Origin of the sequence: Herminiimonas sp. CN (genome assembly GCF_000622895.1) — a bacterium.
Classification (GTDB): domain Bacteria; phylum Pseudomonadota; class Gammaproteobacteria; order Burkholderiales; family Burkholderiaceae_D; genus AVCC01.
In genome coordinates this window covers 1-57,671 of the sequence record NZ_AVCC01000009.1, presented here as the reverse complement: position 1 = coordinate 57,671, position 57,671 = coordinate 1, and the positions used below count along the sequence as shown (strand labels likewise).

Sequence of the window (57,671 nt, the reverse complement as noted above, 5' to 3'; positions counted from 1 at the left end):
TGGTGACTTTTTCGATTACTGCGGCAATTTGCGGATCGCCGGTATTCAGATAACGCAAGCCTGACAGCCGGCGCGTTGCCTGGATGGACTGCTGCTGACTGCCTTGCTGCGGCGGATTATCTGGCTGTGACTCCACACTGGACGAATGCTGAAACACGCTGTGTGACAAGCGCAACTGGGCTCGGCCGTATACGCGGACGCCGTTGTGCAGGCACAGGTTCAACAGGTCCGGTGCAGCGGTGCGGTAATGATCGAACAGAGCAGACACCGGCAGGCCGAACAGCGAACTGAATGTATGCGAATGCAACGCGGAAAGCGGCAAGCCAAGCTGAAACAGGGCGCTGCGATTGGCCGATAGAAACCGTCCATTTGGGGCGAAGGAAGCGATACCCTCCATCAAGGTGCCGATGAACTCCGGGCGCGTATTGAAATGCAGCAAAAAACCATCCTGGAAGGCGGATGAAAACAACTGGTTCTCGATCATTTGCGCCGACATGCGCACCAGCGCCATCGTGTGCTTATGAAAGCTGCGCTGGTCGCCAGTGACGTCGAGAACCCCGATGACATTTCCGCGATAATCGAAAATCGGCGCGGCAGAGCATGTCAGAAAATGATTGGCTCGCAAGTAATGCTCATCTGCATGAATCATAGTCGGCGCCTGCTCCACGATGGAAGTTCCGATTGCGTTGGTGCCCTTGCTTTGCTCCGACCAGATGACGCCGGGCTTGAGCGCCACCCGATCGGCCTTTTCCAGAAAATCGTCATCGCCCAGCGTATGTATGATCAAGCCGTTGACGTCGGTCAGAATCACCATGTTGTGGGTATTAATGATTTGTTCATACAGCGTTTCCATTACCGGCAGCGCATGGGCATGCAGACTCCGGTTCTGCTCGACCAGCAGCGACAGATCGGAACCGCCAAGCGGACTGAAGTCGGGTTTATCGTTTTCGCCGAGTCCATACGCAATGGAACGCTGATGTGATTTTTCTATGGACATGGAAATGTGACTCGCAGAAAGCGTGCCAGCCAATGATTTGGAATTATTCATCACACCGAGTCCAGAAGTAGTCTTTTTTGATATGTCAGCGCTGATTCTGCTGACCTTCGGCAACAGTAACTAGATGGCATTGAGAAATTCACAATACGCATAATTGATATGTTGTTTTTTAATGTAGCACTTGTTCAAAAAAGAAGCAAAAGCAAATTGATCCAGCCCAAAAACACATGGCATGGCTATTGCATGTTGTCTGCCATCAGTTTTAAAACTTAAAAATGGAGACATCATGAAATCAGTCCTGAAAACCCTTGCAATTACATCATTCATCACGACAACTACGCTGGCGTCCTTTTCCGCTTTTGCACATGGGGACGTTGTACCGCATTCGGTCGATGCCACAGCCTTGCCGCAACTCGGCGATCAATGGCGCGAAGAAAATCCGTATCGCGGCAACAAGGAAGCGGCAAAACTGGGCGCATCGGCATACGGCCAGAATTGCGCGCGCTGCCACGGCCTGGAAGCGATCTCGGGAGGAATTGCGCCCGATTTGCGATTACTGGATCGCGACTGCATGGACCAGAAAAACGAAACCAAAAAACAGGCATGCTTCAAGGAAACCGACAATTACTTCCTGACCTCGGTGCGGCACGGAAAAGTACGCAACGGTGCGGTATACATGCCGCCGTTTGAAGGCATTCTCAGCCAGGAAGCGGTCTGGGCAGTGAAGGCGTATCTTGAAACACGCCGCGAAACAAAGTAAGCAGACAACTGCCATTTCTGCGTATCAGGGATGGCTGCATTGACAATCTCACCACCTGACGGGAAATGACATCATGAAATTTTTATCTTTGCGCCGGACAGGCCTGGCGATATCCCTGTCTTTTGCGGCCTTGAGCGCTGCAGCGCCGGCTCACGCAGATTTGAACAAAATCAGGCAAGCCGGAATACTGAAGGTTGCTGTATATAATGATTTCGCCCCGTTCTCAGAAAATAATGCTGGTATCGATATCGATCTAGCCGAAGCTCTGACAAAAAAGCTGGGCCTGAAAATGAGCCTGCTTCCGTTCCCTGCCGGTGAGAATCTGAACGACGATTTACGCAATATGGTTTGGAAAGGGCATTACCTGGGTTACGGCCCGGCAGACCTTCTAATGCATGTACCGGTGGATCGCCGTCTGGCAGCGGACAATGACAAAGTGGAAATTTTTGCGCCCTATTACCGGGAAACGGTACGCCTGGTTCGCAATGGCAAAGCCATTCCCGACTTTGACAACATGGATGCATTGTCGGGCAAGAAAATCGGCGTCGAAAAAATCTCTATTTCTGCCATGGTGCTGCTTGGTGAACAAAATGGCAGGTTCCGGGACGACATCAAGATTTATCCGACACCCATCGAAGCGTTGCAAGACCTCAAAGCCGGAAAACTGGATGCGGTACTGGCCAATCAATCCGAAATCGAATCTGTATTCAAGGGCGACACCAGTTTTCCAGTAAGCCCCGTTTCATTCCAGCGCCTGCCGCAAAAGGGCTGGGCGGTGGGAATGGCGGTGAAAAAGAATGAGCCTGAACTCGCCAGATTGCTGCAGACAGCGACCGATGAGTTGGTCGCCTCGGGAGAAATGGCAAAAATATTTGCAAAATACGGGGTGCATGTCGTTACCCCGTAAACCAGCATTTTTCTTGGTTAAGCCTGCACCTCCGGAAAATGCGCTGTTTTCCGGATGGCGCCGTTTTTGTCGATCAGCAAGATGTCCACATCCTGCAATTGCGCCGCAAGCGCAAACGCCTTATCCGCTCCCATCACCATGAAGGCGGTGGAAAGGCCATCGGCCATGATGCCGGTCGGCGCCACCACCGTGACACTGGCCAGCGCTAGCGGCGAATCGCCGCTGGCCGGATCGAAAATATGATGATGGACGAAGTCTGAACTAAAAGTCGTGGCATAGTCGCCCGATGTGGCCACCTTGCGGCCATCCATTTCAATCTCGGCAGATATTGCATTCGCCTGCCTTGGATGGTTAATGCCGAGAATCCACGGTTGCGCAGACGTCTTGTTGCCAATCGCCCCGAACTCCCCGGTATCCAGAAGAGCATGCTGCACGCCTCTTGCCTGCAAAGCCGCAAGCGCCAGATCCACCGCATATCCCTGGGCCAATCCATTGAGCGTAATCGCCATGCCGGCCGTATTCAATCGCACTTGCTGTTGATGCACTTCAAGTTGCCGCCAGTTTGCCAAGGATCTGGCAGCGGCTATTTGCTCTGGCGCAGGCAGCGTGCCTCTGGATCGTGCCTCGCTGAATGCGCGCCACAACGGTTGCACCGTGATGTCAAAGGCGCCGGCAGTCAACCGGGAAAGTTGCTGCGCATATTTCAGCACATACAGCAGATGATTATCCGGCGCGGCCAGAATCCCATCCCGATTCAGCTGAAAGACCTGGCTGCGCTCCTGATGCAGACTCATCAGGGCATCGATTTTTCTGACTTCCAGCAATGCGTCCTGTATTGCTGCCCGCGCCGATAACGCATCGCCATGCAGCACCTTGATCGTCACTGTAGTGCCGAAAGCCAGATCCGACCCTGAATACAATGTCAACCCCGCCAGCGCCGTATTGACTGGCAGCGAAGCAGTCAGTGGAGAGCCGGGAACCGCGCCGACACTCGCCAGGCCGGCCAGTGCGCCCATACCGAGTGATGCCGAGAGTAAAGTACGTCGTCGCATGGCAATTCCTTTAAATTGGCTCATCCTGAATCGGAATAATTCTGGCGCGCTTCTTTTCCAGCATCAGCGGCGCGCATCTTTCATCGCTGGCATAAATGACCACACACTCCATGCACTGGAAGCATTCGTCGTAATGGACCTTTCCGTCCGGCGTAATGGCCTGATAGGCGCATTGATATCGGCAGGTCTGGCATGGCGTCCCGCATTCCTTGCGGCGCGGAATCCAGTCCAGTATCCGAAAGCGTCCGAGCAGCGCAAGGCCGGCACCATACGGGCACAGGAAGCGGCAGAAAAACTTGTAAACAAACATGCTGGCGACCAGCAAGCCCAGCGCATACGCGACAAATGGCCAGGAGCGCACGAAATTGAGCGTGATAGCGGTCTTGAACGGCTCCACTTCCACCAGCTTGTCGGTAAGGTCCGGCGCAAAAAATGTGCTGACCAGCACCCCCGCCAGCACCAGATATTTGATCCCTTTCAGTCTCTGGTCTGTTTTCGGCTTGAGTCTTATTTGCGGGATTTTCAGCAGCTTGCCGATTTTGGCGGTAAATTCCTGCAGAGCGCCGAAGGGACAGAGCCAGCCGCAAAATGTCCCGCGCCCCCAGATCACCAGCGAGATGCACACGAACACCGACAAAGTCACCGTCATTGGATCATACAAAAAGAAACCGAGACTGCGGCCAGCGATCAGTGCCTGCAGCACGCTGGTAAAGTTGACGATCGAGAGTTGGCCCTGCGCATACCAGCCGATGAAGAACAGGGTAAATAGCAGGTAAATATTCCTGAAAATGGCGAAGCGGCGCTGCTGCGCGACCAGTCTTTTTTGCAATGCCAGCGCCAGCGACAGGATTGCGAGACCAATCACCAGAATGGCAATTTCGCCCCACCTGTCATGCCAGATGCCACCCCAGGATTTATTGTCGCCTTCCGGTACCGTATAAAAGCGTGCGGGGAGACTGAAACTGAAGATGAAATCCCGGCTTATCTTCTCCGGATAGACGATTCCTTTGTAGCGCGTCACTGGCAGCACGAAATCGAGGGGCCTGGATGGGTCCAGTCCGGCCTGGCTAATGATCCTGAAAACCGCGATGGATTCCATGCCCAGACCTGCGCCTTGGTCCTCCTTCAACGCAAGATCCAGGTTCAGGTCGCGCATTTCTATCGGCAGTTGATCCTGCTTTAGCGCGATTCGGTCCGGTGCTGTGCCGCGAATGAAATCGTCACCGATGATGCTATAGCGCCCTTTCGACATCACCAGAATGGCTTGATCGCCAGGCTCCAGGCGGTCTTTCAGTTTGTTCCATGCGCTCTCATGCAACAGATTGCGGCCAATGCTCGGGACCGACACATAGGCCAGGTATAAGTCAATGAAAGCATCTTTGGGATGCGCGACGGCATCTGCATCAAGTCCGCTGCCGTTGCTGCCGGAGAATTTCTTTTCGATGTCAGCATTGCTCAGCACCACATGCTTGATCAGGCCGGTATCGATCAATGCCTTGATCGTGTGCGATTCTGAAACATCCGGCCTGATGCGTGCAATCAGTTCCGGATCACGGCCTTCGGCAAACCCGAGTTTCTTGCGCGCCACCTTGAGCGCAGAAGACAGGATGGTCTGGTTAATGATGCGCACCGATGCGGTGGCCTTCGAGACGCCGTCCAGATGCACGGTATCCCCAGATACATTTCTAACACCATTTCCGCCAGTCACTATCCTGATGTTTTGCTTGAGAGACAGACTCTTGTATTGGCTGACGAATGAAGTGAGCGGGCCTTCGCCGAGGCCATCGAGAAATACCGGCTCATGTTGCGACAGGACCCGAACATCCAGAAAACTGCCTTTGGTGTCGATAGCAATCAGCAAATTCACCGGCACCCCGGAAAAACCGGGAATCGGAGCCAGATCGATCGACTCGAAAACATAGCCGATCAGGCGATTTTCGGTTGCATCCTGCTGAAATATCGGCCACACGGGTGTCGCTGCATCTTTCTCACCTACGATGTACGGCACCGGGTATCTTTCCACCAGCGCATCGCGCGTCATGACCCCGGCCAGCGCCGGGCAGGCAATCAATAACCACCACAAACCAGCGAGAAATTGCCGAACAATTATTGCCGATGTGTACCGAAAATCTGTACTCGGCAAACTGGCAATGGCAGGACCACTCTGATTTGTCATGTATGCGCCTGAATGAATATGCAAAACGTTCTCTTCCAATAGACTTAATGATGAATTACGCAGGAACTATGCCAATACCTTATATCGCAATGCAGGTACGATGATTGCTTACGCGACTGCTTCATCATTATTTCCGTTATGTCATGCAATGGAACAATAGTTTCAGATTGGAGCAGTTATTTCTTGAAAAAATTGGTTCATATGGCGCCGCTTGTTGAAGAAAACTGATGGCCTGTATTTTGCTAGTTTCTTGCCAGGAGTCAGTCGGGCTTGCAACGGCATGCCCGAACTGCCGCAAAGCAATCCAACCACGCAACGCTCATTCCGGCTTGGAATGGACTTGCATTCTCTGACCTGGAGTACATCATGAAACGCAATCGTCTGGGCTTGCTCACTCTGGCCGTAGTTTCGGCACTGATCGCAGCGCCGCTAGCCAACGCTGCCGAAGATACTGTAATGAAAACCGTAGGCGTAGGGGTCGTCGAACGCTCCGAAGCCAAGCGCGCCACAGAACTGCTGGATCGCGCTGCTGATTATCTGCAGAAAAATGGCCCCGAAAAATCTTTTGCTGCCTTCAATGATCCAAAAGGCACTTTCGTCAATGGTGCCTATTATGTTTTTGTGGTTGGACACGATGGTTTCATGCACGCCAACGGCGGCTCGATGATTGGGTTGGTGGGCAAGAATGCGATCGATCTGCGCGATGCGGCCGGCAAACCCTTGATTGCGGATTTGCTGATGCAGGCCCAAAATAAGGCCAGCGGCACTATCGAATACCACTGGCTGAACCGGGTCAGTAATCGCGTTGAAAGCAAATCCACCTTATACCGCAAGGTGGGCGACTATATCGTCTGCGTCGGCTATTACACGCCGCGCGCCTCGATTGAAGAAGCGGATGAGTTGCTCCACAAGGCAGTCGCATTCCTGAAAAAATCGGGCGGCAATACCGCATTCGCGACCTTCAATAACCCGCAAGGCGGCTTCACGCATAACGATCAGTATGTATTCGTGATCGGCATCGACGATGGCAAATACCGCGCATCGGGCGACTCGCCCCAGCTCACCGGCATGGATGTGCGGGGTCTGCGGGATGCCGCCGGCAAGCCGGCATTCAAGCAAATGATCACGCTGGCAAAACAGAAGGGAAGCGGCATCGTCGATTACGTATGGCGCAACCCAGCTACCAACGCAGTGGAGAAGAAGCACTCCTTAATCCAGCGCGTTGACAATCTGGTAGTGGGCGTCGGTTATTACACCAAATAGCGTTGTTTGTATTCGTAGACAATCAAAATAAAAGCCATCCCGCGGGATGGCTTTTTGCAGTCAGCTGCGCTTAGAACGAGTGCTTGATGCCGACGTTGAGCAAGGTGGTGTTGGTATCGGCTGCGGTGCCGCCGGCCACCACGGTGGTCAGCAGAGAGGCGTTCTTATCCGCCCTGACATAGGCCAATTGGCCGTACAGCGTGGTGCGCTTGGACAACGCGTATTCATCGCTCAACAGGAAGGTGTTGGTCTTGGCTTCGCTGCGATCCTTATCATTACCGAAATACGCGGCAGCGATGACGGTGTTGTTGGCTGCCGTTTTCCAATCGACACCGAGGCCGAATACATTTACCTTGCTGATATCAACTAGGTTTGTATCCCTGTTTTCACCGCGCAGGAAGTTCAGTTTTCCGGTGAAAGCGCCCATCGTGTAACTGGCGCCAACTGTATAAATGCTGCTCAAACGATCGGAAGTATTGGGTTTGTTGTTTGATTGATACGCAGCGGACAATGAAACCGGGCCGGAGTAAGTAACGCCCAAGGAATACACAGCGCCGGAAGGCGCGCCGACGGTGTTGCGTTCCGGCAGACTGTAGGCCGCTCCGATACCTACCGGACCGATCGTATTGCTGTACGAAATGGCGTTTTGCAGGAATACGCCGACATCGTTGTTGGTGTTCGGAGTCGTGGAGCTTAATACGCCTGAGTTATAGGCCCATGAATACAGGCCGGAGAAATTTTCACGCAGGCCGCGCGGATCGGTCGCAGCGAAAGCTAGGATGGCTGGGCTGTACATGTTGCCTAAAGTGACCGTACCGAGGCCGGCAGACGAAAGGCCAACATTGGCTTGACGGCGGAACAGGGCGCCGTTTCCGGTTGTCGCATTGCCGACAATCGCGCCGGTGTCGGGGGCGAAATGGCCTTCAAGATTGAAGTTCGCCTTCAGACCGCCGCCCAAGTCTTCGGTACCGCGAAAGCCCCAAATGCTAGGTGAGATGCCGCCATTGGCCATCGTGGTCGAGGCAGTGCCGGCCGACGCATGATTTTGCGTCAACACGCCGACGTCTATATTGCCATACACCGTCACTGCGCTTTGTGCCGCAGCCATGCCGGAAACCAGTGCCAAAGCGGCGCCTGCTACTAATTTTTTTTCATTTAATGCTCCGATATTGTTTGATTAATCGCTACCGTTTTTTCGGACGCAGCATAGCGTCCGACACAGATGGAAAGGGGTCCGTAGTCTCCTCGCAATTTTATTGGTATCGTTCAATGCATCGACTGATAGATGCATGACGATTAAGGCAAAATACATGCCCGTCGGCACCACAAGCTGTTTATTGCCCGTCTGCGCGCCACGCGGCCATGCACGGATGAGAGCAAGGTCGGACTGGTCGAAACGGCATCGTCTGTATAAAATCGGATCACTTTGTAAAAATTCTGCGCAATTTTCGATCGATTGGAGAGCGCCGCACGGATAATTCAAGGCTGCATGCACATGCAAGAAAAGTATGGCAAGTATTTTGCTTATGAAATGTTGCAACCATTCGCCATTTACAATTTGCCTGCTGAAAAATACATTGCAAAATATCAGCCGGCAGGCCGCCGCCATTACAACAACGGAGACAAGCATGACGCCCTTCTTTCCGGACACATGCACGCAACCACAGAGAAAAGCCATGCCGCCATTTTGCCCGCCCTTGCGCCTGACCTTGCTTGCAGCCGCTGCTGCCGCCTTTGCCGCATCTGCCTGTGCCGCCGACAGCAGCATCGAGGATGCTGCCGCAGCAGTTAAGACACTAGCCCCGGTCGTAGTCACCGGCAGCCGCTTCGAGCATTCCAGTTTTGATCTGCCAGCCTCGGTTGATGTGTTGGATCAGGAGCGAATCACCAGCGGCCAAGCCCGCGTCAATGCCTCTGAGGCGCTGGCAGCAGTGCCTGGGCTGGTGGTGCAAAACCGCCAGAATTACGCGCAGGATTTACAGATATCGTCGCGCGGTTTCGGCGCCCGTTCCGCTTTCGGCGTGCGCGGCGTGCAACTGTTCAGCGACGGCATTCCCGCCACCATGCCGGACGGCCAAGGCCAGGCCGCCACCTTCAATCTCGACATGGCGCAGCGCATCGAAGTGCTGCGCGGCCCTTTCTCCGCCATTTACGGCAACCATGCCGGCGGCGTGATCCAGCTTTTCACCCGCGACGGCCAAGGCGCGCCGTCGGTGCAAGCCAGCGTGCTGGGCGGCAGCGACGGCAGCTGGAAAACCGATCTTAGCGCCCAAGGCAAGCCGGGCGCGGTCGGCTACGTGCTGGATGCCTCGCGCTTCCACACAGACGGCGCGCGCGACCATAGCGCCGCGACCCGCGACCAGGCGTTCGCCAAGATCACCACCGAACCCGATGCCGACAGCCGCCTGACGCTGGTGGCCAACGGCCTGTGGCAGCACGATACCCAGGACCCGCTGGGCGTGAGCTGGGCCACCTTCCAGCGCGATCCGCGCGCCGGCGAGATCGACCCCAGCGACACCCAGAACCCGAAGCGCACCTTTGCCGAGCGCTACAACACCCGCAAGAGCATCGACCACCAGCAACTGGGATTGACCTACGAGCGGCGTTTCGGCGCCGATCTGCTGCAGCTGACCGCGTATGCCGGCAACCGCCAAGTGACCCAGTACCAGTCTTTCTCCAAAGGCTTCCAGGCGCCTGCCAGCCATTCCGGCGGCGTGGTCGATTTCGACCGCAATTTCGGCGGCGTTGACCTGCATTGGATCGGCGCAAACCAGCTGGGCAGCGGCAGCCTGACCACCACCGTCGGCCTCGACTATGGCCGCTCCAGCGATGACCGCCAGGGCTATGAGAATTTCATCGGCAGCCAGTTCGGCGTCAAGGGCAAGCTGCGCCGCGACGAAACCGATACAGTCACCAGTCTCGATCCGTATCTGCAGACCGAATGGCAAAGCGGCGACTGGGTGCTGACTGCCGGCCTGCGCCACAGCAGGATGCAAGTCGAGGTAAACGACAGTTTCATCAGCAACGGCAACGACAGCGGCAGCCTGAACTACCGCCGTACCACGCCAGTGCTAGCGCTGCTCTACAAGGCCACGCCGGCGCTGAACCTGTATGCCAGCGCCGCCAAAGGATTCGAGACGCCGACGCTCAACGAACTGTTTTACTCCGGCTCTGGAAGCGGCTTCAACTTCAATCTGAAGCCGGCGCACAGCACCCATCTGGAAGTCGGAACCAAGGCATTGCTGGGCAGCGACACGCAACTCAATGTCGCGCTGTTTCAGGTGCGCACCGACGACGAACTGGTGGTGGATGCCTCCAGCGGCGGACGCACCAGTTACAAGAACGCCGGCAGCACCCTGCGTCAGGGCATCGAACTGGCGCTTGACACCAAATGGCAGCACGGTTTTTCAGGGCGGCTGGCACTGACCGGCCTGTACGCGGTCTACGATCAGACTGTCGGCAACATCGCGGCCGGCAATCGCCTGCCCGGCGTGCCGCGCGCCACGCTGTTTGGCGAACTGGCGTGGAAAGATACGCCGACAGGACTGAGCGCGGCAATCGAGGCGATCGCCAACAGCAAGGTCTACGTCGAGGACAGCAATACCGAAACCGCCGCTCCCGGCTATGGCGCAATCAACCTGCGCACAGGTGCCGAGCAGCATGTCGGCGCCTGGCGCTTGCAGCAATTCGTGCGGATCAACAACCTGCTCGATCGCAGCTACATCGGCTCCGTGATCGTCGGCGACAGCAACAAGCGCTACTACGAGCCGGCGCCGGGGCGCAACTGGATGCTGGGCGCAAGCGCGCAATACGTGTTTTAGCAGTTCGCTGACATCAAACATACTGCGCCATGTATATTTGTTTCCAGCACACAAATATTGCGTAAAAACCATAATTTACAGGCATACTCCACAATAATTCATCAATCAGAAGGCCGGGCATAAAACCGTATCTAACATGCTGGAACAACACTCTTCAGGGCAGGCTTTTGAAGGGATGTCCGGCAGTCGCGGCCATTACGCATATGAGCCGTACTGGCGTCGCCCCGATCCTGGAGTCCCGCCCGCGAAACTACGCCATGCTCGGCAACTGAGGCGTAAGCATGTTGGAGAGTCCGAGGCTTTGCGCAAAAAACCCAGGTTAATACTTGAGTCGGTAACCTGTCTTGAATATCCACGCCACGATCGCCAGGAAGACGGCCAGAAACACAACGGTCATGCTGAGACTGATCGCAATATTCACATCGGCATTGCCGTAGAAACTCCAGCGGAATCCGCTGATCAGGTAAACCACCGGGTTGAACAGGCTGATCGTGTGCCAGATCGGCGGCAGCATCTTGATGGAATAGAAGCTACCGCCAAGGAACGTCAGCGGTGTGATTATCAGCAGCGGAACCAATTGCAGCTTCTCGAAATTGTCGGCCCAAATGCCGATGATGAAACCGAACAGGCTAAAAGTCACCGCCGTTAGTACGAGGAACAGAATCATCCAAACGGGATGCAACACCTGCAGCGGAACGAATATTCCAGCTGTGGCCAAAATGATCACGCCGAGAAATATCGACTTCGTCGCGGCGGCACCGACATAGCTCACCACGATCTCCCGATACGACACTGGCGCCGACAGCAGCTCATAGATGGTTCCGGTGAACTTGGGGAAGTAGATTCCAAAAGAGGCATTCGAGACGCTTTGCGTGAGCAACGACAGCATGACCAATCCCGGGACGATGAATGCGCCATAGCTGATGCCGTCGATCTCGGTGATGCGCGAGCCTAATGCGGCTCCGAAGACTACAAAATACAGCGAGGTCGAGATTACCGGGGCGATGATGCTTTGCAACAAGGTTCGCCAGGCGCGCGCCATTTCGAACACATACATTGCGCGGATTGCGTGGAAGTTCATTGCCCGTCCTTTATCAGGTTGACGAAAATATTTTCAAGCGAACTCTGCGTTGTCTGAATATCCTTGAATCCGATACCCACTGCGCTCACGGCATTGAGCAGCGAAATAATGGCGACCCTCTCCCCTTCCGCCGCGTAGGTATAGATCAATTGACTGCCATCGTTCGACAGATTCAGGTTGTAGGCGGCAAGTTCGCTCGGGATGCGCACCAGCGGTTGCTCCAGTTGCAGCGTCAGCAGTTTCTTGCCCAGTTTTCGCATCAGTTCTTTCTTGTCCTCAATCAGGAGGATCTCGCCCTTATTGATTACGCCGATTCTGTCGGCCATATCTTCGGCCTCGTCAATGTAGTGGGTGGTCAGGATGATGGTCACGCCGCTATCCCTCAGAGCGCGAATCAGTTGCCACATGTCGTGCCGCAGGTTGACATCGACGCCGGCGGTCGGCTCGTCCAGAAACAGGATCTGCGGCTCGTGCGACAACGCCTTTGCAATCAGCACACGGCGCTTCATGCCGCCGGACAGGGTGATCAGTTTGTTATCCCGCTTTTCCCATAACGACAGGTCCTTGAGAATTTTTTCGATGTAGGCGGGACTGGCCGGCTTGCCGAACAGTCCACGGCTGAAGGATACCGTCGCCCATACCGTTTCGAAGGCATCGGTGGTCAGTTCTTGCGGTACCAGACCGATCAGGGATCGCGTGGCACGAAAATCGGTGACGATGTCGTGCCCGTCTACCCGGACCGTTCCCTCGGATATATTCAGGATGCCGCAGATGCAGCTAATCAGCGTAGTCTTTCCGGCGCCATTGGGACCGAGCAATGCCAGGATTTCTCCACGGCGGATGTCCAGATTGATGTTTTTGAGGGCCTGGTAGCCGGAGGCGTAGGTCTTGGAAAGATTTGCTATGGATATGATGTTTTGCATGAGCCGATCGTTCTTACTGCGTAGAGGGCGGGAAACTGTTCGGGACCGTGTAATCGGTGTCCATTCGATTGCAGATGAAAATCGAAGCCATGATGCAGGGCTTCGGCACGGAATGCCTAATCAATTTCAAGTGATGATCTGGCAAACTTCCTGAGTCAATAAATATACTAGATAACGTATATTTATTCACCACATACAAATCATGCGGCGAATAACGTATTTACAGCCATACTCCAGAATAAACCATCAATCGAGGGCCAGGTATAAAGCAGGTCGAGCGCGGACGGGCTTCTCAAAAGAAGAGGCAGGGAAGAATCTTGCCGCAGCGGCGGATGCACTGATTGCATCCCATAACGCGCTGTTTCCCCCTCGGAGAAGCGCCTGACAATGCAGCTGCAGAACAAAGGTTAAACCGGTTTCAGCGACGCAAGCTGAGCGTGCAAGGCTGAAAACACGCCTGGCGAGTGTTGGAAAATCCGTCGGATACCCTGTTTGCACCCAACATCGTTGCGCTGAACCTGCTGGACGCCAAAGAACTTGAACTGCGCAAGCTCATGGCAGAGCGGACTTCGCTGGATGAGGTGCTGGCACCGGCGCAAACCTATCCGACCAGCGTGATGAATGCGGTCCATGTAGACGATGCGCCTTATTTCCCGAAACCAAGCCTGTTCCTTGCCGCTGGTGCTTTTCTGGGGTTGCTGCTGGGGCTGGCAATCGCACTATGACGCGACAGAAAGCAGCTCAAGGGCTGAATCATTTGACCCTGATTTTGGCGCTGCAATGAAAACAGCCGGCATACAAGAATATGCCGGCTGTTTTCCTTTTGAAACACGTCATCGAGCGGGCAAACCTGCTCACCCGCTACGCGTCATGCCACCTGCTTGCCCACCGCCCCAATCGGAATCACCTTGGCGGCATGCGGGGCCTCGAACCCGGCTATCAATCCAGCTTCCTTCTGCTTGGCTGCAGCCAGATGCCGTTCCTTGACGTGACCGAAGCCGCGGATATCTTCCGGGATACTGGCAATCGCTACCGCTTTCGACAGGTTGTCTGTCGTTAATTTCGGCAGCAATTGCACGATCGTGTTGCGGTACTCGGCAATCAGGGCGCGCTCGGTCTTGCGTTCGTCGGTGTAGCCGAAAATATCCAGCGCGGTGCCGCGCACAGCCTTGCATTTGGCCAGCAGGCCGAAGGCTTTCATCATCCACGGGCCGAATTCCTGCTTGATCAGATGGCCTTTATTGTCGCGCTTGGCGAACAGCGGCGGCGCCAGGTGGAATTTCAGCCTGACATCGCCTTCGAACATGGCCGCCACCTTGTCGGCAAATGCACCGGTGGTATAGAGCCGCGCCACTTCGTACTCGTCCTTGTAGGCCATCAGCTTGAAGTAATAGCGCGCCACCGCTTCGGTCAGGCGCAGCGGCTTGCCGGCCGCAACCAGTGCCGATTCCACCGCCTTCACCTGGGCGACAAAATCGCCGTATTGCTGCGCGTAACGGGCGTTCTGGTACGCGGTCAGGACAGCGCTGCGCTTGGCAACGATGTCGTCCAAGGTCGGCGGCCGCTTGATTTCAATCACCTGGGCCGGCGCCGCCAGGCGCTGCACCGCCGCCGGGTCATGCGCTGCGGTGCGGCCCCATACGAACGATTTCAGATTGAAGTCGACCGAGACGCCGTTCAGTTCGATCGAGCGCACGATGGCGGCCTCCGACAGCGGCACCCAGCCCTTTTGCCAGGCGTAGCCGAGCATGAACATATTGGTGGCGATCGCGTCGCCCATCAGCGCAGTGGCGAGGTTGCCGGCGTCGATCACATCGACGTTGGCGCTGCCGCAGGCGGCGCGGATGCTGCTCTCGGCCGCTGCGCCCGGGTATTGCCAGTCCGGATTCTTGACGAAGGCGGCGGTCGGCGTGGCGGTCGAGTTGATCGCGGCAAAGGTGCGCCCCTCGCCCATGCGCGACAGCGCATCGCGGCTGGCAGTAACGATCACGTCGCAGCCGATCACCAGATCGGCCGCGCCGGTGCCGACCCGGGTCGAGTGGATCTCCTGCTGGTGGTCGGACAAAAGCACATGCGACATCACCGGCCCGCCCTTCTGGGCCAGGCCGCTCATGTCGAGCACCGAGCAGCCCTTGCCTTCCAGATGCGCAGCCATCGCCAGGATCTGGCCGACCGTGACCACGCCGGTGCCGCCGATGCCGGTAACCAGGATGCCGAACGGCGCCCTGGTATCTGGCAACACCGGCTGCGGCAAGATCGCCGCGCCGGTTATATCCGCGTTCTTGCCCGCGTTTTTGCCGGAGATGCCGGCCTTTTTCGGCTTCTTCAGCTGGCCGCCTTCGACCGTGACGAAGCTCGGGCAAAAGCCGCTGACGCAGGAAAAATCCTTGTTGCAGGACGACTGGTTGATCTGGCGCTTGCGGCCGAACTCGGTTTCCAGCGGCTCGACCGACAGGCAGTTCGATTGCACGCTGCAGTCGCCGCAGCCCTCGCACACCGCCTCGTTGATGACGACGCGCTTGGCCGGGTCAGGGTAGGCATTGCGCTTCCTGCGGCGGCGCTTCTCGGACGCGCAGGTCTGGTCGTAGATCATCGCCGACACGCCCTCGATCTCGCGCAGCTCGCGCTGCACCGCATCGAGTTCGCGGCGATGGCGGATGGTGACGCCCGGCGCCCAACTGGTGTCGGACGGATACTTGTCCGGCTCGTCGGTGACGATGATGATCGGCGTCACGCCTTCGGCGGCGATCTGGCGCGAAATCATCGCCGGGTCCTGCGGGCCGTCGAACGGCTGGCCGCCGGTCATCGCAACCGCATCGTTGAACAGGATCTTGTAGGTGATATTCACCTTGGCGGCGACTGCGGCGCGGATCGCCAGCAGGCCCGAATGCTGATAAGTGCCGTCGCCCAAATTGGCGAACACATGCTTCTCGCTGGTGAACGGCGCATGACCGACCCAGGTCACGCCTTCGGCGCCCATGTGGGTGAAGGTGGATGTTTCGCGCTCCATCCACAGCACCATGTAATGGCAGCCGATGCCGGCCAGCGCACGGCTGCCGTCCGGCACCTTGGTCGAGGTATTGTGCGGGCAGCCGGAGCAGAAATGCGGGATGCGGTCCGTGGCCGGATTCGGCTTGACGCTGACCTGCAGCACCGCTTCCTTGGCTTCCAGATAGGCGATGCGCTCCCTGACGCGCGCCTCGGCCGGATGGCCGGCAAAATACTTCGAGATGCGCGACGCGATCGCGCGCGCAATTTGCGCCGGATTCAACTCGTAAGTGGCCGGCAGCAGCCAGTCGCCGTGGCCGGCACGGTGCGGGTTGCTCCACTCGCCGGTGTCATCGAACTTGCCGACCACGCGCGGGCGCTCGGCATCCGGCAGGTTGTACAGTTCTTCCTTGAGCTGGTATTCCAGTATCTGACGCTTCTCCTCCACCACCAGGATTTCTTCCAGCCCCTGCGCGAATTCGTGCACGCCCTGCGCTTCCAGCGGCCAGGTCATGCCGATCTTGTAAAGCCGGATGCCGATCTCGCGCGCAACATGCGCGTCGATGCCGAGGTCGGCCAGCGCCTGGCGCGTGTCCAGATACGACTTGCCGGCGGTGATGATGCCGATCTTCGCTTGCGGCGCATCCCAGATGATTTTGTTGAGCTGGTTGGCACGGGCGTAGGCCAGCGCCGCGTACCATTTGTAATTGTTCATCCGCGCTTCCTGCTCCAGCACGGCGTCCGGCCAGCGGATATTCAGGCCGCCTGCCGGCAGGTCGAAGTCGGCCGGCAACCGGATCTGGACCCGGTCCGGATCGAGATCGACCGAGGCGCCGGATTCGACGATGTCGGTCACGCATTTCATCGCCACCCACAGGCCGGTGTAACGGCTCATCGCCAGCCCGTGCAGGCCGTAATCGAGGTATTCCTGCACCGAGGATGGGTACAGCACCGGGATGCCGCAGGCTTTCAGGATGTGTTCGCTCTGGTGCGCGGTAGTCGAGGATTTGGCCGCATGGTCGTCGCCGGCCAGCACCAGCACCCCGCCCAGCGGGGCGCTGCCGGCCATGTTGGCGTGCTTGAAGACGTCGCCGCAGCGGTCCACGCCCGGGCCCTTGCCGTACCAGATGCCGAACACGCCATCGACTTTGGCGTCCGGAAACAGATTGACCTGCTGCGTGCCCCAGACGCTGGTGGCGGCCAGGTCTTCGTTCAGGCCGGGCTGGAACTTGATATTGTGGGCGTCCAGATGCTGTTTCGCCTTCATCGCGGTCAGATCGACGCTGCCCAGCGGCGAGCCGCGATAGCCGGTGATGTAGCCGGCGGTATTCAGGCCGGCGGCCTGGTCGCGCTGGCGCTGCAGCAGCGCCAGCCGGATCAGCGCCTGGGTGCCGGTCATGAAGGCGCGGCCGCGTTCCAGCGTGAATTTGTCGTCGAGGGAAATGGCGTCGTCGAACTGCGGCGCAAGCGCTTGCGACTGCCCGGCGGGTAGTGGTGCATTCATAGATTTGTCTCCGTGCCAAAAATTATGTCTTTGGGTGCGATGATTTCGCTGTCAAACGAGCTTGCCTTGTGAGCAAACTGCTTTTATGTTTTGACTTTCTTCAGGGTAGCACAGCAGCCGGTTTTACTCATTGCGCAACGCAACATGCATCATGCAGGCGCGGCAATTCCGAGCTCCGCCTCACCCGGCAGCAGGGTATCGGCTGGCAGCGCTGCCAGCGCTTTCAGGCGGGCATAGACCGGCGTGAAATCCGGCTCGGTTTCCTCGAACAATTGCTGGAAATTCGGGATCACGAAATAGGTTTCCTGATAGGTATCGATCTTGTACAAGGTGCGCATCACCCGCTCCACGTCCAGTGGAATGCGGTGCGGCAGCGGGCTGTGCAGGGAATATTCGACCTCGCCGCCGGACGACAGGATGCCGGCGCCATAGATGCGCAAACCCTGCGGGGTCTGGATCAGGCCGAATTCGATCGTGTACCAGTACAGCCGCGCCAGATACTCCAGCCCGTCGAGCTTCAGCGCCTTCAGCCCGGCTTGGCCGTAACGCTGCAAGTAATCGGCAAACACCGGGTCCAGCAGCAACGGCACATGGCCGAAGAAGTCGTGGAACAGGTCCGGTTCGACAATATAATCGAATTCCTCCGGCTCGCGCAGCCAGACCGTGACCGGAAAGCGGCGATGCGCCAGATGGGTGAAGAAAGTCAGTTCCGGCACCAGCCCGGGCACCGCCACCAGCCGCCAGCCGGTGGCGGCAGACAGGATGTCGGAAACCTGCGCCAGATCGGGTATGCCGGCGGCCGCATCCAGCTTGGCCATCCCCTTGAGAAATTCGTCGCAGGCGCGCCCCGGCACCAGTCTGGCCTGGCGCTGGTACAGCCGGCGCCACAGCGCGTGCTGTTCGGGCGTGTAGGCCTGCCAGTCCTGCCTGACCACGTACTCGGCATCGGCGTGGGTGTAGTCGCCGCGCAGGGCGGCGCCATGCGACTTTTCCGCCACGGCGGCAAAGAAATTATCGGTATTCGGATGCTTGTCCTGCTTGTCCTGCTTGTCCATAATGCGATCGATTCATGAAAATCGGCTGCGGCGCGCCCTCTGCTACTGAACTACTGAACCACTCCGCCGCGATCGTCCTTGAGCACACCACGTTTGATCTGGTCGAGCTCGATTGATTCAAACAATGCGCGGAAATTGCCCTCGCCGAAACCCTGGTCGCCCTTGCGCTGGATGATTTCGAAAAAAATCGGGCCGATCACGGTTCGGGTGAAGATTTGCAGCAGCAATGCGCGCTGGCTCGCGTTGCTGTTGCCGTCGATCAGGATATTCAGCCGGCGCAACGCCTCCAGGTCTTCGCCATGCGCGGGCAGACGGCGCTCGACCAGATCGTAATAGCTGTCCACGGTGTGCTGGAACATCACCTGGCGCGCCTGCATCTGCTGCACCGTGGCGTAGATGTTGTCGGTGCCGAGCGCAATGTGCTGGATGCCTTCGCCGTGGTACAGGGTCAGGTATTCGGCGATTTGCGACTGGTCGTCGGACGATTCGTTGATCGGGATGCGAATCTTGCCGCAGGGCGAAGTCATCGCCTTCGATTTCAGGCCGGTCAGCTTGCCCTCGATGTCGAAGTAGCGCACTTCGCGGAAATTGAACAGGTTCTCGTAAAACTCGGCCCATTCCTTCATGCGGCCGCGGTGCACGTTGTGGGTCAGGTGATCGATGTAGGTCAGGCCCGCTCCTTTCACAGCTTCGGCCGGATTGGCTTGAGCACCGGGCAATGCGACGAAATCGACGTCGTAGATGCTGATGTCGCCGATCGCGCCGGCGCCGCCCGGCGATGCGCCGCTCGCTGCATCCTTGCCGCGCCAGCGGTCGACGAAGTAGATCAGCGAATCGCCGATGCCCTTGATGGCCGGGATGCTCAGTTCCATCGGGCCGGTCCGGTTGTCGAAACCCCAGGCGCCCAGGCCCAGCGCGCGCCGGTAGGCGAACGCCGCGTCCCTGACGCGGAATGCGATCGCGCAGATCGACGGTCCGTGCTGGCGCGCAAAGCGCTGCGCGAACGAATCCGGCTCGGCATTGATGAGGAAGTTGATCTCACCCTGACGGTACAGCGTCACATCCTTGTGGCGGTGGCGGGCAATCGCGGCAAAGCCCATCTGCTCGAATATCGCGCCCAGCGCCTTCGGATCCGGCGCCGCGTATTCGATGAACTCGAAGCCGTCGGTGCCCATCGGATTGTCCCAGGGTTGAAAGTCCATGCCGGTCTCCATGCTTGTCATGAAAACAGTATAGGCGGTACGCATCGGACCTGTCGCGATTATCAATCGACTATCAATCGCACCGGCAGGAATTGCCGAATAGTCCGTTACATTTTACAAATATGGCGGGTATATCAAAAAATAATGCAATCAAACACTATTTAACTGCGTAATTAATAATTACATACTGCAGTATATTTCCAAGCCAAAACGGAAGGAATCAACCTTCCTTGAAGCCGGGCAGGCTTGACAGCCACTTGACCGCAGCGCGGGTGTTGGCCTTGAGCGCGTAATCGAGACTGGCGACCTGCTCCTGCACCGCCTCCTTGAACACGGTGCCGGGACTGGCGGGCAGCAGCGTCAGATAGGCATCGGCTTCGCCATAATCGCGGTGGATCTCCATCCCGGCCTTTTTGGCGATATGGATCATCACCCGATTCGAGGTCAGGCAATGCATGTAGAGCGTATCGACATCGGCATTGCGGCAATGGATGGCGGCGCGCTCGAACAGCTTCGAGCCGACTCCCTGGCCGCGCCCGCTGACGCTGACCGAAACGCCGAATTCGGCGATCCGCTCTTTCAGCGTGGCAGACACCGAGTCCGGGTAAGTTTCGCGCGGGGCAAACGCCAGATGACCGACGCCGACCAGCTTGAACTTGCTGTCGTACACGCCGAAGATGGTGTCGCGCGAAAAATCAAGCTGACTCACATACCGGACAATCAGCTCATCGTTCAGACGCATGCCGAAGCGCAAGGTGCGGTCTTCATCATCCAGCGCCAGAAAATGCCGCAGAATACGGCGCCGGTCGCGCTCGGACAGTTCCTTGACGCGAACCGTCAGCTTGCTCGTCGCGTCGCCGGCCGGGGCCGGTAAATCTTGCTTGGGTTTCTCGATTGTGCTCATGTTGGCGCCTCTTATTGTGCAGTGCACAATAACGATACCACATTCCGCGCCGGCCGGCTTTCCCGCAGCACATTACGGCCCGGATGCACCTGCTCTGAGCAGCGCCGCGAGCGCCGCCGTCCGCGCCGCATGGAGTGCCGGCGCGATGCGTTGCGGCTGGCCCGGATACGCTTGCGCGATGTCCGCAGCAACCCGGCCGGCATCGACCGCCTGCACGGCCGCCAGCGCCGCCAGCAGATGCTCAGGCTGCGGTTGATCCGCGCCGCCCTGTCCGCTGCATGCGACCGCCTGCAGCAGGCCGGCAAACCGCTGCGGCTTGCGCAACGCGTCGCAACGCTCGATCAGGCACACGATCGCATCGGCGTCGAGTTGCCGCGCAGCGCTGACCGCAGCGTATTCGCGCGCGGTCAGCAGAGCGAGGTCGCGGCAATCGTGCGGCACCCGCAGGCGCTCGCATACCGCTGCCACCGCAACCATATCCAGATCGTGCAGCAATACCGCAAATCGGCCCGGCAAGGCCATATTTTGTCGCGCAGCAACATCGATGGCCAGCATCGCCTGCAGGCCGGCATCGGTTTCCGGATGGCGCCGCGAACGCGCGCCCCACAGCGCGTCCAGTTCAGGCAGCAGGCGCGCCAGCGCACCGCAGTCGCGCAACACCGCAAACATGCGCGACGGCAACGCTTCCTGCAGACCGCGCGCCAGTTCCTGCCAGATCCGCTCCGGCACCAGCGCATCGACTTCGCCGGCGGCCACCATTTGCCGCATCAGCAGATTGGTTTCCGGCGCCACCTGAAAATCATGCGGCGGCAGCGCAAAGCGGGCGGCAAAGCGGGCCAGCCGCAGGATCCGCACCGGGTCTTCGGCAAACGCCGCCGAGACATGGCGGAACACCCGCGCCGCCAGGTCGCGCTGGCCGCCGAACGGATCGATCAGGCTGCCGTCCCCGGCGCGGGCGATCGCATTGATGGTCAGGTCGCGCCGCGCCAGATCCTGCTCCAGCGTGACCTCGGAATCGGCGTGAAGCAGGAAGCCCCTGTAGCCGGGCGCGGTCTTGCGTTCGGTGCGCGCCAGCGCGTATTCCTCGTGCGTTTTCGGATGGAGAAATACCGGAAAATCCTTGCCCACCGGGGTGAAGCCGCGCTGCAGCATCTGCTGCGGGGTGGCGCCGACCACCACGAAATCGCGGTCCTGCACCGGCAAGCCCAGCAGCGCATCGCGCACCGCGCCGCCGACCGTATAGATTTCCATCGGAATCAATCCGGCAACATCAGGCCGGGCCGGCGTCGTACTTGGCCGAGCGCTCCGGCTCGGCCAGCGCCTCGCGCATCCATTGCGCCACCGCCGGGTGGGCCGCAACCCGGTCCGCATACGCCTGCAGCGCCGGCGCCAGCGACACCTGATAACTGCGGAAGCGCATCACCACCGGCGCATAGTAGGCGTCGGCAATCGAAAACGCGCCGAACAGGAATTGATGGTGGCCGAAGCGCGCCAGGCATTCCTCCCAGATTTCGCAGATGCGTCCGATGTCGGCCTGGGCTTCGGGCGTGCGCCCCTTGCCGGGGAACGACATGCGGATATTCATCGACATCGCGCTGCGCAGGCCGGTGAAACCGGAATGCATCTCGGCGCAGATGCTGCGCGCCATCGCGCGGGCGGCGACATCCTGCGGCCACAGGTGCAGGTCGGGGAACTGCTCGGCCAGGTATTCGCAGATCGCCAGCGAATCCCAGACCGTGATGGCGCCGGCCTGCAGCACCGGCACCCGTCCGGCCGCACAAACCTCGGCGATACGGGTGGCGGTGTCGGGCCGGTCCAGCAGGATGCGGCTTTCCTCGAAGGGAATGCCGAACGCCGTCATCGCAACCCACGGCCGCATCGACCAGGACGAGTAATTCTTGTTGCCGATCACCAGCCGCAGGCCGGGTTTGCCGCCGTTGGTCAGGGTGTCGGACAGAGTGGTATCGGAATCGGTGATTTGCACGGCGATCTTTCCTGATGACTTTGATAATTGTTAACGGTGCGCGCCGGTGCGGTAATCGTCGTAGCGCGCGCGCGGCGAGCCGCCCGATAAATAGTACGGCGCCACCGCTTCCAGCGCCGCTGGCGTAATTCCCAACTCCGGCGCAATCGGCGCTTTTGCCACATTATCGACCTGCATCGAAGCCACATTGTCGCGGCTCATCAGCGGGCCGAACGGCGCATATTCCAGCAGCAGCGCCTGCAGCCGCGCGAGCCAATCCGGCAGTGCGATGATAGTGCGCGGACAACCGGCGTACAGGCCGGCCAGCTGCACCAACTGGCGCAGGCTGTAGACAGTCGGCCCGGCCAGTTCATAGGTATGGCCGACGGTTTGCTCGCAGGCCAGCGCATTGACGTACGCGCGCGCCACGTCCTCGACATGGATCGGCTGGAATTTCGCCTGCGCGCATCCGAGTGGAAACACCGGAAATATCCTTTGCATCGCCGCAAACATGTTCAGGAAATGGTCTCCTGCGCCAAACACCACGGAAGGCCGGAACACGGTGGTCTTCAGGCCCGGCTCGGACCACGCAGCAGCCTCGCCGGCAGCCTTCGAACGCTGGTACATCGATGGCCCGTTCACGTCAGCACCGAGCGCGCTCATGTGCAGATAGCGCGATACGCCGCTGGCCGCACAGGCTGCGACGATGCGTTTCGGCAATGCGACATGGGCGCGGGCGAAATCCGGGCCGTACGGAGCACCTCGCTTGCCCGGCCGCGAATGCAGTATCCCCACCAGATTGATTACTGCATCGGCATCCTGCATCAGGCGGCGCAGGACCGTCTCGTCGTGCACGTCGGCCTCGACCACATCGACCGTCGGCAGCGTGATCAGATGCTTGGCGCGCTCGCGGCGGCGGGTCGGCACGATTACCGCATGGCCGGCGCTGGACAATTGCGCGACCAGGCTGCTGCCGATGAATCCGCTGCCGCCGATCACTAACACGGTTGGGTATCGCATGTGCTATCACTCCCTGCATCTTGGCTGAAATAGTACTCAAAAGAAACATGGCAAATACTACACATTGTATATTTAATTACCGCAATTAAATCATGCTTAAAACCCAATGAAAATAGCCATACTCCCTATTTTTCACGTATTTCACGGACGATGCGCGGTTACTGCTTCGGCCCCACCGTGCCCAAGCGCTCCTTGAGCGACTGCGGCTGGCCGTCGAACAGGGCCGCATAATACGTTGCGTTCGACAATACGTTCTTGACGTAGCCCCGGGTTTCCGAAAACGGGATGGTCTCGGCAAAGATCGCGCCTTCCACCGTGCCCGGCAGGGTCGAGCGCCAAGCGCGCGGGCGGGCCGGGCCGGCATTGTAGGCAGCGGTTGCCAGCGCCTGCGAGCCGTCCAGATCGTTAAGCACGATATTCAGGTAATTGGTGCCGAGCAGGATGTTGGTGTCGATCTCGTTGACGCGGGCCGGCGCGAAGTCGCCGAAGCCGATCTTGTTGGCAACCCACCTGGCGGTGGCCGGCATGATCTGCATCAGGCCGGACGCGCCGACCTGCGAGCGCGCATCCATGATGAAGCGCGACTCCTGCCGGATCAGCCCGTAGACCCAGGCCATGTCGATTCCCAGCCGCTGCGTGTTGGCGTGCATGATGTCGCGAAACGGGGTCGGAAAGCGCTGCTCGAAATCGACCTCGGCCCTGGTGCGGTCGGAGGTGTTGACCATCCGGTCCAGCACGTTGTTCTGGCGCGCGAATTCGGCTGCCGCCAGATGCTGGCGATCGCTCATCTTGCGCAGCTCCCAGTTCCATTCGCGGACGCCTTCGAAGCGCAAATTCATCTGGAAAAACTTCATTGCCCGGCGCAAACCCGGATTCGCCGCCATCGCCGCCACTTCGCTTGGCGCGGGCTTGGCGGCGCTGGCAGGAATGGTGATCTTGCGGCCGCTTTCCTCGATCGCCAGCTGGCCGTAAAAATTGGTCTGGTCGGCAATCGAGGCGAACAGCTGTTGCGCCGCCTCGCTCTGCCCTTGCGCCTTCAGCGCCCGCGCCGACCAGTAGACCCAGGTGGCGTCGCCGCGCAGCTTGGCCGGCATCGCATCGATGGCTGCGCCGACTTGCTTCCAGTCGCCGGCGCGCAGGGCCGCGCGCGCGCGCCACTGATACCCTTCCAGGGACAGGCGGGCGCCATCGGCACGGCGCCAGTAAGCGGCCGCTTCCGGCGCCAGGCTGAACGAGGCCGGCAAGGCGATCTGCGCCCACGCCTGCGCCTGCTCCCGCGGCGTCAAGACAGCACCATTGCCGGACAACGCGCGCACGGCCTGCTCCGGGCTGGTTTTGGCGAGGCGGCCGAGCGCGATCAGATAGGCCTCATGCGCGCCGCGCCCGTTGCCGGGGCCGTAAGCTGCGGCCAGCGCCGGCTGGCTGATGGCGACCGCCACTTTTTCGACCATCGGCGAATCGACCAGCGCGGTCACTTGCCGCGCCAGCGCCAGATTGTTGACCTCGGCCGCCAGCCGGACTTGCTCCCACAGGTCATTCTGGTCGAACTGCCCGGTTTCGGCCAGCCGCGTCAGCAAGGCCACGCACGCAACGCCGTAATCCTTCGGCACCGCCAGCAGCGTGCGGGCGTCCGCCGCCACCTGCTGGCCCTTGTCGATGCGCGACATCAGCGCATAACATTTGAGCTGGGTATCGTCGTCGAGCGCAAATTGCGCATACTGCTCATCGAATCTGGCCCAGTCGCGCGTACGGCCGAGTTCCAGCAGCCAGTCGTTGCGCAGGCGGTCGGCAATCGCAGTGCCGTCATAGCGCGTCAGGAAGCCGCGGATTTCAGCTTCCGGCACAGTTTTCAGGTGTACCCTGATGCGGTAGTAGTTGACATACGAATCGATGGCATAATTTGACAGCCGCGACGCAATGCGATCGGTTTTATCGGCGTCCGAGCGGCGCGCGGCATCGCGCAGCGCAATGAAGTCCTCGTCTTCGGCTTGCCTGAATTGCGCATGGGCCGCAGGCAGCAGCAGAAGCAGCGCCGCAGCGGCAAGCGCAGTGCGGGCAAATCGGCGCATTCGGCCGCTTCGATCGACGGTAAACATAAGCACGACTTTCACTAATTCTGTATGACACCTTCCAGCATAGCACGCGATTCCGGCAATACTTTGGCGCATGACAAGCTACCGCAAACGGACCGTGCGGCAGCGGACAAAAACGCGCTGCGGCGCAGCCTGATCAGGCTGCGCCGCAGCATCGCAGCGCAGCAGCGCGCCGAATACGACAGCGCCATCGGCCGCCACGTCGCCAACTGGTGGCGCGCCCATCCGGTGCCGGTGCTGGGCGTGTACTGGCCGATCCACCACGAACCGGATTTGCATGCGGCGTATGCCGAACTGGCCGCAGCCGGGGTGCAGCTGGCGCTGCCGGTAGTCGCGGCGCCGGATGCGCCGCTGCAATTCGCCGCCTGGACCCCGGGCGCGCTGCTGGTCAAGGATACGTTCGGGGTAGCGATTCCGACCGGGACCATCGTCCCGCTGCAGCCGCAGGCATTGCTGATTCCGTGCGTCGGATTTAGCGCCGCCGGCTTCCGGCTCGGCTATGGCGGCGGCTTTTACGACCGCACGCTGGCCGGCTCGACCCGGCCGCTCGCCATCGGCATCGCCTACACCTGCAGCCGCGCCGAGTTTGGCGCTGCCGCGCACGACGTGGCGCTGGATGCGATCGTCACCGAAGACGGCATCCTGGCGCGCGGCTGATAGCTTTGTTTTTTTTACGCGGCGATCACTTCAGGCGCTGCCAGATCGCGCTGGTCGCCGCCGACTGATTCATCGAGTAAAAATGCAGCCCGGGCGCGCCGCCGGCCAGCAGGCGCTCGCACAGTTGCGCCACCACATCCAGGCCGAAGGCCTTGATCGAGTCGGAATCATCGCCGAAGCTGGCCAGCTTCAGCCGGATCCAGCGCGGGATTTCAGTGCCGCACATGTCGGAAAAACGCGTCAGCTGCGAATAGTTAGTGATCGGCATGATGCCCGGCACCACCGGCACCGCCACGCCCAGCTTGCGGGCATTGTCCAGAAACTGGAAATACGCATCGGCATTGTAGAAATACTGGGTGATCGCGGCATTCGCGCCGGCCTGCACCTTGCGCGCAAAATTCTGCAGGTCGTCCTGCGGCGACTTCGCCTGCGGGTGCATTTCGGGATAGGCCGCCACCTCGATATGGAACCAGTCGCCGGTCTCGGCCCGGATGAACTCGACCAGTTCGCTGGCGTAGCGCAGTTCGCCGGCGCCGCCGTAACCGCTCGGCAAATCGCCGCGCAAAGCCACCAGCCGGCGAATCCCGTGCGACTTGAACTCCGCCAGAATGGCGCGGATCGATTCCTTCGAGCTGCCGACGCAGGACAGATGCGGCGCGGCCTGCTGGCCCTCGCGCATGATTTCAAGCACGGTGTCGAGCGTGCCTTGCTGGGTGGAGCCGCCGGCGCCGAACGTCACCGAAAAGTATTTCGGATGCAGTTCGGCCAGTTTTGCGCGCGTCGCACGCAGTTTTTCCGCTCCTTCGGCAGTTTTTGGCGGGAAAAATTCGATGCTAAAGTTTTCTTTTGACATTTATTTCTTCAGAAGGATCGCCGACAAGGCCCAGGAAATGATGCTGAACAGCAAGGCGCCGCCGACCGCCGACCAGAAACCGCCGACGTGGAAGCCATCGACCATGCTGGCCACCGCCCAGAACATCAGCCCGTTGATGACAAAAATGAACAAGCCCATCGTCAGCACCGTGACCGGCAGGGTCAGCAGCACGAAAAGCGGCCGGATCAGCGTATTGACCAGACCCAGCAGCAGCGCAGCGATTAAGGCAGTGGCAAAGCTGTCGACCCGCACCGAATGCATCAGGTACGGCAGGGCCAGCAAAGCTGCGGTATTGATAAGCCAGGAAACGAGTAAAAGCATGGCAACCTTTCGGGTTAAATGAAGCGCACCAGCATGCGCGCCGAGAAAACCCCGGAAACAAACATATACTGCCTATGGCAGCATATGTTTTCCGCATATAAATAGCGATGAGTTTAAACATACCCGATACTATTTATAAAAACTGGAGCGGGGTCCGGCCGGCCCGGATTAATACCGGTAATGCTCCGGCTTGTAAGGGCCGGCCTTGGTCACGCCGATGTAGGCGGCCTGCTCGTCGGTCAGTTCGGTCAGCTGCGCATTGAGTTTCTTCAACTGCAGCCGCGCGACTTTTTCATCCAGGTGTTTCGGCAGCGTATACACGCCGACCGGATAGGCGGCGGTATTGGCGAACAATTCGATCTGCGCAATGGTCTGGTTGGCGAACGACGAGCTCATCACGTACGACGGGTGGCCGGTGCCGCAGCCCAGGTTCACCAGCCGGCCTTCGGCCAGCAGGATGATGCGCTTGCCGTCCGGGAAGATCACGTGATCGACTTGCGGCTTGATGTTTTCCCAGGTGTATTGCTTGAGCGAAGCGACATCGATCTCGTTGTCGAAATGGCCGATGTTGCAGACGATCGCCTGATCCTTCATCTGCGCCAGGTGCGCATGGGTCAGGATGTGATAGTTGCCGGTGCAGGTGACGAAAATGTCGCCGTGCGCGGCCGCGTAATCCATCGTCACCACGCGGTAGCCTTCCATCGCCGCCTGCAGCGCGCAGATCGGATCGATTTCGGTCACCCAGACCTGCGCCGACAAGGCCCGCATCGCCTGCGCCGAACCCTTGCCGACGTCGCCGTAACCGGCGATCACCGCCACCTTGCCGGCGATCATCACGTCGGTGGCGCGCTTGATGCCGTCGACCAGCGATTCGCGGCAGCCGTACAGGTTGTCGAACTTGGATTTGGTCACCGAGTCGTTGACGTTAATGGCCGGGAACGCCAGCTTGCCGTCCTTGTGCATCTGGTACAAGCGGTGCACGCCGGTGGTGGTTTCCTCGGTCACGCCCTTGACTTGCGCCAAGCGGGTCGAATACCAGCCGGGCTGGCTGGCCAGACGCTTCTTGATCGAATTGAACAGGCAGATTTCTTCCTCCGAAGCCGGATTAGCCAGCACTGAAGCATCCTGCTCGGCGCGCGTGCCCAGGTGCAGCAACAGCGTTGCGTCGCCGCCGTCGTCGAGGATCATGTTGGCCTGCTGTGCGCCGGTCCATTCGAAGATGCGGTGGGTGAATTCCCAGTAGTCATCCAGCGATTCGCCCTTGAAGGCGAACACCGGGGTGCCGGCGGCGGCAATCGCGGCGGCGGCGTGATCCTGGGTCGAGTAGATATTGCAGGAAGCCCAGCGCACATCGGCGCCAAGCGCCTCCAGGGTCTGGATCAGCACCGCGGTCTGGATCGTCATGTGGATCGAACCGGCAATCCGCGCGCCTTTCAATGGCTGGGCTGCGGCGAATTCCTCGCGGATCGCCATCAGGCCCGGCATTTCGGTTTCGGCGATGCGGATTTCCTTGCGGCCCCAATCGGCCAGGGACAGGTCGGCAACTGCGTAATCGGCGAATGTATTTTTGGTGTTGCTGGTGGAAGCGGAAACTGCGGCGTTCATCACGCCCTCCTTTCAGTTAGAAAAAAAGAAACGTGAGCGCAGTTGCGGTAAGAATTGCCCAAGCCTGATACCGTTCATCCGGGATAAACAGTACTGCAACGCTCCTTGGGGAGTGGAATTATATCCCAGATAAAAAGCCTGTAAACTTTTCTATTGCGCCAGTTTCCGCGATGCGGCAGTCGATGCTTCCAGCGGCGGCGCCTGCGCCGGCAGATTGCGCTGTATCCAGTCCAACATGTCCTGCCAGATGCGCTGCACTTCCGCGTCCGGCGGCATGGCACGGGCGTTAGGCAATTCGATGGTGATGACCGGGATGTTCTTGTGCAGGCCGCCGTAATTGCCGAGCGACCCGGGATAGATGCCGACGCGGTTGTAGATCAGGTGGCCGAAGCGTTGCGGCGGCTTCTCCGCTCCATCAAAATCGAGGACGCCGAACGGTGCGTGCACCGAGACGATCAGCTGCGGCCGGAAGCGCTCGATTTCTTTTTGCACCCAGCGGCTTTCCGGCTCCGACAACGGCGCGGTGCCGGGAAAGCGGCGCGGATCGCTGCGGGTTGTTTGAGCCCAGTAACGCGGCGCCTCGGCTTGCCAATTTGGCGTCGGGAAGTTGCGATTAAGATCAACTCCGTGCGCATTGACGCGGCTCGGTTTTGTGGCCAGCAAGCCATCCGGATTGACCACCGGCACTATTTTCCAGCGAAACATCTGCGCCGGCGGCATCTGCGCCCACTGCAGCCACCGAAACACGATGGATACCGAGGTCAATTCATCGCCGTGTATGCCGCCGATCAACAGGATGCGCAGCGGCGGCGCGGCCTTGCTTGCGTTCTTGCTGTTCGCCGGCGCGATATCGCGCGCAAGAATCGGAAAACCCTTATGCGATTTGACGCCGGTCGGCAGCAAGCCGCTATTGAGGCAACTCGCAAGCGACACGCTGTGCAAGCGGTTCGACAGGCGCTGGCACCAGTCCGGCGCCGTCTCGGCTTGTGCCGGACTGGCGGCGCCGCTCAAACCGAGCAGCGCCAGCCCAACCGCAATGCAGCAGCGAACCCGGCAAGGCGGCCGGCGGCGCACGATGGTTCCGGCGCGTGGCATTTGACGGCTACAGCCCGGCTGCGGCGCGCAGGGCGGCCGCCTTGTCGGTGCGTTCCCAGCTGAATTCCGGCTCTTCGCGGCCGAAGTGGCCGTAGGCGGCGGTCTTGGCGTAGATCGGACGCAGCAGGTCGAGCATCTGGACGATGCCTTTCGGGCGCAGGTCGAAATGCTCCAGCACCAGTTGCGCCAGTGCCTCATCGCTGATCTTGCCGGTGCCGAAGGTGGTCACCATGACCGAAGTCGGGCGCGCCACGCCAATTGCGTATGAGACCTGGATCTGGCAGCGCTCGGCCAGGCCGGCGGCGACGATGTTCTTCGCCACGTAGCGGCCGGCGTAGGCGGCCGAACGGTCGACCTTGCTCGGGTCCTTGCCGGAAAATGCGCCGCCGCCGTGCGGCGCTGCGCCGCCGTAGGTATCGACGATGATCTTGCGCCCGGTCAGGCCGCAATCGCCTTGCGGCCCGCCGATCACGAAACGCCCGGTCGGATTGATCAGGTAACGGGTTTCCTTGAGCCACTCGCGCGGCACCACCGGCCGGATGATTTCCTCGATCGCCGCCTCCTCGATATCCTTGTGCTCCATCTCGGGCGCATGCTGGGTCGACAGCACGATGGTGTCGATGGCGACCGGGCGGCCGTCCACGTATTTCAATGTGACTTGCGATTTGGCGTCCGGGCGCAGCCACGGCAGGCGGCCGTCCTTGCGCAACTGCGACTGGCGCTCGACGATGCGGTGCGCGTAGTGGATCGCCGCCGGCATCAGTTCCGGCGTTTCGTCGCAGGCATAGCCGAACATCAGACCCTGGTCGCCGGCGCCCTGATCCAGATCCAGCCCCTGGCCTACGTTGACGCCCTGGGCGATGTCGGGCGATTGCTGGTCGTAGCAGACCATTACCGCGCAACCCTTGTAATCGATGCCGTATTCGGTATTGTCGTAGCCGATGCGCTTCAGGGTGTCGCGCGCGATGCGGATGTAATCGACGTGCGCGCTGGAAGTGATTTCGCCGGCCAGAACCACCAGCCCGGTATTGCACAGGGTTTCGGCGGCGACCCGGCCGGCCGGGTCCTGCTCCAGCACGGCGTCCAGGATCGCATCGGAAATCTGGTCGGCGACTTTGTCGGGATGACCTTCGGATACGGATTCGGAAGTGAAAAGATAGGTATTGGCCATGACAGGCTCCTATGACGGTGTTGGCAATGTCGCGGCCAATCCAATGAGCCTGCGACGCTTTAGCGAAATTTATATGCCGCCTCGCAAGTTGTCTCTGTTAACTCGGCGGATACTGCAATGTGATATTTTACGCCTCTTGCTCGCAATCGGTAAAGTCAGCCCCTTTCATCATGCTCGTCATCCTGTTTCGCCTGTTGTCACACCTTCCGCTATCCGCGCTGCACGCGCTCGGCGCCGCGCTGGGCTGGCTGGCCTATCTGGCCTCGCCGTCCTACCGCCGCCTTTTGTCGGAGAATATCCGCCGCGCCGGCCACGACGCGCACCGCAATGCGGCCATCCGCGAAGCCGGCAAGAGCATCCTGGAGCTGCCCTTCATCTGGTGCGCGCCGCAGGCGCGGGTGCTGCGCTGCGTCAAAGTCGAAAACTGGGAACTGGTGCAAAGCGCGCTCGATGCAAAACAAGGGATAATTTTCCTGACCCCGCACCTGGGCTGCTTCGAAATCACCGCCCAGTTTGTCGCTACCAGAACGCCGCTGACCGTAATGTACCGGCCGCCGCGCAAGGATGCGCTGAAACCGCTGATCGAAGGCGCGCGCGCGCGTGGAAACCTGTCGCTGGCCGCAGCCAACCTGTCCGGGGTGCGGGCCTTGTTCAAGTGTTTGAAAAAAGGCGGCGCGATCGGCCTGCTGCCGGACCAGGTGCCGCAAAACGGCGAAGGCGTGTGGGCCGATTTTTTCGGCAAGCCGGCGTACACGATGACCTTGCCGGCCAAACTGCATCAGATGTCGGGCGCGCCGATCCTTCTGACGTATGCGGAGCGGCTGCCGTTCGGGCGCGGCTACGTGCTTCGCTTCGTCCCATTCGAGGAAACGCTGGGCGGGACGCCGGAAACCCAGGCCGCCGCCATCAACCGCGCGATGGAACAGCTGATCGCGCGCTGTCCGGCGCAGTATTTCTGGAGCTACAACCGCTACAAGATTCCGGGCGGCGTGATGCCACCCGCTGCGGCGACTGCGGTTGCGGAGCCACAGGCATGAGGCTGTTGCTGGGCCTGATGTGGCTGCTGCACTGGCTGCCGCTGCCGCTGCTGGGACGGCTGGGCGAAGGCGTCGGCCGCCTGCTGTTCGTGCTGCTGCGCGCGCGCCGCCATATCACGCTGACCAATTTGCGCCTGTGCCTGCCGGACTTGAGCGAGGCCGAGCGCACCGCCATTGCCAAACAGCACTTCCAGGCGTATGCCCGCAGCGTGCTGGAGCGCGGCATCCTGTGGTGGGCATCGGAGGCGCGCCTGCGCCGGCTGATCCGGGTCGTGCCGCAGGTACCGGTGGATGCGATCGCGGCCCGGCCGACCATCCTGCTGTGCCCGCACTTTGTCGGCCTCGATGTGGCCGGGGTCGCGGTGATGCTGGAATCCTCGCTGTGCTCGATCTATACCGCGCAGCGCAGTCGGGTATTTGACGCTGCACTGCGCCGCGGCCGCTCGCGCTTTCGTCCGGTGCAATTGTTCTCCCGCGGCGAAGGCGTCAAACCCATCATTCGCGCGATGCGCCAGCGGGTGCCGTTTTTCATGCTGCCGGACATGGATTTCGGCGCCCGGGATGCCGAATTCGTGCCGTTTTTCGGCATCCCCGCCGCCACCCTGACGGCCCCGGCCCGGATTGCCGACATGACCGGGGCCCAGGTGATCCCGGTCGTCGCCACCTATCTGCCGCATTACCAGGGCTGGCAGGTACGGTTTTATTCCGCCGTGGAGGACTACCCCGGCGCCGACCTGATTGCGGCCACCCGCGCGATGAACGCCTTCATAGAACAACGCATAATGGAAGCGCCGGCCGAATATTTCTGGGCCCACAAACGCTTCAAGACGCGCCCGCCGGGGGTCTCGAGCGTGTATGAGCGGGCCTCCGCAAGCTGATCGTACACGGCACTGTATTTTTAAATCTCGCCTGAAAATATGCGAGAAAAGCATATTTTTTACGCATACCCAATATAAAATGAAAATAAAATTTACCAAGATGCACGGCGCCGGGAACGATTTCGTGGTGATCGACGCGATCCGCCAGCAGATCGACTTCACGCCGGCGCAATGGCAATTCATCGCCGACCGCCGCTTCGGCATCGGCGCCGACCAGATACTGGTGGTGGAACCGGCGCCAACGCCGGAAGTCGACTTCCGCTACCGGATTTACAACGCCGACGGCGGCGAAGTCGAACAGTGCGGCAACGGTGCGCGCGCCTTCGTGCGCTTCGTCACCGACAAGGGCTTGACCGCCAAGCGCAGCATCCGGGTGCAAACCCTGTCCGGCGTGATCGAGCCGCGGCTCGAAGCCGACGGCCGCATCACCGTCAACATGGGCGCACCGGTATTGGCCCCGGCGCAGGTGCCGTTCGACGCGCACGGCCTGCAAGGCAAGACTGAAGGCAGCGATACCCTATGGCCGCTGGAGATCGACGACGCCACCGCCTGGGTCTCGGTGGTTTCGATGGGCAACCCGCATGCGGTGCAGGTGGTGGCCGACGCCGAACAGGCGCCGGTCGCCGCCGACGGCCCGCAGATCGAGCGTCACCCGCGCTTTCCGAAGCGGGTCAATGCCGGTTTCATGCAGATCATCGACCGCCATCACATCGCGCTGCGGGTGTTCGAGCGCGGCACCGGCGAAACCCTGGCCTGCGGCACCGGCGCCTGCGCCGCGGCGGTCGCGGGAATCCGGCGCGGCCTGCTCGATGCGCCAGTGCAAGTCAGCATGCGCGGCGGCGAACTGTCGATTGCCTGGGCCGGCCCGAGCCAGCCGGTGCTGCTGACCGGCCCGGCAGTAACGGTGTTCGAGGGTGAAATCGAGATCCCTGATTGAAAATCCGCCTAGAGGCTGTCTTGCTTCCTACTCCGTATCCGCCAGCAAAGCCTTCAACCGGTATTGCCTCTGGCGGTAATTGCCTTCCGGTCCGGTCGGCCCGCAATCGACGTCCTCGAAAATGCGCTTGATGCGGTGCAATGCCTGCAATTCCTCGCCGGTTTGCAACAGGATCAAACGGCGCTTGCTGCGCGCGTTCTGGGCCCGGATATCGACCTGCAGGCAATGGCCGCAATCGGCCAGATTCAGGTCGATCAGCAATGCTTCCGCCCGCGACAGCCCGAACAGCGCCGCCAGCTCGATGCGCGCGGCCAGAAACGGCTGGGCCGCGCGCATCTCGCGCGTCACATGCTGCTGCGCCGCCACCGCCCATGCCGTCGGGGCCGCCGGCGCGGCAACCTTGGCCAGCAGCAGCAAGGCTTCCCGGCTGCCCTGCGCAGCCGCCTTTTGCAGCCAGTAGGCGGCGCGCACGTCGTTCGAAACCTCCTCGCGGCGGCTGCGCCAGGCCGCCGCACCGCATTCCAGTTGCGCCGCGCAATGCCCCATTTCGGCCGCATGTTCCAGATAGCGCCGGGCGTCGGCCAGGCTGCGCTGTGAAAACTCCGCCTTCAGATAAACCCGCGACAAGGCAAACCAAGCCTCGGCCGAACCTTGCTCGCCGGCCCGCGTGAGCCAGCCGATCGCCTTCCTGTAATGCGCGGAACCCGGCGCCATGGCGGCTCGCGCACCGTCGCTGTCGATCCGCGCCAGCCACAGACCGAGCGCCAGTTGCGCCTCACGATCCCCGGCATAAGCGGCCAGCTCCCAGCAGCGCTGCATCAGCGCCGCATCGGCATGTTCGGTGCAGGACAGCGCCTGCCCGGCGCGCGACAACAATCTCACTTCGCTCGCAGCCAGCCGCTGCGCCTGCGCTTTCAGTACTTCCGGCGCATCCGCCTCGGCAATAAGGGCAACGCCATCGACCAGCGCGCGCGCCAGCGGCAATGCGCGATGCAGAAATCCGCCCCAGTCCGATTCGGCCCATGCATGTTCGGCCAGCGCCTGCTGCGCCTGCGCCACGCCGCCATCGGCAGCACGGCCAGCCCACGCCAGCGGCGTCTGATCCGCCCCCGCCAGCGCCGGCGCGGATTCCGGCGCTGCCGCCCCAAGGCCGGCCTGGCGGGCCAATAGCCACTGCGCATCGGCGATCCCGGCCTGCGCCGCCGCCTGCAGCGCCTGCAACGCCTTGTCGCGCAAGGCCGGCTGCGGCGCGCTGGCGCTCTCCAGCACCAGACTGGCAAATACCAGCCCGGCCGGCAATACGCCGGCATCGAAAGCCTTTTCATACCAGGGCAGGTAAGACAGCGGCTTGGCAGCCAGGCGTACCGTTTCGACCGGAACATGGCTGCCGATCAGCATCCAGGCGGCGCTCTCGTCCTGGCGCGCCGCCCGCTCCAGCCAATGCAGCGCGGTTGGCAGGCTCTGCGGCAAGCCGCCGCCGCCGAACAGGTAGCGCGTGCCCAGCGCCAATTGCGCGGCAACCTCTCCGGCGCGCGCCCCCCGGATCAGCGCCAGCTCTTCACGCGTGGCCATAGTCGCAACATTTCCAAAAAATAATGCACATCAAAAATTGCTTCCCCATCAAACATTTACAGGAAATCAGCGGATAAAATCACAACAACTGTATTCTTAAAACAACAATCTACCACGCCACACCATAAATCGCTCAGCGGCAAAAACGCCCGAATGCCAACATGAGCACAAATACAAGGTCGTACTTCTGATCGAAGTCAACATAATATGTTTCCAAAAAACCACAACCTGCGACAGTTATACATATTTATCAAATGCATCAAAAGCCAACGCACCAATCCTGCTGCGACGCTGTCATTCATCCCTATCTTCTAACCTGTCCGCAACAAACGGATCCACAGACCACTAGTTTTCTTTTGGAGATACAAATGAAAAAAACCCTCATCGCATTGGCAGTTCTCGGCTCGGTAGCCAGCGTAGCCCAAGCACAATCGAATGTAACCATCTACGGCGTACTGGATGCCAGCATCGTTAAAACCACTGGCATCGCCACTTCGATGCAATCCGGCGACAACAACCGCATCGGCTTCAAAGGCACTGAAGATCTGGGCGGCGGTCTGTCCGCAACGTTCCAGATCGAACAACGCTTTGACATCGATACCGGCACAAACGAAGCCGGCACCCGCCCACTGTTCCAAGGCCGTTCCACTGTCGGCCTGGCCGGCGGTTTCGGCTCGATCAAACTCGGCCGCGAATTGACTGCGAAACAAGCAACCGCAGCCGCGTTTGATCCTTGGGGCGCAACCCGCAATCGCGGCGCATTCAATCCTGATCTGGGCGACGCCTATTACAACTCGTCAGTACTGGCAAACGGCGTTTCTCCAGAAGCAGCCGGCAACCGCTGGTCGAATGGCGTATTCTATAACTCGCCAGTCATGAGCGGCTTCCAAGCTAACGTTTCCGTTGCGACCAAAGAAGCACAAGCCGGCGTTACTCCTCCGAATGTTCCGTACTCCCTGACCGGCACTTACAACAACGGCCCGATCGCTGCCGCGTTGTCCTACGAGCGCAACAACGTTGACACCAAATTCTGGTCGTTGGCCGGTTCCTACAACGTTGGCATTGCCAACCTAATGGCAACCTACGCGCAGCAAAAATTCACTGACGATGAAAAAATCAAGGCATGGACCATCGGCGCCCGCGTAAATGCAGGCCCTGGCGACGTTTTGGTCGGCTACGGTCAAGCCCGTGCTGATAACGTTTCGGAAAAAGCCAAGAAATTCGCAATCGGCTACGAATACAAGTTGTCCAAGCGTACTTATGTGTATGCAGACGCGATCAACTACAAGAACAAGTTTAATCTGGCTACATCGACAGTTGACACCCGGTCCGTCAACACATTCGACATCGGCCTCCACCACAGCTTCTAAGCAAGGGTGATCTGATCCGTGCGTATGCCGGGTAACCGGCTGTGACGCGGCAGATTAAGCCTCTGCTTCTGGCAAGTTGAAAGGGTCTGCATGGGAAACCATGCAGACCCTTTTTTTGCATGCTGCAAGCCGTTTGTCACAAAGCCGTCATAAAAAAACAACGTTCGAGCGCCAGATTGCGCCATCTAACAAGGCATACTGAATGCAACGCGCGAATCCTTTGCTGTCCTGAGCAAGAACGTCTTAAAGTGATGCACATATTCGGCAGGTTCGGATATTCAGAGCACAACTCTTTAACCAAGGATACGCAAAATGAAAAAAACTCTCATCGCACTGGCAGTGCTGGCTTCAGCCGCCGGCGCAGCGCAAGCACAATCCGCAGTCACCATCTACGGTAAGCTGGACTTGGGTCTGGAAAAAGTCACCGGCACACCAACCAGCCTGGAAGGCAATCACCAGAGCCGCCTCGGCTTCAAGGGCACGGAAGACCTCGGTGGCGGCCTGTCCGCGATTTTCCAAGTCGAAACCCGTTTCAATGCCGACACTGGCGCAGTCAGGGGCTACTCCAATGTTCCTGGTGGCGCCGCTGTTGCAAGCCCATTGTTCGGCGGTCAATCGATCGTCGGCCTGACCGGCGGTTTCGGTACCGTTAAACTGGGCCGCACTTACAACATCGTCGACGAGGTTTCCTCCGCCGCGATTGACCCATTCGAAGGCGACGGCGTTCCAGGATTGAACGCGCTGACAACGCCGCGCATCAGCAACACGGTAACCTACGTCAGCCCAAGCATGAGCGGCTTTAACGCAAGCGCTCAAGTGCAACTGTCTGAAGTCTCCGGCCAGAAAAACGGCTGGGGCCTCGCTGGCGCCTACAACAACGGCCCGATCTATGTCGGCCTGGGCTATCAAAAGCTGACTGCGCTTGTACCTGATGGCGTACAGCCAAACATCTGGGGCATCAGCGGCTCCTACACATTTGGCCCAGCCAAAATCGCACTCGGCTACGACCAGGGCGACGCCAAAATTGCTGGCGTACCAAAAGCCAAAAACTGGGTTGTTGCCGGAACTTATGAAATCGGTTCCGGCCTGATCAAGGCGGCTTACAACCGGACCAAAGATGGCGTGGACGGCACCATCACTGGCAACGGCCTGGCTTTCGAAAAAATCCAGAAAGTGTCGATCGGCTACCAGCACAATCTGTCCAAGCGCACTTCGCTGTATGCTGACATCGCACGCACCAAGTACACCACCCCTGATGTTGACTCATCTAATGGCGTAGGCGTAGGCATCACACACAACTTCTGATGATCTGAAGACATGACCTGACCGCTTGCCTGGCCCAGCGCCGGGCCGGCAACGATTCGGTCGATGCTTCGGTAAACACCAAGTTGAACGGGCGCACACGGGAAACCATGTGCGCCCGTTTTATTTGTCCGATGCGGCTATCGACATTGCCCGCAAAACCCGTCCGGCATCTTCCACCAGGAATACATTTATCAGGAGTATAGTTAATAACATACTGATTTCCACATTATTTACATGCGATACAAATAAATACATCATCGTAGTATATTCAACATCAAAGCCTGCTGCGGCGGCAGTCTGCACCCGCGCATTGTGCCTGCGGCTTCGCAACGGTCAAAAACGCCGATATACTGCGCACACCGCGTTCTCGCTGCCACTCTTACCTTGACGACCCTCTTCCATGACCAACCCGCTTGACTCCCATTCCGTTGCGCAATTCCTGTCGAACACGCCTGATTTCTTTGAAGAGCATGCCGCGCTGCTGGGGCAGATACGGCTGTCGAGCCCACTGACCGGGCGCACGCTGTCGCTGCAGGAGCGCCAGATGGAAGTGATGCGCCAAAAGTACAAGGCGCTGGAGCTGCAACTGTCGGATTTGCTGCATCACGGCCAGGCCAACGATGCGATTGCGCACAAGTTCCAGAGCTGGACCCGTGCGCTGCTACAAGCGCGCAACGATGTCGATTTGCCGCATGTGCTGGTGACCGGCCTGCAAACCGTTTTCGGGGTTCCGCAGGCAACCCTGCGACTGTGGCGGGTGGCGCCGGATTACGCCCATGCCTGGTTTGCCGAAGGCGTGGCGGAAGACGCGATGATTTTTGCCAAAAGCCTGAGCGCGCCGTATTGCGGTGCGAATAACGATTTCGACGCGGTGCGCTGGCTGGACGATGCCGCCGGCGTACAATCGACCGCGATCATCCCGCTGCGCACCGGCAGCGGGCCTGACACCTTCGGCCTGCTGGTGCTGGGATCAGGCGACCCGCAGCGCTTCGCCGCCGGCATGGCGACCGACTTCCTGAGCGACATCGGCGCCACCGCCAGCGCCGCGCTGGCCTGCCTGCTGGATTGAATCGCATCCCTGCAGCGCCTGCCGACAGCGCCGACGCTGCGCGCATCGCAGGCTATCTGGACTGCCTGAAGACGCAGCGCAAGCTGTCGCCGCACACCCTCGACAATTACGGGCGCGACCTGCGCGAACTGCTCGCGATGCTGGACGGCGCGGCGCTGGCCGCAACCAACCACGCGCAGGTGCGCAACCTGACTGCGCGCCTGCATGCCAGGGGCCTGAATGCGCGCTCGATCGCCCGCAAACTGTCGGCCTGGCGCGGCTTTTTCGGCTGGCTGGCAGAGCAGATGCCGCTGCCATCAAATCCGGTCGACGGCGTCACTGCGCCCAAGCGCGCCAAGACGCTGCCGCAGGCGCTCGGCGCCGACGATGCGGTGCGCCTGGTGTCCAGCGCCAATCCCGCTACTGCCGCCGACAGTGCGACCCGGCTGTGCAACCGGGCGATGTTCGAGCTGCTGTATTCGAGCGGCCTGCGGGCTTCGGAACTGGTAGGGCTGGATGTCCGGTATGCGCATGAGGCCGCGCCGCGCGGCCAGCCGTACACCTCGAGCGGCTGGATCGATCTCGCGGCGCAGGACGTGATCGTCACCGGCAAGGGCCGCAAGGTGCGCAGCGTGCCGGTCGGGCGCGGCGCGATGCTGGCGCTGCAGGAGTGGATTGCGGCGCGCGCGGCGCTGGTCCGGCTCGATCCGCACCCGCTATTCTTGAATGAGCGCGGCAGCCGCATCTCGGTGCGGACGCTGCAAATCCGCATCAAGGCGCAGGCGCAGGCGCTGGGCATCCCGGCCAACGTGCATCCGCACATGCTGCGCCATTCGTTTGCCTCGCATCTGCTGCAGTCCAGCGGCGACCTGCGCGCGGTGCAGGAAATGCTCGGGCACGAATCGCTGGCCGCCACCCAGATCTATACCGCGCTCGATTTTCAGCGGCTGGCCAGCGTGTATGACGCCGCCCACCCGCGCGCGAAGAAAAAATCCCCGGACGGCGGATGATTGCAACCCGATTGCACAATTGCGGCATAATTTCAGACGTAACCGATTTTTGACCTGCATAACCAATGAACACGACACCCCCTGTCGCCGGCCGCGGCAAGCCCCTGGAACCTGCACGCACCGAAGCGGAAGCGCGGCTGCGCGCGGTCGCGGTGCGGGTCACGCCGGCACGCGTGAAAGTGCTGACCGCCTTGCTCGACGCGCCGCGTGCGCTGTCGCACCAGGATATGCAGGAGTCGTTTGCCGAAATGGATCGCGTCACCCTGTACCGGGCGCTGGATTGCCTGATCGAAGCCGGCCTGACCCACAAGATCGCCGGCGACGATCGGGTATTCCGCTACAGCGCCGGCAGCGAGCATTCCGAACGCGGCGGCGCGGCCGTGGGGCAGGGAGCGCCCGCGCAACACCAGCACGGGCATTTCAAGTGCACCCGCTGCGCCAAGGTGTTTTGCCTGAATGTGGACGGCGAGACCGACCTGGTGTCCGATATGTTGTCGCAATCGGCGTGCCGGCAATCGACGCTGCGCCAGCAATTGCAGGCGGTGCTGCAGGACAACCTCGGTCCCGGCTTTCAAAGCCACGACATCGAACTGACCATCAAGGGCTGGTGCGCCGAATGCGCGCGGCAACCGCAATAATTTCCATTGTTTTCAACGGCACACACTATGGCACTGATCCCGACCACGATTCTGACCGGCTTTCTCGGCGCCGGCAAAACCACTCTGCTCAACCGCATCCTGCAGGAAAACCACGGCCACAAAATCGCCGTGATCGAAAACGAGTTCGGCCAGGAAAACATCGACAACGAAATCCTGGTGCAGGACAGCAGCGAGCAGATCGTCGAAATGAACAACGGCTGCATCTGCTGCACGGTGCGCGGCGACCTGATCGTGGCGCTGACCGGCCTGGCGCAAAAGCGCGCAGACGGCCTGCTGCAGTTCGACCGGCTGGTGATCGAAACCACCGGCCTGGCCAATCCGGGGCCGGTGGCACAGACCTTTTTCATGGATGAGGAAGTCGCACTGTCCTACATGCTGGACGCGATCATCACCGTGGTCGATGCGCGCCACGCGATGCAACAGCTCGATGCGCACGAAGAGGCGCAGCGCCAGGTCGGCTTTGCCGACCGCATCCTGCTATCGAAAACCGATCTGGCCAGCGCGGCCGAAGTCGCCGCGCTGACCAGCCGCATCAAGCGCATCAATCCGCGCGCGCCGGTCGGCACCGCCGATTTCGGCCGGGCGCCGATTGCCGAACTGCTCGACATCCGCGGCTTCAACCTCAACGAAAAACTGGAAATCGACCCCGAATTCCTGGCCGCCGAAGCGGCCGAGGCAGAACATGCGTGCGCGCCCGGCTGCGACCATGCGCACCACGACCACCACCACGCGCATCACAGCGACAATATTTCCTCGTTCGTATTCAAAAGCGAACGCCCGTTCAACACCGCGCTGCTGGACGAGTTCCTGGGCGGCATCGTGCAGGTTTTCGGGCCGCGCATGCTGCGCTACAAAGGCGTGCTGCTGATGGAAGGGGCGGACCGCAAGGTACTGTTCCAGGGCGTGCACCAATTGATGGGCACCGACATCGGCGGCAAATGGGCGGAGGACGAAATTCGCAGCAGCAAGATGGTGTTTATCGGTCAAAATCTGCCGAAAGAGACAATTATCAAAGGCCTGGAGCAGTGTTTGGTATAAACTATCGGCGTTTTTGGCAGTATGAACAAAATTTACTCCTGAAAACAACATGTTAGCCCCCAAAAAACGGCACTGGCAACATCGCGCTGAAAGGTGGGGATTATCAACGTAAGCGCCAGGAAGTCTGCTACAGTAGCCTGCCGGTCGTTAGATCTTCGGGCATAGTGACAATGTGAGCGAATCTGTTCCGGCAGCGCCTCGATGAACGATACAGTGGCCGGATTAGCGGATAAAATTATTTGAACCTGCATCGAAAGCAAGCGAAGTGACAACCAAAACCAAACAACCCACTGCCGACGCCAACGCAACCGCCCCCCTTCTCACGGAAGAGCAAATCCTCAAGATGGGCGAGAAGGATTACATGAACGAGGCGCAGCTGGCCTTTTTCAGGGCACGCCTGAAGCAGCTCGAGAAAGAGCTGCTGCAAAACGCCGACGACACCACCGAACATTTGCGCGAAACCGTGCTGGTGCCGGACCCGGCCGACCGCGCCACGATCGAGGAAGAACATGCGCTGGAATTGCGCACCCGCGACCGCGAGCGCAAGCTGATCAAGAAAGTCCAGCAATCGATTGCCAGAATCGATGAAGGCGATTACGGCTGGTGCGAGGAAACCGGCGAGGCAATCGGCATTCCGCGCCTGCTGGCCCGCCCGACTGCAACCCTGTCGCTGGAAGCGCAGCAGCGGCGCGAACTCAAGCAAAAGCTGTACGGCGACTAAGACGCCCGGGCGTTTTGCTGACATTCTCCGCGTTTCGGGAGGATGTCAGTGCAAGCATTCCCCCATTTTCCGCACCCGCACCCGCTGCCGCCCGACCGATCCAGCACCCAAAGCTCCCATCAAAAATAATTTCCAACAGGAAATTTTTGAGCGAAAATCATCGTGCATGTACACTGCAGCGATGCTCTCCATCGTTAACCCTCAACAACATTGCGCAAACGCAAAATTACCGCCGGATGTCTTATGGTATTTTTGACATCATTCATCCAACCGCATCGCAGAACTTCCCATTGCAGAAAACGCGCACACCGGTGAGGCCCGCATAACGTGAAGATTTTTTCTCTTTTCGGCAAGAAGCAGCAGGCGCAGGCCGACGCACCGGCTGCGAACACTCGCGCGTGCGACGGCAGCATGCGTATGAACGGTGCGGTCGGACGCAGCGGCAGCACACAATTCGATCAGCGCAACGCCGCCCGCGCCACCGAACTGAAGATCGATGCGATCGAATCGGCGATGACGCTCGATCTTGACGCCAATCTCAGCATCCGTCACAAGCCAGGCGCCGCGAACGTCGCGGGCCAAGCCAGCGCATTCAATAACACCGTGCAACTGATGGATGCCTCGACTGAAATCCTGTTCGACGACAGCCGGTCCGGCGCCGCTGGCGCACTGGCGGCAGCCCTGCCGCCCCCGGCAGTTGAAGAAGCCGCAATCCTGTTTGCGAACGGCCAGCAGGTACTGGCCGAACAATTGCTGCAAAACGCGATCCTGGAAGAGGCACCCGTCGCCGACGCCAAACACGCCTATCTGCTGCTGTTCGACCTGTATCAACTCAGCGGCCAGCAGCAGGCGTTCGACCGTCTCTCGACCGATTACATCGGCCGTTTTGAAACCTCGCCGCCGGCATGGCGCGACAGCGCGCAGCAAGCGCCGTCTGCGGTGCCGGCGTCCGGCCAGCCAAGCGTGGTTTTCCCGCCGGTGCTGGATCACAGCAGCGCGCGCCAGATTGAGCAGGCGCAACAATTGAGCGCGTCAAGCCGGGTCTTGCAGCTCGACTTCGGCCGCATCCGCGAGATCGATCCGGCCGGTTGCACTCTGCTGCTGCAACTCTTGCGCAACCTGCACCAATCCGACCATGACCTGATCCTGCCGGGGGCGCCCCACCTGATCGAGCGCATCAAATCCACCCTGCAAACCGGGCGGCGCAAGGCCAGCGCCGCTCCCTGGCTCTTGCTGCTGGAACTGTTGCGGCGACTGGACCGGGAACAGGAGTTCGAGGAGAGCAGCATCGACTATTGCATCACCTTCGAAATCTCGCCTCCTGCGTTTGAAGCACCGCTCGTCCGGGTCGCTCCGTCGGTCGGTCAAACCGCTGCCGTCAGCCAGCCGGAGCGTTTCCTGATGCCGCCTCTGGTAGCCGGCGACACCCGGCAACTGCTGGAAGCGATCGCTGCCTTCGCTGCCGACCGCGAGACCGTCATGCTCGACTGTGCGCAACTGAAGCGCATCGATTTCACTGCATCCGGGCAACTTCTGACCGGGCTGGTGCCGCTGGCCGGCAATGACAGGATCATCGAATTCCATGAGGTCAACTACCTGGTTGCAGCCCTGCTCAACGTCATGGGTTTGAAGGAAATCGCCCGCATCATCCCGCACAAGGGCTGACTTCAATCATCTTGCAATCGGCTGGCGCGTCCCCACTTTTCATCAATCAACGCATGCTTGCGCCGAATCTTGCAGCGCAGGCATGTTTCCTCGGGTCCACAGATTTTTTGAGGTAAGCATGGAACAATTTCACGGCACCACCATCCTGTCGGTACGGCGCGGCAATATTGTCGCGCTCGGCGGCGACGGTCAGGTCACGCTCGGCAATATCGTCATGAAGGGCACCGCCCGCAAGGTGCGCAAGCTCTACCACGGCAAAGTGCTGGCCGGTTTCGCCGGCGGCACCGCCGACGCCTTCACGCTGATCGAACGCTTCGAAGCCAAGCTGGAAAAACACCAGGGCCACCTGATGCGCGCCTCGGTCGAGCTGGCCAAGGACTGGCGCACCGACCGCATGCTGCGCCGGCTGGAAGCGATGCTGCTGGTGGCCGACCGCGAATCGACGCTGGTCATCACCGGCAACGGCGACGTGCTGGAGCCGGAAGACGGCATCGGCGCCATCGGCTCCGGCGGCACCTTCGCCCAGTCGGCCGCCAAGGCGCTGCAGGAAAACACCGAGCTGGCGCCGCTCGACATCGTCAAGAAATCGCTGACCATCGCCGGCGAACTCTGCATCTACACCAACCTGTCGCACACCATCGAAACGCTGGACTGAACCGCCATGAACATGACTCCCCAAGAAATCGTCTCCGAACTCGACAAGCACGTGGTCGGCCAGGGCAACGCCAAGCGCGCGGTCGCCATTGCACTGCGCAACCGCTGGCGCCGCCAGCAGGTGGCGGAGCCGCTGCGGCACGAAATCACGCCCAAGAACATCCTGATGATCGGCCCTACCGGCGTCGGCAAGACCGAAATCGCGCGCCGCCTGGCACGGCTGGCCGATGCGCCCTTCATCAAGATCGAAGCCACCAAATTCACCGAAGTCGGCTATGTCGGGCGCGACGTCGACACCATCATCCGCGACCTGGTCGACATCGGCATCAAGCAGACCCGCGAGGCTGCCACCCGCAAGGTGCGGGCCCGCGCCGAAGACGCGGCGGAAGACCGCATCATCGACATCCTGGTGCCGCCGGCGCGCGATTTCGGCCTGAATGCGCACCCCGAGGCCGATGCGCAGAAAAGCAACACCACGCGCCAGACCTTCCGCAAGCGCCTGCGCGAAGGCGCGCTTGACGACAACGAGATCGAGCTCGAAGTCGCCGACGCCGCGCCGCAGATGGAAATCATGGCGCCGCCCGGCATGGAGGAAATGACCGAGCAGATCAAGACCATGTTCTCCGGCCTGGGCAATGCGCGCAAGAAGGCGCGCAAGATGAAGATCAGGGACGCGATGAAAGTGCTGATCGAGGAAGAAGCGGTCAAGCTGGTCAACGACGAGGAACTCAAGCAGCAGGCGATCGCCAACGTCGAACAAAACGGCATCGTGTTCCTGGACGAGATCGACAAGATCGCCTCGCGCTCCGAAGCCGGCGGCGCCGAAGTCTCGCGCGCCGGCGTGCAGCGCGACCTGCTGCCGCTGGTCGAAGGCACCACCGTCAATACCAAGTACGGCATGATCAAGACCGACCACATCCTGTTCATCGCTTCCGGCGCCTTCCACTTGGCCAAGCCGTCCGACCTGATTCCGGAGCTGCAGGGGCGGTTCCCGATCCGGGTCGAGCTGGAATCGCTGTCGATTGCCGACTTCGAATGCATCCTGACCTCCACCGACGCCTGCCTGACCAAGCAGTACGAAGCCTTGCTGGCGACCGAGGAAGTGCAGATCAGCTTCACCCCGGACGGCATCCGCCAGCTGGCCGAAATCGCCTTTTCGGTCAATGAAAAGACCGAGAACATCGGCGCCCGCCGCCTCTACACGGTGATGGAAAAGCTGCTGGAGGAGATTTCATTTGCAGCCAGCGAAACCAGCGGCAAGGTGGTTTCGATCGACGCCGCCTACGTCAATGAACGACTGGGCGCGCTGTCGGTCGATGACGACCTGGCCCGCTACATCCTCTAAAAATTATAGGGTATAGGCAAAAACAGTACGATTTTCGCCAAATTTGATTGGCGTATTAAATATACCTATGCATGTATGCTTAATGTACCAAAACGCGATCACTTTCCTGCCGGCACCGCCGGCTGGGGCTGCAAGCTGGGCTGCGGCCCTGGCGGGACGGCTGGCGGGGGATTGGTGTCCGGGCCGGGCACCAGCGTGGTTGGGCGCACCGAGGACGTGCCCGGAGTCACCACTGACGGCGCCTTGAGTGGCAGCTCCGCCCCGGCCTGACCCTTGACCGGGACCGCCAGCTCGACCCGCTTGATGGCGCCGGACTCCGACAGCAGCACGTACTGCGGATGGACTTCCCTGACTATCACGCCCGGCGTCAGCTCGCCGCCGGCGGCCACTGCCTTGGCCGGCTTGCTGTCGGCCGACAGGATGGCGACGCTATCCTCGCGCCGCACCGCCGCGACCACCCCCTTGAGCTGGTAATTGCTGGCCAGGCTGGCTACCGCGCTGCCACCGAACAAGCCGCGGGCGGCATCCGGCGACGGCTCGGGCGGCTCCGCCTGCGGCACAGCCGCCACCGCGCGCGGCGGCGGCTGCAACAGTTGCATGGCCCAATAGGCGACCGACGCGCACAGTACGAGGAACATCGCGAAACTGGCAAACCAGGGCAAGCGCTTCATCTCATCTCTTTCTACGCATAGGATTAATGCACCAGCTGATTGATCTCGATGATCGGCATCAGCACCGCCAGCACGATCAGCAGCACCACCACGCCCATGATCAGGATCAGCGCCGGCTCCAGCAGGCCGGCGATGGTCAGCGTGCGGCGCTCCAGATCCTGCTCCTGCGCTGTCGCCGCGCGCTCCAGCATCGCCGGCAATTCGCCGGTGGCTTCGCCGGCGCGGATCATGTGGATCAACATCGGCGGGAAATGCTGGCGCGCCGACAGCGCGCGCGCCAGGCTGACGCCTTCGCGCACCGCCGCGGCGGCTTCCTCGACCTGCTCGCGCATCGCGACATTCGACAGCGTATCGCGGCTGGTCTGCAGCGCGCGCAGGATCGGCACCCCGGAACCGATCGTGATCGCCAGCGTGCTGGCAAAGCGCGACGTGTTCAGGCTGCGCTCGAACTTGCCATACAGCGGCGCAGTCAGCAGCCAGCTGTGCCAGCGCATCCTGGTGGCAGGATTCTTCAGCGCGGCGCGCCAGGCGAAACCCAGCGCGATGATGAGCAGCAACACCACCAGACCGTAATGCCGGACAAAATCGGAAATCGCCAGCATCAGCACCGTCAGCAGCGGCAGCTTCTGCTTGGTATTGGCGAACACCGAGACGATTTGCGGCACCACGTAGGTCAGCAAGAAGATCACGATGGCGAACGCCACCACCGAGACGATGGCCGGGTAGGTGAAGGCCAGCCTGACCTTTTGCACCAGCGCATTGCGCCGTTCGATAAAGTCGGCCAGCCGCGACAGCACCCGCGCCAGCTGGCCGATCTGCTCGCCGGAGGCGACCAGCGCGCGGTAAATTTCGGCAAAATCGCGCGGATGGCGCGCCAATGCGTCCGACAGCGATGCGCCGCCCATCACTTCGGAGCGGATCGACGCGATCAGGTCGCGCACATACGGCCGCTCGGCCTGCTCCAGCAACGCGGAAAACGCCTGTTCCAGCGGCAGGCTGGCTTCCAGCAGGCTGGCCATCTGGCGCGTAAACAGCGACAGTTCATTCGAGGACAGGCGCTCGCCGAAGCCGTGCCGGCGGCGCTGCTGGCCGCTGGCATCGACCTGGGCCGCAATCGGCTCCACCGCAATCGGCGTCAAACCCTGCTGGCGCAAATCGGCGCGCGCGGCGCGGGCGCTGTCGGCGTTCAGCACGCCCTTGCTGGTGGCGCCAGTGGCATTCACGGCTTCGTAGCGGAAGGCGGGCATGATCAGTCCTTCGTCACCCGCAGCAATTCGGCCTGGGAGGTGGTGCCGTCAAGCAGCCAGCGTTCGCCGTCCTCGCGCATGGTCTGCATGCCGTCGCGCTGGGCGGCGGCGCGGATCTCGGCCTCGGACGCGCTGTGATGGATCAGTGCGCGGATTTCATCGGTGGTCTGCAGCAATTCGTAGACGCCGACCCGGCCCTGATAACCGCTTTGGCCGCACTGGTCGCAGCCGACCGCCTGCCAGTACTGGCCGTCCTGCTGCCGGCAGTGCGGGCACAGCTTGCGCACCAGCCGCTGCGCCAGCACGCCGAGCAGCGACGACGACAGCAGGAACGGCTCGATCCCCATGTCGAGCAGGCGCGTGACCGCGGCAGCAGAATCGTTGGTGTGCAGCGTCGCCAGCACCAGATGGCCGGTCAGCGAAGCCTGCACCGCGATCTGCGCGGTTTCCAGGTCGCGGATTTCGCCGATCATGATGATGTCCGGGTCTTGCCGCAGGATCGCCCGCAGCGCCTTGGCAAAACTCATGTCGATGCGCGGATTGACCTGGGTCTGGCCGACCCCGGCCAGATCGTATTCGATCGGGTCTTCCACCGTCAGGATATTGGTCGCGGTGGCATTCAGGCGCGTCAGCGCCGCATACAGCGTGGTGGTCTTGCCGGAGCCGGTCGGCCCGGTCACCAGCACGATGCCGTGCGGCTGCGCGATCAGCTTGGCGAACTGCGGCAGCAGCGCGTCGCTCATGCCCAAATGCTGCAAATCGAGCTGGCCGGCTTCCTTGTCCAAGAGGCGCAGCACCGCGCGCTCGCCGTGCCCGGTCGGCAGCGTCGAGACCCGCACGTCGACCGGCTTGCCGCCGACCCGCAGCGTGATGCGGCCGTCCTGCGGCAAGCGCTTCTCCGAGATGTCGAGCTGCGCCATGATCTTGATGCGCGAGATCAGCGCCGCGTGGATCGCCTTCTTCGGCCGCACCACATCGCGCAGCGAGCCGTCGATGCGAAAGCGCACCACCGAGGATTGCTCGAACGGTTCGATATGGATGTCGGACGCGCCCTCGCGCAGCGCCTGCGTGAGCAGCGCATTGATCATCCGGATCACCGGCGCATCGTCGGCCGATTCCAGCAGGTCCTCGATGGCCGGCATATCCTGCATCAGCCGGGTCAGGTCAAGATCGGACTCCACTTCATCGACCACTTGCGCGGCGTCGCCGCCGGAGCCGGCGTAGGCTTTGGCGATCTCGGCCTTGAGTTCGTCCTGCGGCATCGATTTCAGCCTGACGCGGCCGAAGCGGCGGCTCACTTCGGCAATCGCCGAAGGCGGCGTCGCATCCGAAAACCAGACCTCGACCGCATGTTCGCGATCATCGGCACGGCGGTAAGCCAGCAGCGAAAAATCGCGCGCATACGCAAACGGCAGCAGGCGGGCGTCGTTCAACATGGCGCTCATTACTTCCGCTCTGGCGCCGGCACGACGGGCGCGGTTTGAAGCGACGCGCCGCCGTTGCCGTTGGTGGCCGGGATGCCGGCTCCCGGCAGCGGCTTCAGGAACGTGCCGCCGACCGGCTGGCCGCCTTCCAGCGGCGGCAGGACCGGCGCCCCGGTATCGGGCAGCATCAGGGTTCGGGCCGGCTGGGCGGCAATTTCAGTGCCGCGGATGTAATCGTAACGGTCGGCCACCACGCTGGCGCTCTGTTCGTTGCTGCGGATCACGGTCGGCCGCAGAAACACCATCAGATTGGTTTTCTTGCGGCCGCGCTTCTGGTATTTGAACAGGTTGCCGATGACCGGGATGTCGCCCAGCCCCGGCACCTTCTCGACGCCGTCGCTGACGGTATCCTCGATCAGGCCGCCGAGCACGATGATCTGGCCGTCATCGGCCAGCACATTGGTTTCGATCGAGCGCTTGCTGGTGATGATACCGGCCGCATTGGCGGTGCTCTGGACCGCCGAAGTCTCCTGGTAAATCGCCATCCGCACCGTGCCGCCCTCGGAAATCTGCGGCCGCACCCGCAGCGACAGGCCGACGTCCTTGCGCTCGATGGTCTGGAACGGATTGACGCCGGCAGCGCCGCCCGACGCCTGCGTGGTGTACTGGCCGGTGATGAAAGGCACGTTCTGGCCGACGATGATTTTCGCTTCCTCGTTATCGAGCGTGATCAGGTTCGGCGTCGACAGGATATTGGTATTGGCGTCGGATTCCAGCGCCCGCGCCAGCGCGCCCAGGCCGAGTACGCCATTAATCTGGCGAAACACGCCCAGCGTCAGGCCGGTGCCCGGCAGCACCGCGCCCTTTCCGGTGCCCAGATTGAGGATATTGTCGCCGCCGGTGGAAAACGTAGTGCCGCCGCCGACCCGGTAATTGCTGCTGCTGTCGCCGGACAGGCCGAGCCACTGGATGCCGAACTCGGCCGCCTTGTCGGCGGTGACTTCGACGATCAGCGATTCGATATACACCTGGGCCCGGCGCACGTCGAGCTGGTCGATGACGCTGCGCAGATTGCGGTAAATCGGTTCGCTTGCCGTGATGATCAGGGTATTGGTGGCGGCATCGGCCTGGATGAAGCCGGCCGCGCCGCCGGCCGGCAATACGGCCGGGGCGGCGGAAGGCGGCATTGTTGCCGACATGCCGCTGGCCGTATTCAACGCCGGCGCCGAATACTGCGCCGGCGTCGCCGGGGTCGAGCCGGGTGCCGAGCCATCGGCGCCGACCACCGAGCGCAAGGTCAGCGCCAGCTTGGTGGCATCGGCGTTCTTCAGGTACACCACATGCACATTGCCGGGTTGCGCAGTCGGCTGATCCAGCTTGGCGATCAGCGCTTTGGCCAGGTTCGCGCGCGCCAGCGACGGCGCGCGCACGATCACCGCATTGGTGCGGCTATCGGCAATCAGGTTGACGCGCCCGGTATCGGCGCCGGGTGCCGCCGCGCCCGGCTCCAGCAGCTTATTCACCATGACCGCGATATCGCCGGCGATCGCATAGCGGATCGGCATCACATCCAGATCGCCGGTAGCGGGCGCGTCCAGCGCGGCGATGATCTTCCCCAGCCGGTTCAGATTGTCGGCATAGTCGGTAATGACCAGCGAATTGGTGCCAGGATTGGCATTGATCGTGTTGTTGGGAGAAATCAGCGGGCGCAATACCGTCACCAGGTTGCCGGCCGATTCATAATTCAGGCGAAAGATCCGGGTGCCGATCTGGTCGCCCTTGAGCCTGGCCGCATCGCTGCGGACCTGGGTCGGAGACGCCTGCAGTTTGGCATCGGCTTCCGGCACCACCTTGGTGAAGCCGTCGCCGGCCACCATCGCATAGCCCTGCAGCCGCAAGGCCGAAGCCAGCAGGTTGAAGGCCTGCGCCTTGGTCAGCGCAGTCTCGGCCACCAGATTGATGGTGCCCTTGACGCGCGGGTCGATGATGAAGGTGGTATTGGTGTAATGGCCGACCGCCTTGATCACCGCCTCGATATCGGCGCCGACGAAATTCAGCGTCGCTTCGTTGTCGGCCGCTGCCGGCCAGGCTGGCGGAATGAATGCCACGCCCAGCAGCATTGCCGCGGTGGCGCGCAAGCGCGGCCAGCGGGCGTGTTTCTTGATGTGTTTTTGCATGTCTTTCCCCGCCGCCGTAGCTGATTGTTTTTTCATTATTTGAACTCTAAAGCGATCACATCACGACCAGCCACCGTGCGGCGCTGGCCCAGTAAATTAAGCAGATTGGCCAGCCGTTCCCGGTCTGCGGCCGCAGCCTCGGCGGTGCCGGAAAAATGCAGCCGGCCCTGCTCGATCGCACCGCCGCCGTTCAGCAGCAGCGGTCCCTTGACCGTCTTCAGCAACAGCTGCGCGCTCTGCCCGCGCCAATCCATTGTCACCAGATAAGCGCCCAGCGGCTTGATCGGCGACAGGCGCGACGCGATATCTTCGATCTCCAGCCGCAATGTGCCCTGCAGGCCGATCTTTTGCCCCTGGCGCGCCACCTCCAGCATGTTCCAGGACAGACGCATCCGGCCGCTGGGCGCAATCGTATTCAGTGGCGCGCCCAGCCCGGCCAGCCGCTCTGCCGGCAATACGACTGCCGCCGCGCTGACCTGCCATTGCGACCAGCTGCCTTCGACGCTGACCGGCTGCGTCAGCGCCGCCGGATTTTCCAGCTGCAGCCTGACTTTCCCCAGCAACAGCAACGGCGACAGGCGCCACGAAAACCGGCCCGGCAGCAGGGGCGTAACCGGATCCGTCGGGCCGGGCGCACCGCCGATCGATGCCGAACCGCTCCACAGCGTGCCCTGCGCATCGCCCAGCGTCAGTCGCCCGGCGGTCTGCGCTTCCAGCAGCACGGCCATCCAGCTGGCCGGCACGTATGCCAGCACCGTGAGCGCGGCGCTGATGCAGCCGGCCAGCACCCAGAGCAGGATGCGCGCCACTCAATCGGCCTTTTGCGCGCGCAGGGTCAGGCTGGCATTGACGCTGCCGGCCGCTGCGGTGGCGGTGACGCTGGCCTCGGCCACCGCCAGCCGCATCGTCTTCTGCAAGCCCTGCACGGCATCCAGCAGCGCGCTGAAAGGGACTTCGGTAAATTGCAGCCGGGCAAAACCGCCGCTCCACACCACGTTTTGCGCTTGCAAGCCATTTTTCTGCAGCGCCGCCTCGATGCTCTCCTTGCTTGCGGCCACCGCATCCGGCGCCGCTGCCGCCGGCAAGGCTGCCGCCTGCTTGGCCAGCGCCTGCAGTTGCGCGGCCTGCAGCCGCAGCACCGGCAGGTTCTTGTACAAGCGGACGCGGCCCTGGAGCGCCGGGTCGATCAGCAGCGCATACGACAGCCCCAGCAGCAGCACCGCGCCGGCGGCGCCGAGCAGGATCCGCTCGCGGCCATTGCGCGCAGCCCAGAACAGCGCCGCGGCAGCGCGCATCCCGGCCAGGCGGCCGGGCTGGAGCGCCAGTTTTCCGGAAAGTTTATCGCGCAGGCTCATGGCGCGCTCCTGATCTGCCAGACGCCGGCGCCCTGCTCGGTCAGCGCCAGCTTACGGGCAGTCAGCGCCGGCCGGATGCTGGCAGCGGTGAGCGCATCGGCTGGCTTGATGCGCACCAGCAGGCTGCGCTCGCGGTATTCGAGCGCGGCAATAGTCGCTTTGCCGGCCTGCGGCAAGCCGCTCCAGGCGCTGCCGAAGCCGCTCGCCAGCGCCAGAAAATCATCCGGCCCGACCCGGCCAGAACCTTGCCGTGCGGCATTGATTTTTTGCTGCATCTGCGCCAGCGGATCGATAATCACGCCTTCTTTCGGAAAAGCGGCGCGGAAAGTCCGGTTCATGCCGTCATGCAGCAAATCCGCTTCGCGCTGCATGCGCAGCCAGCTGACATTGAGCCCGACCACCTGCACCAGCAGCGCCAGCAGCGCCAGCGCCGCCGGCCAGCGCCACGGTCGCCAGTTCAGTTGCGGGCCGGCCGCCGCACCCAGGCCGGCCATCAAATCGAGCGGTGCGCCTCTGGCCGCGGCGGCGCACTGAACCCAGTCCTCCGCCACGATCTGCAGTTGCGCATCGCCGGCGGCAGCCTGCCGATACGCCGCCATGCTGGCCGGCGCCACCTGCAGCGCCAGGGCGGATTGCGGCGCCATCAGCCGGATTGCATCGAGGACTTCGCGCGCCGCATCATCGCCGCTGCTGCCGATGCAAAAGCCGATGCCGTCCTGCCCCGGCCAGCGCAACGCAACATCGTTGTCTGCGCCAAATGCAGTAACTGCTCCGGTTACCGTTGCGGACTGGAGCGGCAGGCACAGCTGTGCCGGCACCGCTGCCAGCCGGCGCGCGCCCATCCCGGTCAGAGTGGCCGACAACTGCTCCAGCCAAGCGCGCTTGACCACCGCCACCGTGCGCATGCCGCCCTCCTGCGCTGCGCCCACCGCAAACGCGCACTCGGCCGGATCCGACATCAATTGATCCTCGACCAGATTCGGCAGCGCCGCCTTCAAGCGGGCACCGGACAGCGGCGGCACCTGCACCCGCAGCAGGCTGACATCGCTGGCGGCCAGTAGCAGCACCACCCGCGCCGCCTGCCGGACCGCCTCGGCCAAACCGGGCAGCGTCGAGCGCCCCTCGCGTTCCAGCGCGCCGCTGTTTGACAGCAGCGCAAACCGGCATGGCAACGGCGCGCTCGCAGCGATGCAGGCGGCTTCGGGCGGATGGCGTAGATACAGTATGCTCACGGTGTCTGATTTTCTTAAAATTAGTTATCCCGCATCCAGATCAGTCTGGTGCTGCCGCCGTTGCGCTCGATCAGGGCCTGCATGTCCATGCTGGCACGGTTCAGGCGCACTGTACCGTAGACGATGAAAAAACTCGTCGCTACCGCAAATTCGCTGGCGTTGGCGGCGCCAGCCTTGCCCTGCGGCAAATGCGCAATGAAATCGGCACTACTGCGAAAATACGCCTTTTCGCGCGCGGCGACCAGTGCCGCAGCATCCGATTGCGAAAGTGTATCAATCCTGGCCGCCAGCACCTCGGCTGAAGCGGTATTCACATTGAGCTGCGCCGGGGCCGGCAGCATCACCACGAAATCGCGCAACGCAGCAAGCGTCGGCGCGGTAAAGCCCGGTACCGCCAGCACATCATCGACCTGCAACAGCGCCAGCGGCTGGCCGGCACTGCCGGCTGTTCCCGCAGCCGCCGGTTGAGCGCGCGCCACCGCATCGGCCACCGCCTGCGCCAGTGCGGCATTCAGCTGCAGGCTGCCCAGCAGGCGAGCAAAGACTGCGACTTCACGCGGATTGACGGTGCCGCCCTGCGCCAAATTGGCGAGATTGAAGCGCGCCTGCGCATCCACGATCCGGCCCGACAAGGTGGCGTCGCTCTGATCGCTGCCGCTGCGGCCGTTTTCGACATACTGGTCGAGCCGGGTTTCCGCCAGCGGCACTGCCCACGGCTCGTCCAGCGTATCGACGCTGGTAAATTTGGCATCTTCGCGCAACACCAGCCGCGCCCAGTCGAGCGCGCCGCGCAAAATCCACTTGGTTTGCAAATGCAGCCGCTGGTTCTCGATCGAGCGCACCTGCACCTGTTGCTGCCAGAACAGACTGGCCACGATCGTCACCGCCAGCGCGGTCAGCATCAGCGCGGTGATGATGGCCACGCCGCGCTGGGATGCCAATGCCGCGCGCTTCATGACGCCCCCAGCAGAAAAACCTTGGTCATGCGCAGCTCCGGGCCGCCCTGCAGCACGACTTCCAGCCCGCTCGGGTTGGCTGTGTTGGCGGCGCTGCCGGCATCAGCGCGCCAGCCGGCGTCATCGTCAAACCACAACTGCAGCGTCAGGCCCGAGATCGCGCTTTGCAAAGCCACCGCGGGGCTGTCGGCATCGGTGCCGCCGATGCTGGCCTGCCACAGCGCATCGAGCGCCGCCAGATCGCGGGTGGCGAGCGATTCGCGCCGGATCAGCACGCCATCGCGGATCCGGTAAGCGACCACTTGCAGACGCGACGGCTGATCGTCGGCGAACACGCTGCGAATCAGCGTCAGGCGCCCGTCTTGCGCGGCCAGCGTGGCGCGCCCGCCGATGTCGGCGCGGCTGGCCAGATGTTCGGTATCGCTTTGCAGCTGCGCGAACGCCAGTTGCAGGCCGCGGGTCTGCTCCAGCTCGGCGGTCAGCGCCACGCGGGCACGCACGATGCCGTCCAGCCCGCGCCAGCCGAGCACCGCGACGATCGCCAGAATGCCGATGGCGACCAGCAATTCGATCAGGGTAAAGCCGCGATGGCTACGCTTATAAGCCATTCGGCACCACCTGCACCAGCTTGATGATGCGCCGCTCCATGCTGCCGGATTCGAACACGCTGACTTCGACCCGGCGGAAATTCGGGTTCGGGGTAGCGACCACTTCCTCCTCGCATACCAGTTGCAGGCGGCCCTGCGGGCAATCGAAGCTGCGCTTGCCGAAGGCCGGCCATTCGCGCGCCAGGCGGATCTGGCTCAGACGGTTTTCGGCCGACCAGTTGGCCATCATCGCGGCGCGCAAGCCTTCGCTGTTCTGGGTCAGGCTGCCGACCGCGCGCAGGCTCGCGCCCAGCGCGGTGCCGACGATCACCAGCGCCACCAGCACTTCGAGCAGGGTGAAGCCGGCGCTGCGGCGCGGCAATGTAGGTGGAAAAACGCGTTGCATCTCAATCCGCCACGAAATGGCCGACGCCGTCGGCCCGGACCGCGACGCTGACCGCGGCCAGAGACAGCGTCAGCACGAACGGCTTGTCGACCGGCTCGCGCCCGAACACGATGCGCAGCGGCAGCGCGTCGGTGGCCAGCGGCGGGTCGATCGCCAGCGCCAGCGGGGCGCGCTTGAACGCGCGTTCGCGCAGCAAATCATCGCCGGTAATGACCTGCCAGGCGTTATCCTCGCGCACCAGGAAGCGGTACCGCTCCGGCTCCACCTCGAACGCGACCGGCCGGTTGCGCACGATCGCCTCGTCGCGCGCCAGTTGCAGCAGCAGCGCGATGCGCTGCGCCTCGTTGTGCAAGCTCTGGCGCGCATCCGGCACTGCATTGAACGCCACCACCCCGAGCGTGATGCCCAGGATCACGATCACGATCATCAGTTCCAGCAAAGTGAAGCCGGACGCCGGCAGGCGGCATCGGCAGTACCGCAACCTCGGGCGGATAGTTACTGATCCCACGAGCCGATGTCGGCATCGTTGCCGGTGCCGCCCGGCTGGCCGTCGGCACCGAACGAAAACACGTCGATCTCGCCCTTGATGCCGGGCGACAGCAGCTGATACGCGCCGCCCCACGGGTCTTTCGGCAACTTGTCCAGGTAACCGCCGGTTTTCCAGCCGCTGGCGGCAGGGCCGGTGGTCGGACGCGCAATCAGCGCCTGCAAGCCTTGTTCGGTAGTCGGGTAGCGCTGGTTATCGAGCTTGTACAGCTTGAGCGCCTGCATGATGGTCGCAATATCCTGCTTGGCGGCGACGATGCGCGCCTCGTCGGTGCGGCCCATCAGCTTCGGCACCACCAGCGCGGCCAGCACGCCCAGGATCACGACCACCACCATGATCTCGATCAGGGTGAAGCCGCGCTGCACCGCAGCACCCAGACGGCGCGATGCATGGAATGT

At 61.3% G+C, this 57,671-nt stretch carries 52 protein-coding genes and 1 riboswitch (1 of these 53 running past the window's edge); of the genes, 19 read left to right on the top strand and 33 right to left on the bottom strand.

What is annotated here, in order from left to right; genetic code table 11:
- Window positions 1-997, bottom strand: the 5' portion of a protein-coding gene (locus tag HMCN_RS0103815; RefSeq protein ID WP_238551935.1) for a sigma-54-dependent Fis family transcriptional regulator. The gene continues 887 nt to the left of window position 1, outside the view; the window shows 997 of its 1,884 coding nt (coding positions 1-997); the start codon lies at window positions 995-997; its stop codon lies off the left edge, out of view.
- Between the two features lie 286 nt (window positions 998-1,283).
- Between HMCN_RS0103815 and pedF the strand changes: the two genes are divergently transcribed.
- Window positions 1,284-1,757, top strand: coding sequence for a cytochrome c-550 PedF (pedF, locus tag HMCN_RS0103810; RefSeq protein WP_025916133.1), 474 nt, complete (start codon window positions 1,284-1,286; stop codon window positions 1,755-1,757).
- Window positions 1,758-1,830: 73 nt separating this feature from the next.
- On the top strand, window positions 1,831-2,664 hold the full coding sequence (locus HMCN_RS0103805) for an ABC transporter substrate-binding protein (protein WP_025916132.1): 834 nt from the start codon (window positions 1,831-1,833) through the stop codon (window positions 2,662-2,664).
- Between the two features lie 17 nt (window positions 2,665-2,681).
- Here HMCN_RS0103805 and HMCN_RS0103800 read toward each other — a convergent pair whose 3' ends face one another.
- Entirely contained in the window at window positions 2,682-3,716 is a 1,035-nt protein-coding gene (locus HMCN_RS0103800) for an FAD:protein FMN transferase (protein WP_025916131.1), read from the bottom strand.
- 10 nt (window positions 3,717-3,726) lie between these two features.
- Complete coding sequence (locus HMCN_RS0103795) at window positions 3,727-5,799, bottom strand: 4Fe-4S binding protein (protein WP_369792134.1); 2,073 nt, start codon at window positions 5,797-5,799, stop codon at window positions 3,727-3,729.
- A gap of 459 nt (window positions 5,800-6,258) precedes the next feature.
- Here HMCN_RS0103795 and HMCN_RS0103790 point away from each other — a divergent pair, with 459 nt between their 5' ends.
- Window positions 6,259-7,155, top strand: coding sequence for a cache domain-containing protein (locus tag HMCN_RS0103790; RefSeq protein WP_025916129.1), 897 nt, complete (start codon window positions 6,259-6,261; stop codon window positions 7,153-7,155).
- Between the two features lie 70 nt (window positions 7,156-7,225).
- Here HMCN_RS0103790 and HMCN_RS0103785 read toward each other — a convergent pair whose 3' ends face one another.
- Both HMCN_RS0103785 and HMCN_RS0103780 read right to left on the bottom strand, forming a co-directional pair.
- Entirely contained in the window at window positions 7,226-8,281 is a 1,056-nt protein-coding gene (locus HMCN_RS0103785) for a porin (protein WP_025916128.1), read from the bottom strand.
- Between the two features lie 51 nt (window positions 8,282-8,332).
- The gene (locus HMCN_RS0103780) at window positions 8,333-8,785 is read right to left on the bottom strand and encodes a hypothetical protein (protein WP_155837369.1); all 453 of its coding nucleotides are present in this window, start codon (window positions 8,783-8,785) and stop codon (window positions 8,333-8,335) included.
- Window positions 8,786-8,831: 46 nt separating this feature from the next.
- Between HMCN_RS0103780 and HMCN_RS0103775 the strand changes: the two genes are divergently transcribed.
- Window positions 8,832-10,976: a TonB-dependent receptor gene (locus HMCN_RS0103775; protein ID WP_025916126.1), complete on the top strand. Its 2,145-nt coding sequence runs from the start codon at window positions 8,832-8,834 to the stop codon at window positions 10,974-10,976.
- Window positions 10,977-11,295: 319 nt separating this feature from the next.
- On the opposite strand, the gene HMCN_RS0103770 is transcribed toward HMCN_RS0103775, so the two are convergent.
- Both HMCN_RS0103770 and HMCN_RS0103765 read right to left on the bottom strand, forming a co-directional pair.
- On the bottom strand, window positions 11,296-12,057 hold the full coding sequence (locus HMCN_RS0103770; protein ID WP_025916125.1) for an ABC transporter permease: 762 nt from the start codon (window positions 12,055-12,057) through the stop codon (window positions 11,296-11,298).
- Window positions 12,054-12,980, bottom strand: a complete 927-nt coding sequence (locus HMCN_RS0103765) for an ABC transporter ATP-binding protein (protein WP_025916124.1) — start codon at window positions 12,978-12,980, stop codon at window positions 12,054-12,056. Before HMCN_RS0103765 ends, HMCN_RS0103770 begins: the two co-directional genes overlap by 4 nt.
- 467 nt (window positions 12,981-13,447) lie before the next feature.
- Between HMCN_RS0103765 and HMCN_RS0103760 the strand changes: the two genes are divergently transcribed.
- A complete protein-coding gene (locus HMCN_RS0103760) occupies window positions 13,448-13,705 on the top strand; it encodes a hypothetical protein (protein ID WP_025916123.1) in 258 nt (85 codons plus the stop codon).
- A 143-nt stretch (window positions 13,706-13,848) separates the two neighbouring features.
- Here the strand turns inward: HMCN_RS0103760 and HMCN_RS0103755 are convergent, their stop codons facing one another.
- From HMCN_RS0103755 to HMCN_RS0103720, 8 genes are all read right to left on the bottom strand, one after another.
- A complete protein-coding gene (locus tag HMCN_RS0103755; protein ID WP_025916122.1) occupies window positions 13,849-17,472 on the bottom strand; it encodes an indolepyruvate ferredoxin oxidoreductase family protein in 3,624 nt (1,207 codons plus the stop codon).
- Window positions 17,473-17,621: 149 nt separating this feature from the next.
- Window positions 17,622-18,527, bottom strand: a complete 906-nt coding sequence (phhA, locus tag HMCN_RS0103750; RefSeq protein ID WP_025916121.1) for a phenylalanine 4-monooxygenase — start codon at window positions 18,525-18,527, stop codon at window positions 17,622-17,624.
- A 50-nt stretch (window positions 18,528-18,577) separates the two neighbouring features.
- The gene (gene hppD, locus HMCN_RS0103745; RefSeq protein ID WP_025916120.1) at window positions 18,578-19,729 is read right to left on the bottom strand and encodes a 4-hydroxyphenylpyruvate dioxygenase; all 1,152 of its coding nucleotides are present in this window, start codon (window positions 19,727-19,729) and stop codon (window positions 18,578-18,580) included.
- Between the two features lie 220 nt (window positions 19,730-19,949).
- Entirely contained in the window at window positions 19,950-20,633 is a 684-nt protein-coding gene (locus tag HMCN_RS0103740) for a GNAT family N-acetyltransferase (RefSeq protein ID WP_025916119.1), read from the bottom strand.
- Between the two features lie 72 nt (window positions 20,634-20,705).
- Window positions 20,706-21,884 carry a multifunctional CCA addition/repair protein gene (locus HMCN_RS0103735; protein ID WP_025916118.1) on the bottom strand — a complete coding sequence of 393 codons (1,179 nt, stop codon included), beginning with the start codon at window positions 21,882-21,884 and terminating at the stop codon, window positions 20,706-20,708.
- Window positions 21,885-21,903: 19 nt separating this feature from the next.
- Complete coding sequence (locus HMCN_RS0103730) at window positions 21,904-22,617, bottom strand: glutathione S-transferase family protein (protein WP_025916117.1); 714 nt, start codon at window positions 22,615-22,617, stop codon at window positions 21,904-21,906.
- Window positions 22,618-22,647: 30 nt separating this feature from the next.
- A complete protein-coding gene (locus HMCN_RS0103725; RefSeq protein ID WP_025916116.1) occupies window positions 22,648-23,616 on the bottom strand; it encodes a complex I NDUFA9 subunit family protein in 969 nt (322 codons plus the stop codon).
- Between the two features lie 158 nt (window positions 23,617-23,774).
- Complete coding sequence (locus HMCN_RS0103720; protein ID WP_035625681.1) at window positions 23,775-25,685, bottom strand: lytic transglycosylase domain-containing protein; 1,911 nt, start codon at window positions 25,683-25,685, stop codon at window positions 23,775-23,777.
- 51 nt (window positions 25,686-25,736) lie between these two features.
- On the opposite strand from HMCN_RS0103720, the gene HMCN_RS0103715 reads away from it, so the two are divergent.
- Window positions 25,737-26,366 (top strand): 5-formyltetrahydrofolate cyclo-ligase, encoded by a 630-nt coding sequence (locus tag HMCN_RS0103715; RefSeq protein ID WP_051566753.1) that lies wholly within the window; start codon window positions 25,737-25,739, stop codon window positions 26,364-26,366.
- A gap of 25 nt (window positions 26,367-26,391) precedes the next feature.
- On the opposite strand, the gene metF is transcribed toward HMCN_RS0103715, so the two are convergent.
- The 5 genes from metF to metK all read right to left on the bottom strand — a co-directional run bounded on the left by metF (window position 26,392) and on the right by metK (window position 31,432).
- A complete protein-coding gene (gene metF, locus HMCN_RS0103710; protein ID WP_025916113.1) occupies window positions 26,392-27,219 on the bottom strand; it encodes a methylenetetrahydrofolate reductase [NAD(P)H] in 828 nt (275 codons plus the stop codon).
- Window positions 27,220-27,561: a phage holin family protein gene (locus tag HMCN_RS0103705; RefSeq protein ID WP_025916112.1), complete on the bottom strand. Its 342-nt coding sequence runs from the start codon at window positions 27,559-27,561 to the stop codon at window positions 27,220-27,222.
- Between the two features lie 168 nt (window positions 27,562-27,729).
- Window positions 27,730-29,166 (bottom strand): adenosylhomocysteinase, encoded by a 1,437-nt coding sequence (gene ahcY, locus HMCN_RS0103700; protein ID WP_025916111.1) that lies wholly within the window; start codon window positions 29,164-29,166, stop codon window positions 27,730-27,732.
- Between the two features lie 27 nt (window positions 29,167-29,193).
- Window positions 29,194-29,279, bottom strand: a riboswitch (S-adenosyl-L-homocysteine riboswitch).
- Window positions 29,280-29,316: 37 nt separating this feature from the next.
- Complete coding sequence (locus HMCN_RS0103695) at window positions 29,317-30,261, bottom strand: M14 family murein peptide amidase A (RefSeq protein ID WP_025916110.1); 945 nt, start codon at window positions 30,259-30,261, stop codon at window positions 29,317-29,319.
- A gap of 7 nt (window positions 30,262-30,268) precedes the next feature.
- Complete coding sequence (metK, locus tag HMCN_RS0103690; RefSeq protein ID WP_025916109.1) at window positions 30,269-31,432, bottom strand: methionine adenosyltransferase; 1,164 nt, start codon at window positions 31,430-31,432, stop codon at window positions 30,269-30,271.
- A 170-nt stretch (window positions 31,433-31,602) separates the two neighbouring features.
- On the opposite strand from metK, the gene HMCN_RS0103685 reads away from it, so the two are divergent.
- The 3 genes from HMCN_RS0103685 to dapF all read left to right on the top strand — a co-directional run bounded on the left by HMCN_RS0103685 (window position 31,603) and on the right by dapF (window position 34,284).
- On the top strand, window positions 31,603-32,469 hold the full coding sequence (locus HMCN_RS0103685) for a lysophospholipid acyltransferase family protein (RefSeq protein WP_025916108.1): 867 nt from the start codon (window positions 31,603-31,605) through the stop codon (window positions 32,467-32,469).
- Window positions 32,466-33,347 (top strand): lipid A biosynthesis acyltransferase, encoded by an 882-nt coding sequence (locus HMCN_RS0103680; protein WP_025916107.1) that lies wholly within the window; start codon window positions 32,466-32,468, stop codon window positions 33,345-33,347. The genes HMCN_RS0103685 and HMCN_RS0103680 overlap by 4 nt, the downstream gene beginning before the upstream one ends.
- A gap of 79 nt (window positions 33,348-33,426) precedes the next feature.
- A complete protein-coding gene (dapF, locus tag HMCN_RS0103675; protein ID WP_025916106.1) occupies window positions 33,427-34,284 on the top strand; it encodes a diaminopimelate epimerase in 858 nt (285 codons plus the stop codon).
- A gap of 27 nt (window positions 34,285-34,311) precedes the next feature.
- Here dapF and HMCN_RS0103670 read toward each other — a convergent pair whose 3' ends face one another.
- The gene (locus HMCN_RS0103670; RefSeq protein ID WP_025916105.1) at window positions 34,312-35,856 is read right to left on the bottom strand and encodes a tetratricopeptide repeat protein; all 1,545 of its coding nucleotides are present in this window, start codon (window positions 35,854-35,856) and stop codon (window positions 34,312-34,314) included.
- A gap of 368 nt (window positions 35,857-36,224) precedes the next feature.
- Here HMCN_RS0103670 and HMCN_RS0103665 point away from each other — a divergent pair, with 368 nt between their 5' ends.
- From HMCN_RS0103665 to hslU, 10 genes are all read left to right on the top strand, one after another.
- On the top strand, window positions 36,225-37,226 hold the full coding sequence (locus HMCN_RS0103665; RefSeq protein WP_025916104.1) for a porin: 1,002 nt from the start codon (window positions 36,225-36,227) through the stop codon (window positions 37,224-37,226).
- 312 nt (window positions 37,227-37,538) lie between these two features.
- Window positions 37,539-38,531 carry a porin gene (locus HMCN_RS0103660; protein WP_025916103.1) on the top strand — a complete coding sequence of 331 codons (993 nt, stop codon included), beginning with the start codon at window positions 37,539-37,541 and terminating at the stop codon, window positions 38,529-38,531.
- Window positions 38,532-38,931: 400 nt separating this feature from the next.
- On the top strand, window positions 38,932-39,600 hold the full coding sequence (locus tag HMCN_RS0103655; protein WP_025916102.1) for a DUF484 family protein: 669 nt from the start codon (window positions 38,932-38,934) through the stop codon (window positions 39,598-39,600).
- Window positions 39,597-40,589 carry a tyrosine recombinase XerC gene (locus HMCN_RS0103650; RefSeq protein ID WP_025916101.1) on the top strand — a complete coding sequence of 331 codons (993 nt, stop codon included), beginning with the start codon at window positions 39,597-39,599 and terminating at the stop codon, window positions 40,587-40,589. Before HMCN_RS0103655 ends, HMCN_RS0103650 begins: the two co-directional genes overlap by 4 nt.
- Before the next feature lie 65 nt (window positions 40,590-40,654).
- Window positions 40,655-41,227, top strand: coding sequence for a Fur family transcriptional regulator (locus HMCN_RS0103645; protein ID WP_025916100.1), 573 nt, complete (start codon window positions 40,655-40,657; stop codon window positions 41,225-41,227).
- 27 nt (window positions 41,228-41,254) lie between these two features.
- Window positions 41,255-42,286, top strand: coding sequence for a GTP-binding protein (locus HMCN_RS0103640; RefSeq protein ID WP_025916099.1), 1,032 nt, complete (start codon window positions 41,255-41,257; stop codon window positions 42,284-42,286).
- A 265-nt stretch (window positions 42,287-42,551) separates the two neighbouring features.
- Window positions 42,552-43,007, top strand: a complete 456-nt coding sequence (gene dksA, locus HMCN_RS0103635) for an RNA polymerase-binding protein DksA (protein WP_025916098.1) — start codon at window positions 42,552-42,554, stop codon at window positions 43,005-43,007.
- A gap of 327 nt (window positions 43,008-43,334) precedes the next feature.
- Entirely contained in the window at window positions 43,335-44,672 is a 1,338-nt protein-coding gene (locus tag HMCN_RS0103630; protein ID WP_025916097.1) for an STAS domain-containing protein, read from the top strand.
- Window positions 44,673-44,790: 118 nt separating this feature from the next.
- A complete protein-coding gene (gene hslV, locus HMCN_RS0103625; protein ID WP_025916096.1) occupies window positions 44,791-45,327 on the top strand; it encodes an ATP-dependent protease subunit HslV in 537 nt (178 codons plus the stop codon).
- A 6-nt stretch (window positions 45,328-45,333) separates the two neighbouring features.
- Window positions 45,334-46,671 carry an ATP-dependent protease ATPase subunit HslU gene (hslU, locus tag HMCN_RS0103620; RefSeq protein ID WP_025916095.1) on the top strand — a complete coding sequence of 446 codons (1,338 nt, stop codon included), beginning with the start codon at window positions 45,334-45,336 and terminating at the stop codon, window positions 46,669-46,671.
- Between the two features lie 98 nt (window positions 46,672-46,769).
- Here hslU and HMCN_RS17235 read toward each other — a convergent pair whose 3' ends face one another.
- Genes HMCN_RS17235 through gspG form a run of 12 tightly spaced genes read right to left on the bottom strand, consistent with a single transcriptional unit; the run spans window position 46,770 to window position 57,650 of the window.
- On the bottom strand, window positions 46,770-47,342 hold the full coding sequence (locus tag HMCN_RS17235) for a type II secretion system protein N (protein WP_025916094.1): 573 nt from the start codon (window positions 47,340-47,342) through the stop codon (window positions 46,770-46,772).
- A gap of 23 nt (window positions 47,343-47,365) precedes the next feature.
- Window positions 47,366-48,589 (bottom strand): type II secretion system inner membrane protein GspF, encoded by a 1,224-nt coding sequence (gene gspF / locus HMCN_RS0103610; RefSeq protein WP_025916093.1) that lies wholly within the window; start codon window positions 48,587-48,589, stop codon window positions 47,366-47,368.
- A gap of 2 nt (window positions 48,590-48,591) precedes the next feature.
- Complete coding sequence (gspE, locus tag HMCN_RS0103605; protein ID WP_304412701.1) at window positions 48,592-50,034, bottom strand: type II secretion system ATPase GspE; 1,443 nt, start codon at window positions 50,032-50,034, stop codon at window positions 48,592-48,594.
- On the bottom strand, window positions 50,034-52,226 hold the full coding sequence (gene gspD, locus HMCN_RS0103600) for a type II secretion system secretin GspD (RefSeq protein ID WP_025916091.1): 2,193 nt from the start codon (window positions 52,224-52,226) through the stop codon (window positions 50,034-50,036). Before gspD ends, gspE begins: the two co-directional genes overlap by 1 nt.
- Window positions 52,226-52,999, bottom strand: a complete 774-nt coding sequence (gspN, locus tag HMCN_RS0103595; RefSeq protein ID WP_025916090.1) for a type II secretion system protein N — start codon at window positions 52,997-52,999, stop codon at window positions 52,226-52,228. The genes gspD and gspN overlap by 1 nt, the downstream gene beginning before the upstream one ends.
- Complete coding sequence (gene gspM, locus HMCN_RS0103590) at window positions 53,000-53,545, bottom strand: type II secretion system protein GspM (protein WP_025916089.1); 546 nt, start codon at window positions 53,543-53,545, stop codon at window positions 53,000-53,002.
- A complete protein-coding gene (gspL, locus tag HMCN_RS0103585) occupies window positions 53,542-54,777 on the bottom strand; it encodes a type II secretion system protein GspL (protein ID WP_025916088.1) in 1,236 nt (411 codons plus the stop codon). Before gspL ends, gspM begins: the two co-directional genes overlap by 4 nt.
- Window positions 54,778-54,797: 20 nt before the next feature.
- Window positions 54,798-55,733: a type II secretion system minor pseudopilin GspK gene (gene gspK / locus HMCN_RS0103580; protein ID WP_025916087.1), complete on the bottom strand. Its 936-nt coding sequence runs from the start codon at window positions 55,731-55,733 to the stop codon at window positions 54,798-54,800.
- On the bottom strand, window positions 55,730-56,341 hold the full coding sequence (locus HMCN_RS0103575) for a type II secretion system protein J (RefSeq protein WP_025916086.1): 612 nt from the start codon (window positions 56,339-56,341) through the stop codon (window positions 55,730-55,732). The genes gspK and HMCN_RS0103575 overlap by 4 nt, the downstream gene beginning before the upstream one ends.
- Window positions 56,331-56,726: a type II secretion system minor pseudopilin GspI gene (gene gspI, locus HMCN_RS0103570; RefSeq protein ID WP_035625635.1), complete on the bottom strand. Its 396-nt coding sequence runs from the start codon at window positions 56,724-56,726 to the stop codon at window positions 56,331-56,333. The genes HMCN_RS0103575 and gspI overlap by 11 nt, the downstream gene beginning before the upstream one ends.
- Before the next feature lies 1 nt (window position 56,727).
- The gene (locus tag HMCN_RS0103565) at window positions 56,728-57,207 is read right to left on the bottom strand and encodes a GspH/FimT family pseudopilin (protein ID WP_025916084.1); all 480 of its coding nucleotides are present in this window, start codon (window positions 57,205-57,207) and stop codon (window positions 56,728-56,730) included.
- Window positions 57,208-57,221: 14 nt separating this feature from the next.
- A complete protein-coding gene (gene gspG, locus HMCN_RS0103560; RefSeq protein ID WP_035625646.1) occupies window positions 57,222-57,650 on the bottom strand; it encodes a type II secretion system major pseudopilin GspG in 429 nt (142 codons plus the stop codon).
- Window positions 57,651-57,671: the final 21 nt, after the last annotated feature.

What these genes read in the sequence shown, in the direction of transcription:
- pedF (WP_025916133.1), top strand. Translation starts at nt 1,284, where the DNA reads ATGAAATCAGTCCTGAAAACCCTTGCAATTACATCATTCATCACGACA.
- HMCN_RS0103805 (WP_025916132.1), top strand. Translation starts at nt 1,831, where the DNA reads ATGAAATTTTTATCTTTGCGCCGGACAGGCCTGGCGATATCCCTGTCT.
- HMCN_RS0103800 (WP_025916131.1), bottom strand. Translation starts at nt 3,716, where the DNA reads ATGCGACGACGTACTTTACTCTCGGCATCACTCGGTATGGGCGCACTG.
- HMCN_RS0103790 (WP_025916129.1), top strand. Translation starts at nt 6,259, where the DNA reads ATGAAACGCAATCGTCTGGGCTTGCTCACTCTGGCCGTAGTTTCGGCA.
- HMCN_RS0103780 (WP_155837369.1), bottom strand. Translation starts at nt 8,785, where the DNA reads ATGCTTGTCTCCGTTGTTGTAATGGCGGCGGCCTGCCGGCTGATATTT.
- HMCN_RS0103775 (WP_025916126.1), top strand. Translation starts at nt 8,832, where the DNA reads ATGCCGCCATTTTGCCCGCCCTTGCGCCTGACCTTGCTTGCAGCCGCT.
- HMCN_RS0103770 (WP_025916125.1), bottom strand. Translation starts at nt 12,057, where the DNA reads ATGAACTTCCACGCAATCCGCGCAATGTATGTGTTCGAAATGGCGCGC.
- HMCN_RS0103765 (WP_025916124.1), bottom strand. Translation starts at nt 12,980, where the DNA reads ATGCAAAACATCATATCCATAGCAAATCTTTCCAAGACCTACGCCTCC.
- HMCN_RS0103755 (WP_025916122.1), bottom strand. Translation starts at nt 17,472, where the DNA reads ATGAATGCACCACTACCCGCCGGGCAGTCGCAAGCGCTTGCGCCGCAG.
- phhA (WP_025916121.1), bottom strand. Translation starts at nt 18,527, where the DNA reads ATGGACAAGCAGGACAAGCAGGACAAGCATCCGAATACCGATAATTTC.
- hppD (WP_025916120.1), bottom strand. Translation starts at nt 19,729, where the DNA reads ATGGACTTTCAACCCTGGGACAATCCGATGGGCACCGACGGCTTCGAG.
- HMCN_RS0103740 (WP_025916119.1), bottom strand. Translation starts at nt 20,633, where the DNA reads ATGAGCACAATCGAGAAACCCAAGCAAGATTTACCGGCCCCGGCCGGC.
- HMCN_RS0103735 (WP_025916118.1), bottom strand. Translation starts at nt 21,884, where the DNA reads ATGGAAATCTATACGGTCGGCGGCGCGGTGCGCGATGCGCTGCTGGGC.
- HMCN_RS0103725 (WP_025916116.1), bottom strand. Translation starts at nt 23,616, where the DNA reads ATGCGATACCCAACCGTGTTAGTGATCGGCGGCAGCGGATTCATCGGC.
- HMCN_RS0103720 (WP_035625681.1), bottom strand. Translation starts at nt 25,685, where the DNA reads ATGCGCCGATTTGCCCGCACTGCGCTTGCCGCTGCGGCGCTGCTTCTG.
- HMCN_RS0103715 (WP_051566753.1), top strand. Translation starts at nt 25,737, where the DNA reads ATGACACCTTCCAGCATAGCACGCGATTCCGGCAATACTTTGGCGCAT.
- metF (WP_025916113.1), bottom strand. Translation starts at nt 27,219, where the DNA reads ATGTCAAAAGAAAACTTTAGCATCGAATTTTTCCCGCCAAAAACTGCC.
- HMCN_RS0103705 (WP_025916112.1), bottom strand. Translation starts at nt 27,561, where the DNA reads ATGCTTTTACTCGTTTCCTGGCTTATCAATACCGCAGCTTTGCTGGCC.
- ahcY (WP_025916111.1), bottom strand. Translation starts at nt 29,166, where the DNA reads ATGAACGCCGCAGTTTCCGCTTCCACCAGCAACACCAAAAATACATTC.
- HMCN_RS0103695 (WP_025916110.1), bottom strand. Translation starts at nt 30,261, where the DNA reads ATGCCACGCGCCGGAACCATCGTGCGCCGCCGGCCGCCTTGCCGGGTT.
- metK (WP_025916109.1), bottom strand. Translation starts at nt 31,432, where the DNA reads ATGGCCAATACCTATCTTTTCACTTCCGAATCCGTATCCGAAGGTCAT.
- HMCN_RS0103685 (WP_025916108.1), top strand. Translation starts at nt 31,603, where the DNA reads ATGCTCGTCATCCTGTTTCGCCTGTTGTCACACCTTCCGCTATCCGCG.
- HMCN_RS0103680 (WP_025916107.1), top strand. Translation starts at nt 32,466, where the DNA reads ATGAGGCTGTTGCTGGGCCTGATGTGGCTGCTGCACTGGCTGCCGCTG.
- dapF (WP_025916106.1), top strand. Translation starts at nt 33,427, where the DNA reads ATGAAAATAAAATTTACCAAGATGCACGGCGCCGGGAACGATTTCGTG.
- HMCN_RS0103670 (WP_025916105.1), bottom strand. Translation starts at nt 35,856, where the DNA reads ATGGCCACGCGTGAAGAGCTGGCGCTGATCCGGGGGGCGCGCGCCGGA.
- HMCN_RS0103665 (WP_025916104.1), top strand. Translation starts at nt 36,225, where the DNA reads ATGAAAAAAACCCTCATCGCATTGGCAGTTCTCGGCTCGGTAGCCAGC.
- HMCN_RS0103660 (WP_025916103.1), top strand. Translation starts at nt 37,539, where the DNA reads ATGAAAAAAACTCTCATCGCACTGGCAGTGCTGGCTTCAGCCGCCGGC.
- HMCN_RS0103655 (WP_025916102.1), top strand. Translation starts at nt 38,932, where the DNA reads ATGACCAACCCGCTTGACTCCCATTCCGTTGCGCAATTCCTGTCGAAC.
- HMCN_RS0103645 (WP_025916100.1), top strand. Translation starts at nt 40,655, where the DNA reads ATGAACACGACACCCCCTGTCGCCGGCCGCGGCAAGCCCCTGGAACCT.
- HMCN_RS0103640 (WP_025916099.1), top strand. Translation starts at nt 41,255, where the DNA reads ATGGCACTGATCCCGACCACGATTCTGACCGGCTTTCTCGGCGCCGGC.
- hslV (WP_025916096.1), top strand. Translation starts at nt 44,791, where the DNA reads ATGGAACAATTTCACGGCACCACCATCCTGTCGGTACGGCGCGGCAAT.
- hslU (WP_025916095.1), top strand. Translation starts at nt 45,334, where the DNA reads ATGAACATGACTCCCCAAGAAATCGTCTCCGAACTCGACAAGCACGTG.
- HMCN_RS17235 (WP_025916094.1), bottom strand. Translation starts at nt 47,342, where the DNA reads ATGAAGCGCTTGCCCTGGTTTGCCAGTTTCGCGATGTTCCTCGTACTG.
- gspF (WP_025916093.1), bottom strand. Translation starts at nt 48,589, where the DNA reads ATGCCCGCCTTCCGCTACGAAGCCGTGAATGCCACTGGCGCCACCAGC.
- gspE (WP_304412701.1), bottom strand. Translation starts at nt 50,034, where the DNA reads ATGAGCGCCATGTTGAACGACGCCCGCCTGCTGCCGTTTGCGTATGCG.
- gspD (WP_025916091.1), bottom strand. Translation starts at nt 52,226, where the DNA reads ATGAAAAAACAATCAGCTACGGCGGCGGGGAAAGACATGCAAAAACAC.
- gspM (WP_025916089.1), bottom strand. Translation starts at nt 53,545, where the DNA reads ATGAGCCTGCGCGATAAACTTTCCGGAAAACTGGCGCTCCAGCCCGGC.
- gspK (WP_025916087.1), bottom strand. Translation starts at nt 55,733, where the DNA reads ATGAAGCGCGCGGCATTGGCATCCCAGCGCGGCGTGGCCATCATCACC.
- HMCN_RS0103575 (WP_025916086.1), bottom strand. Translation starts at nt 56,341, where the DNA reads ATGGCTTATAAGCGTAGCCATCGCGGCTTTACCCTGATCGAATTGCTG.
- gspI (WP_035625635.1), bottom strand. Translation starts at nt 56,726, where the DNA reads ATGCAACGCGTTTTTCCACCTACATTGCCGCGCCGCAGCGCCGGCTTC.